Source organism: Rhizobium sp. FG96, from assembly GCF_057808655.1.
Window position 1 is genome coordinate 1 of record NZ_JBMDIL010000007.1, and the last position, 54,444, is coordinate 54,444.

General features: G+C 62.1%; 58 protein-coding genes (1 of these 58 only partly in view). 23 read left to right on the forward strand and 35 right to left on the reverse strand.

Annotated features, from left to right (window positions below):
- Positions 1 to 550: 550 nt before the first annotated feature.
- Positions 551 to 820, forward strand: coding sequence for a hypothetical protein (locus tag ACODR6_RS15035; RefSeq protein WP_489022805.1), 270 nt, complete (start codon positions 551 to 553; stop codon positions 818 to 820).
- 166 nt (positions 821 to 986) lie between these two features.
- On the opposite strand, the gene ACODR6_RS15040 is transcribed toward ACODR6_RS15035, so the two are convergent.
- From ACODR6_RS15040 to ACODR6_RS15060, 5 genes are all read right to left on the reverse strand, one after another.
- Positions 987 to 2,711 carry a peptidoglycan D,D-transpeptidase FtsI family protein gene (locus tag ACODR6_RS15040; protein ID WP_489022806.1) on the reverse strand — a complete coding sequence of 575 codons (1,725 nt, stop codon included), beginning with the start codon at positions 2,709 to 2,711 and terminating at the stop codon, positions 987 to 989.
- A gap of 172 nt (positions 2,712 to 2,883) precedes the next feature.
- The gene (locus ACODR6_RS15045) at positions 2,884 to 4,431 is read right to left on the reverse strand and encodes a SpoVR family protein (protein ID WP_489022807.1); all 1,548 of its coding nucleotides are present in this window, start codon (positions 4,429 to 4,431) and stop codon (positions 2,884 to 2,886) included.
- Positions 4,428 to 5,702 carry a YeaH/YhbH family protein gene (locus tag ACODR6_RS15050; RefSeq protein WP_489022808.1) on the reverse strand — a complete coding sequence of 425 codons (1,275 nt, stop codon included), beginning with the start codon at positions 5,700 to 5,702 and terminating at the stop codon, positions 4,428 to 4,430. Before ACODR6_RS15050 ends, ACODR6_RS15045 begins: the two co-directional genes overlap by 4 nt.
- An 18-nt stretch (positions 5,703 to 5,720) precedes the next feature.
- Complete coding sequence (locus ACODR6_RS15055; RefSeq protein ID WP_489022809.1) at positions 5,721 to 7,664, reverse strand: PrkA family serine protein kinase; 1,944 nt, start codon at positions 7,662 to 7,664, stop codon at positions 5,721 to 5,723.
- A 349-nt stretch (positions 7,665 to 8,013) separates the two neighbouring features.
- Positions 8,014 to 8,265 (reverse strand): DUF982 domain-containing protein, encoded by a 252-nt coding sequence (locus ACODR6_RS15060; protein WP_130277906.1) that lies wholly within the window; start codon positions 8,263 to 8,265, stop codon positions 8,014 to 8,016.
- 194 nt (positions 8,266 to 8,459) lie between these two features.
- Between ACODR6_RS15060 and ACODR6_RS15065 the strand changes: the two genes are divergently transcribed.
- A complete protein-coding gene (locus tag ACODR6_RS15065; RefSeq protein WP_162708660.1) occupies positions 8,460 to 8,600 on the forward strand; it encodes a hypothetical protein in 141 nt (46 codons plus the stop codon).
- An 11-nt stretch (positions 8,601 to 8,611) separates the two neighbouring features.
- On the opposite strand, the gene ACODR6_RS15070 is transcribed toward ACODR6_RS15065, so the two are convergent.
- The gene (locus ACODR6_RS15070) at positions 8,612 to 8,857 is read right to left on the reverse strand and encodes a BON domain-containing protein (RefSeq protein WP_112715602.1); all 246 of its coding nucleotides are present in this window, start codon (positions 8,855 to 8,857) and stop codon (positions 8,612 to 8,614) included.
- 173 nt (positions 8,858 to 9,030) lie between these two features.
- Here ACODR6_RS15070 and ACODR6_RS15075 point away from each other — a divergent pair, with 173 nt between their 5' ends.
- Complete coding sequence (locus ACODR6_RS15075) at positions 9,031 to 9,621, forward strand: hypothetical protein (protein ID WP_489022810.1); 591 nt, start codon at positions 9,031 to 9,033, stop codon at positions 9,619 to 9,621.
- A gap of 96 nt (positions 9,622 to 9,717) precedes the next feature.
- On the forward strand, positions 9,718 to 9,864 hold the full coding sequence (locus ACODR6_RS15080) for a hypothetical protein (RefSeq protein WP_165402584.1): 147 nt from the start codon (positions 9,718 to 9,720) through the stop codon (positions 9,862 to 9,864).
- A gap of 17 nt (positions 9,865 to 9,881) precedes the next feature.
- On the opposite strand, the gene ACODR6_RS15085 is transcribed toward ACODR6_RS15080, so the two are convergent.
- Positions 9,882 to 10,064 (reverse strand): hypothetical protein, encoded by a 183-nt coding sequence (locus ACODR6_RS15085; RefSeq protein WP_112715606.1) that lies wholly within the window; start codon positions 10,062 to 10,064, stop codon positions 9,882 to 9,884.
- Between the two features lie 204 nt (positions 10,065 to 10,268).
- Between ACODR6_RS15085 and ACODR6_RS15090 the strand changes: the two genes are divergently transcribed.
- Positions 10,269 to 10,520, forward strand: coding sequence for a DUF2188 domain-containing protein (locus ACODR6_RS15090; RefSeq protein WP_112715608.1), 252 nt, complete (start codon positions 10,269 to 10,271; stop codon positions 10,518 to 10,520).
- 41 nt (positions 10,521 to 10,561) lie between these two features.
- Positions 10,562 to 10,894 carry a hypothetical protein gene (locus ACODR6_RS15095; RefSeq protein WP_112715610.1) on the forward strand — a complete coding sequence of 111 codons (333 nt, stop codon included), beginning with the start codon at positions 10,562 to 10,564 and terminating at the stop codon, positions 10,892 to 10,894.
- A 3-nt stretch (positions 10,895 to 10,897) separates the two neighbouring features.
- Here the strand turns inward: ACODR6_RS15095 and ACODR6_RS15100 are convergent, their stop codons facing one another.
- A complete protein-coding gene (locus ACODR6_RS15100; protein ID WP_489022811.1) occupies positions 10,898 to 11,386 on the reverse strand; it encodes a GAF domain-containing protein in 489 nt (162 codons plus the stop codon).
- Positions 11,387 to 11,538: 152 nt separating this feature from the next.
- Here ACODR6_RS15100 and ACODR6_RS15105 point away from each other — a divergent pair, with 152 nt between their 5' ends.
- The 4 genes from ACODR6_RS15105 to tsaA are packed head-to-tail and all read left to right on the forward strand — an operon-like array spanning position 11,539 to position 14,923.
- Complete coding sequence (locus ACODR6_RS15105) at positions 11,539 to 12,573, forward strand: iron ABC transporter substrate-binding protein (RefSeq protein ID WP_489022812.1); 1,035 nt, start codon at positions 11,539 to 11,541, stop codon at positions 12,571 to 12,573.
- Positions 12,570 to 13,607 carry a FecCD family ABC transporter permease gene (locus ACODR6_RS15110; protein WP_489022813.1) on the forward strand — a complete coding sequence of 346 codons (1,038 nt, stop codon included), beginning with the start codon at positions 12,570 to 12,572 and terminating at the stop codon, positions 13,605 to 13,607. Before ACODR6_RS15105 ends, ACODR6_RS15110 begins: the two co-directional genes overlap by 4 nt.
- A complete protein-coding gene (locus tag ACODR6_RS15115) occupies positions 13,604 to 14,386 on the forward strand; it encodes an ABC transporter ATP-binding protein (RefSeq protein WP_489022814.1) in 783 nt (260 codons plus the stop codon). Before ACODR6_RS15110 ends, ACODR6_RS15115 begins: the two co-directional genes overlap by 4 nt.
- Positions 14,387 to 14,398: 12 nt before the next feature.
- Positions 14,399 to 14,923: a tRNA (N6-threonylcarbamoyladenosine(37)-N6)-methyltransferase TrmO gene (gene tsaA, locus ACODR6_RS15120; RefSeq protein ID WP_489022815.1), complete on the forward strand. Its 525-nt coding sequence runs from the start codon at positions 14,399 to 14,401 to the stop codon at positions 14,921 to 14,923.
- A 6-nt stretch (positions 14,924 to 14,929) separates the two neighbouring features.
- On the opposite strand, the gene ACODR6_RS15125 is transcribed toward tsaA, so the two are convergent.
- Positions 14,930 to 15,139 (reverse strand): TOBE domain-containing protein, encoded by a 210-nt coding sequence (locus ACODR6_RS15125; RefSeq protein WP_112715622.1) that lies wholly within the window; start codon positions 15,137 to 15,139, stop codon positions 14,930 to 14,932.
- A gap of 136 nt (positions 15,140 to 15,275) precedes the next feature.
- On the opposite strand from ACODR6_RS15125, the gene ACODR6_RS15130 reads away from it, so the two are divergent.
- Positions 15,276 to 15,686 (forward strand): NUDIX hydrolase, encoded by a 411-nt coding sequence (locus ACODR6_RS15130; RefSeq protein ID WP_489022816.1) that lies wholly within the window; start codon positions 15,276 to 15,278, stop codon positions 15,684 to 15,686.
- 70 nt (positions 15,687 to 15,756) lie between these two features.
- On the opposite strand, the gene ACODR6_RS15135 is transcribed toward ACODR6_RS15130, so the two are convergent.
- The 3 genes from ACODR6_RS15135 to ACODR6_RS15145 are packed head-to-tail and all read right to left on the reverse strand — an operon-like array spanning position 15,757 to position 18,049.
- The gene (locus tag ACODR6_RS15135) at positions 15,757 to 16,089 is read right to left on the reverse strand and encodes a hypothetical protein (protein ID WP_162708661.1); all 333 of its coding nucleotides are present in this window, start codon (positions 16,087 to 16,089) and stop codon (positions 15,757 to 15,759) included.
- A gap of 50 nt (positions 16,090 to 16,139) precedes the next feature.
- Positions 16,140 to 16,775, reverse strand: coding sequence for a GntR family transcriptional regulator (locus ACODR6_RS15140; RefSeq protein ID WP_112715628.1), 636 nt, complete (start codon positions 16,773 to 16,775; stop codon positions 16,140 to 16,142).
- Positions 16,772 to 18,049, reverse strand: coding sequence for a DUF2325 domain-containing protein (locus tag ACODR6_RS15145; RefSeq protein ID WP_489022817.1), 1,278 nt, complete (start codon positions 18,047 to 18,049; stop codon positions 16,772 to 16,774). The genes ACODR6_RS15140 and ACODR6_RS15145 overlap by 4 nt, the downstream gene beginning before the upstream one ends.
- 221 nt (positions 18,050 to 18,270) lie before the next feature.
- Here ACODR6_RS15145 and ACODR6_RS15150 point away from each other — a divergent pair, with 221 nt between their 5' ends.
- Positions 18,271 to 18,525 carry a hypothetical protein gene (locus ACODR6_RS15150; protein WP_130277896.1) on the forward strand — a complete coding sequence of 85 codons (255 nt, stop codon included), beginning with the start codon at positions 18,271 to 18,273 and terminating at the stop codon, positions 18,523 to 18,525.
- A 449-nt stretch (positions 18,526 to 18,974) separates the two neighbouring features.
- On the opposite strand, the gene ACODR6_RS15155 is transcribed toward ACODR6_RS15150, so the two are convergent.
- From ACODR6_RS15155 to ACODR6_RS15170, 4 genes are all read right to left on the reverse strand, one after another.
- Positions 18,975 to 19,280, reverse strand: a complete 306-nt coding sequence (locus ACODR6_RS15155; protein WP_112715633.1) for a hypothetical protein — start codon at positions 19,278 to 19,280, stop codon at positions 18,975 to 18,977.
- Between the two features lie 106 nt (positions 19,281 to 19,386).
- On the reverse strand, positions 19,387 to 19,809 hold the full coding sequence (locus ACODR6_RS15160) for a secondary thiamine-phosphate synthase enzyme YjbQ (protein WP_413709860.1): 423 nt from the start codon (positions 19,807 to 19,809) through the stop codon (positions 19,387 to 19,389).
- A gap of 64 nt (positions 19,810 to 19,873) precedes the next feature.
- The gene (locus ACODR6_RS15165) at positions 19,874 to 20,227 is read right to left on the reverse strand and encodes a DUF1428 domain-containing protein (protein WP_112386905.1); all 354 of its coding nucleotides are present in this window, start codon (positions 20,225 to 20,227) and stop codon (positions 19,874 to 19,876) included.
- A gap of 89 nt (positions 20,228 to 20,316) precedes the next feature.
- On the reverse strand, positions 20,317 to 21,540 hold the full coding sequence (locus ACODR6_RS15170; protein ID WP_489022818.1) for an MFS transporter: 1,224 nt from the start codon (positions 21,538 to 21,540) through the stop codon (positions 20,317 to 20,319).
- A 304-nt stretch (positions 21,541 to 21,844) separates the two neighbouring features.
- Between ACODR6_RS15170 and ACODR6_RS15175 the strand changes: the two genes are divergently transcribed.
- The 3 genes from ACODR6_RS15175 (at position 21,845) to ACODR6_RS15185 (ending at position 24,871) form a co-directional block, all read left to right on the forward strand.
- Positions 21,845 to 22,843: an ABC transporter substrate-binding protein gene (locus tag ACODR6_RS15175; protein ID WP_112715639.1), complete on the forward strand. Its 999-nt coding sequence runs from the start codon at positions 21,845 to 21,847 to the stop codon at positions 22,841 to 22,843.
- Positions 22,844 to 22,959: 116 nt separating this feature from the next.
- Entirely contained in the window at positions 22,960 to 23,847 is an 888-nt protein-coding gene (locus tag ACODR6_RS15180; protein WP_203428493.1) for an ABC transporter permease, read from the forward strand.
- On the forward strand, positions 23,840 to 24,871 hold the full coding sequence (locus ACODR6_RS15185) for a quaternary amine ABC transporter ATP-binding protein (protein WP_413709862.1): 1,032 nt from the start codon (positions 23,840 to 23,842) through the stop codon (positions 24,869 to 24,871). The genes ACODR6_RS15180 and ACODR6_RS15185 overlap by 8 nt, the downstream gene beginning before the upstream one ends.
- 39 nt (positions 24,872 to 24,910) lie before the next feature.
- Here ACODR6_RS15185 and ACODR6_RS15190 read toward each other — a convergent pair whose 3' ends face one another.
- Entirely contained in the window at positions 24,911 to 25,309 is a 399-nt protein-coding gene (locus ACODR6_RS15190) for a DUF427 domain-containing protein (protein WP_489022819.1), read from the reverse strand.
- A gap of 241 nt (positions 25,310 to 25,550) precedes the next feature.
- Here ACODR6_RS15190 and ACODR6_RS15195 point away from each other — a divergent pair, with 241 nt between their 5' ends.
- Entirely contained in the window at positions 25,551 to 26,024 is a 474-nt protein-coding gene (locus tag ACODR6_RS15195; protein WP_489022820.1) for a hypothetical protein, read from the forward strand.
- A 61-nt stretch (positions 26,025 to 26,085) separates the two neighbouring features.
- Here the strand turns inward: ACODR6_RS15195 and ACODR6_RS15200 are convergent, their stop codons facing one another.
- Positions 26,086 to 27,030: a phytanoyl-CoA dioxygenase family protein gene (locus tag ACODR6_RS15200; RefSeq protein ID WP_489022821.1), complete on the reverse strand. Its 945-nt coding sequence runs from the start codon at positions 27,028 to 27,030 to the stop codon at positions 26,086 to 26,088.
- Positions 27,031 to 27,162: 132 nt separating this feature from the next.
- Between ACODR6_RS15200 and ACODR6_RS15205 the strand changes: the two genes are divergently transcribed.
- The gene (locus ACODR6_RS15205; protein ID WP_489022822.1) at positions 27,163 to 28,026 is read left to right on the forward strand and encodes a helix-turn-helix domain-containing protein; all 864 of its coding nucleotides are present in this window, start codon (positions 27,163 to 27,165) and stop codon (positions 28,024 to 28,026) included.
- On the opposite strand, the gene ACODR6_RS15210 is transcribed toward ACODR6_RS15205, so the two are convergent.
- The 10 genes from ACODR6_RS15210 to dnaG form a co-directional block, all read right to left on the reverse strand.
- Positions 28,023 to 28,907, reverse strand: a complete 885-nt coding sequence (locus ACODR6_RS15210; RefSeq protein WP_489022823.1) for a DMT family transporter — start codon at positions 28,905 to 28,907, stop codon at positions 28,023 to 28,025. The two genes, ACODR6_RS15205 and ACODR6_RS15210, sit on opposite strands and share 4 nt — an antisense overlap.
- Positions 28,908 to 28,976: 69 nt before the next feature.
- A complete protein-coding gene (locus ACODR6_RS15215) occupies positions 28,977 to 29,774 on the reverse strand; it encodes an AraC family ligand binding domain-containing protein (RefSeq protein WP_489022824.1) in 798 nt (265 codons plus the stop codon).
- A 60-nt stretch (positions 29,775 to 29,834) separates the two neighbouring features.
- On the reverse strand, positions 29,835 to 29,996 hold the full coding sequence (locus ACODR6_RS15220; protein ID WP_199626942.1) for a hypothetical protein: 162 nt from the start codon (positions 29,994 to 29,996) through the stop codon (positions 29,835 to 29,837).
- A 74-nt stretch (positions 29,997 to 30,070) separates the two neighbouring features.
- Entirely contained in the window at positions 30,071 to 31,333 is a 1,263-nt protein-coding gene (locus ACODR6_RS15225; RefSeq protein ID WP_489022825.1) for a DUF930 domain-containing protein, read from the reverse strand.
- A gap of 103 nt (positions 31,334 to 31,436) precedes the next feature.
- Positions 31,437 to 32,147 (reverse strand): DUF930 domain-containing protein, encoded by a 711-nt coding sequence (locus ACODR6_RS15230; RefSeq protein WP_489022826.1) that lies wholly within the window; start codon positions 32,145 to 32,147, stop codon positions 31,437 to 31,439.
- A gap of 178 nt (positions 32,148 to 32,325) precedes the next feature.
- The gene (rpoD, locus tag ACODR6_RS15235; RefSeq protein ID WP_112715661.1) at positions 32,326 to 34,383 is read right to left on the reverse strand and encodes an RNA polymerase sigma factor RpoD; all 2,058 of its coding nucleotides are present in this window, start codon (positions 34,381 to 34,383) and stop codon (positions 32,326 to 32,328) included.
- Positions 34,384 to 34,960: 577 nt separating this feature from the next.
- Complete coding sequence (tdh, locus tag ACODR6_RS15240) at positions 34,961 to 35,998, reverse strand: L-threonine 3-dehydrogenase (protein ID WP_449098790.1); 1,038 nt, start codon at positions 35,996 to 35,998, stop codon at positions 34,961 to 34,963.
- Between the two features lie 191 nt (positions 35,999 to 36,189).
- Positions 36,190 to 37,377, reverse strand: a complete 1,188-nt coding sequence (locus ACODR6_RS15245) for a glycine C-acetyltransferase (protein WP_489022827.1) — start codon at positions 37,375 to 37,377, stop codon at positions 36,190 to 36,192.
- A gap of 133 nt (positions 37,378 to 37,510) precedes the next feature.
- The gene (gene recQ, locus ACODR6_RS15250; protein WP_489022828.1) at positions 37,511 to 39,367 is read right to left on the reverse strand and encodes a DNA helicase RecQ; all 1,857 of its coding nucleotides are present in this window, start codon (positions 39,365 to 39,367) and stop codon (positions 37,511 to 37,513) included.
- Positions 39,367 to 41,364 carry a DNA primase gene (gene dnaG / locus ACODR6_RS15255; protein WP_489022829.1) on the reverse strand — a complete coding sequence of 666 codons (1,998 nt, stop codon included), beginning with the start codon at positions 41,362 to 41,364 and terminating at the stop codon, positions 39,367 to 39,369. Before dnaG ends, recQ begins: the two co-directional genes overlap by 1 nt.
- 688 nt (positions 41,365 to 42,052) lie before the next feature.
- Between dnaG and ACODR6_RS15260 the strand changes: the two genes are divergently transcribed.
- Positions 42,053 to 42,910: a hypothetical protein gene (locus tag ACODR6_RS15260; RefSeq protein WP_112715669.1), complete on the forward strand. Its 858-nt coding sequence runs from the start codon at positions 42,053 to 42,055 to the stop codon at positions 42,908 to 42,910.
- On the opposite strand, the gene ACODR6_RS15265 is transcribed toward ACODR6_RS15260, so the two are convergent.
- The gene (locus tag ACODR6_RS15265; RefSeq protein WP_112715671.1) at positions 42,911 to 43,363 is read right to left on the reverse strand and encodes a GatB/YqeY domain-containing protein; all 453 of its coding nucleotides are present in this window, start codon (positions 43,361 to 43,363) and stop codon (positions 42,911 to 42,913) included.
- Between the two features lie 270 nt (positions 43,364 to 43,633).
- Here ACODR6_RS15265 and carA point away from each other — a divergent pair, with 270 nt between their 5' ends.
- Positions 43,634 to 44,839, forward strand: coding sequence for a glutamine-hydrolyzing carbamoyl-phosphate synthase small subunit (gene carA, locus ACODR6_RS15270; RefSeq protein WP_489023138.1), 1,206 nt, complete (start codon positions 43,634 to 43,636; stop codon positions 44,837 to 44,839).
- A gap of 10 nt (positions 44,840 to 44,849) precedes the next feature.
- On the opposite strand, the gene ACODR6_RS15275 is transcribed toward carA, so the two are convergent.
- Positions 44,850 to 45,854: an acyltransferase family protein gene (locus tag ACODR6_RS15275; protein WP_489022830.1), complete on the reverse strand. Its 1,005-nt coding sequence runs from the start codon at positions 45,852 to 45,854 to the stop codon at positions 44,850 to 44,852.
- A 115-nt stretch (positions 45,855 to 45,969) separates the two neighbouring features.
- Here ACODR6_RS15275 and ACODR6_RS15280 point away from each other — a divergent pair, with 115 nt between their 5' ends.
- A complete protein-coding gene (locus ACODR6_RS15280) occupies positions 45,970 to 46,290 on the forward strand; it encodes an antibiotic biosynthesis monooxygenase family protein (RefSeq protein WP_489022831.1) in 321 nt (106 codons plus the stop codon).
- A gap of 16 nt (positions 46,291 to 46,306) precedes the next feature.
- Here ACODR6_RS15280 and ACODR6_RS15285 read toward each other — a convergent pair whose 3' ends face one another.
- From ACODR6_RS15285 to ACODR6_RS15295, 3 genes are all read right to left on the reverse strand, one after another.
- Complete coding sequence (locus ACODR6_RS15285; RefSeq protein ID WP_489022832.1) at positions 46,307 to 47,710, reverse strand: MATE family efflux transporter; 1,404 nt, start codon at positions 47,708 to 47,710, stop codon at positions 46,307 to 46,309.
- 178 nt (positions 47,711 to 47,888) lie between these two features.
- Positions 47,889 to 49,136: a TCR/Tet family MFS transporter gene (locus ACODR6_RS15290; RefSeq protein WP_112715679.1), complete on the reverse strand. Its 1,248-nt coding sequence runs from the start codon at positions 49,134 to 49,136 to the stop codon at positions 47,889 to 47,891.
- A gap of 156 nt (positions 49,137 to 49,292) precedes the next feature.
- Positions 49,293 to 50,198: a LysR family transcriptional regulator gene (locus ACODR6_RS15295; protein WP_449098779.1), complete on the reverse strand. Its 906-nt coding sequence runs from the start codon at positions 50,196 to 50,198 to the stop codon at positions 49,293 to 49,295.
- Positions 50,199 to 50,308: 110 nt separating this feature from the next.
- On the opposite strand from ACODR6_RS15295, the gene ACODR6_RS15300 reads away from it, so the two are divergent.
- Positions 50,309 to 51,304, forward strand: coding sequence for an aldo/keto reductase (locus ACODR6_RS15300; RefSeq protein ID WP_489022833.1), 996 nt, complete (start codon positions 50,309 to 50,311; stop codon positions 51,302 to 51,304).
- Between the two features lie 40 nt (positions 51,305 to 51,344).
- On the opposite strand, the gene ypfJ is transcribed toward ACODR6_RS15300, so the two are convergent.
- Positions 51,345 to 52,274 carry a KPN_02809 family neutral zinc metallopeptidase gene (gene ypfJ, locus ACODR6_RS15305; protein WP_112715685.1) on the reverse strand — a complete coding sequence of 310 codons (930 nt, stop codon included), beginning with the start codon at positions 52,272 to 52,274 and terminating at the stop codon, positions 51,345 to 51,347.
- Positions 52,275 to 52,354: 80 nt separating this feature from the next.
- A complete protein-coding gene (locus ACODR6_RS15310) occupies positions 52,355 to 52,840 on the reverse strand; it encodes a DUF2306 domain-containing protein (protein WP_489022834.1) in 486 nt (161 codons plus the stop codon).
- Positions 52,841 to 52,967: 127 nt separating this feature from the next.
- On the opposite strand from ACODR6_RS15310, the gene ACODR6_RS15315 reads away from it, so the two are divergent.
- On the forward strand, positions 52,968 to 53,993 hold the full coding sequence (locus ACODR6_RS15315; protein ID WP_489022835.1) for a zinc-dependent alcohol dehydrogenase family protein: 1,026 nt from the start codon (positions 52,968 to 52,970) through the stop codon (positions 53,991 to 53,993).
- 174 nt (positions 53,994 to 54,167) lie between these two features.
- Positions 54,168 to 54,444, forward strand: the beginning of a protein-coding gene (gene carB, locus ACODR6_RS15320; protein WP_489022836.1) for a carbamoyl-phosphate synthase large subunit. 3,212 nt of this gene lie beyond the right edge of the window; 277 of the gene's 3,489 nt are visible here — the first part of the coding sequence; it begins with the start codon at positions 54,168 to 54,170; the stop codon falls past the right edge of the window.

Genomic DNA, 54,444 nt, shown 5'->3' on the forward strand with positions numbered 1-54,444 from the left:
AACCCAAAACCGCTGGAGCGAACTCAAAACTGGATAAAACTTGGGGGCAAGGTCACTGGACCTCGACTGGGACAAGAACCGTAACGAGCTGGTCGGAACTTACTATACAGCCAGGAAAACCACCGGCGACATGAAGCTCAAGCGGAAACCAACCTGATCGATCTCGGCACTTCTTCCCGATCATCGGATCGTTCCAGCCTTCGGTGATCGCCTCGACCCGATCAGCTCTCCCTGGATGGGATTTCGACGGGCGCTCCTCGAGGATTCGAACCGCGCCGAGGGCGGCATCAAGGCTCATCTTAGACAGACGCATCGCAGCCCCGCGAACCGGTCCGCGGCCAGCTATTTGAGCGGATCGGCAGAAGTCCCGAAGTGGTGACAATAGTGATTTCCACCAGAAAGCCATTTCGACCCCAAAGCGCTCCATAAGCTGCACGGTCTGCGGCTGCAGATAGCAAGCCGCGATAACTCCTGTCATCTGCAGTACGCATGGATCAATGCCACCGCCTTCAGACTAGCCACCCACCCCATTATCCCCTACATCTCCCCCATGACCAAACTACCCAAATCCCCCAAGCTCGAACATTCCGAACTCTCCGGCGAATTCACCGAGGATGATATTACCGTGCTCGTCGATATCTTCCGCAAGGCCGGCAGTCAGGAAGACTGGACGATGGAGGTCGTCACGCAGAATGAGGATCTCATTCGCTGGGACGAGCCGTTTGCGACCGACAGGGAAGCCTTCGACGAGTTTCTTGCGACGATTGCCCGCGATGGCATTGCCTCCTTCGTCGAGGACGATGACGTGTCTGTCCATTGAGGACGCCGCCTCTTTCTTGAGCCGGATTGCTCTCCCGCCTTGCATCCGATCCGGGATGATATAAAGGCACGGACAGAACGCGACTGCAATTAACTTAAGAATGGGGTCGGGCGGCCGATTGACGTCACGCTGCTGCCACGAGATCACGTGGCCGTTCCAGAAGCCCTCAATAGCCCGCCAGCAGGTTCTGCCCGAAATCCGGTTCGACGCCGAGCAGCGGCGCTGTGCGCGCGATGATGTCGTGCACCATTGGTGCTGCGGTTTCTGCCGCCAGGTTCAGGTTATGCACCCCGGTCAGCGGCTGGTCGATGAAGGACAGCACGACATATTTCGGGTTGGTCATCGGGAAGGCGGCGAGGAACGAGTTGAAGCTCAGCTTGTGCGAATAGACGCCGTTGATGACCTTGTTGGCCGTCCCCGTCTTGCCGCCCACATGGAAGCCCGGAACATCGGCGGCGCGGCCGGTGCCCTGCTCGCCGTTCAGGCGGAAGAGATAGCGGATCGTGTCGCTGGTGCTTTTCTTGACCACCTGGGATTCGGTCTTTTCCGCCTCTTCCTGCGTGCGTGGGAAGAAGGTCGGCTCGATCAGCTTGCCGTCGTCGATCAGTGCTGCACCCGCGACCGCCGTCTGCATCGGCGTCGTCGCCACGCCATGGCCGAAGGCGATGGTGATCGAGTTGATCTTCTTCCACACCTTCGGCTGGCTCGGCGCCTTCACCTCGGGCAGCTCCGTCTGCATGCGTGACAGCAGGCCGAAGCGGGTCAGGTAGTCTTTCTGGATATCCATGCCGACCTTGTCCATCATCCGGGCGGTGCCGATGTTGGACGAGTAGCGGAAGATCTCAGGGATCGACAGCACGCGCCGTGGTACGTCGCGGTCGTCATGAATGGTGAAGCCGCCATAATGCAGCGGCGCGCTGGCATCGAAACTGTCGCTGAGCTTCACCGTCCCGGTATCGATCGCCATGGCGATCGAGAAGGTCTTGAACACCGAGCCCATCTCGTCGGTGCCGTTGCTCATGCGGTTCAGCCACCCCTCCCCGCCCGTCGCCTTCGGGTCGTTCGGATCGAAATCCGGCGCCGAGGCCATGGCGATCACCTCGCCCGTATGGATATCGAGGATGACGGCCCCCGCCGCCTTGCTCTGATAGGTGGTCAGCGCGTCCGTCACGACATCATGGACGATGTTCTGGGCGCGGATATCGATCGAGAGCTTCACCGGCTCGAGGCTGTTGTCGCTGGCAAGTCCGGTCGAGGCGAGGTCGGACATTCCCTGGTTGTCGAGATATTTCTCCATCCCGGCCACACCGTGATTGTCGATATCGACATAGCCGAGAATATGCGCGGCCGTGCGGCCTGCCGGATAGAAGCGCTTCACCTCCGGCCGGAAGCCGATCGCCGGCAGGCCAAGCGCCAGAACCTCGCTCTGCTGCTTCGGCGTCAGCTGGCGGCGCAGCCAGGTGAAGTGCGACTTGCGGTCGGAAAGCTTCTGGTAGAGCGACTTGCGATCGAGATCGGGAAACAGCTGCGTCAGCTTCTCCACCGCCTCGTCGGCATCAACGACGCGGATCGGCTCGGCAAACATCGAGACGGTGCGGACATCGGTGGCGAGCACCTGCCCATTGCGATCGACGATATCCGGCCGCGACGCGACAATAGCGTTCGGCGGGATGCTCGACGTCTCATCGTCTGTCAGCATCGCATAGTAGACGAGCTTTCCGGTCATCGTAGAAAAGACCATGAGAAGAGCACCCGCGAGCGTAAAGATACGCGATCGCGTCTGCTTGTCTCGGCGGCCACTGGATCGCAAACGCTTCTCGCGCGATCCGGAACCGAAGGTCAGTCTGACAACCCGGCCACTCCGGGAGGTTACGGCATGAATAATCGACATGGGGCAATGCAGGGATCACGGAGGAAAAGCCGGCGCGCTATTTCCGCGATTGATTCCTAGCTAGCGCCGTTAAGCCTAACAGACCCTTAACCAGGAATGCGGGTTGTTATATTGGGTGGCGATGGACTGTCGTGGGCGTTCACGATCACGGGAATGTGAACGGCACAATGAGCTAGAACAATTTCCCCCGCGGGCTCGCGTGATGCTCTGCGACGATCGCGTCGTCGCCGTCGATTTCCTGCAGCAGCACGTCGTAGCCCCATAGGTCGGCGAGGTGCTGGAGGACGAGTTTTGTGTCGTTTTCCTGCAGCATCCAGTCGTTGGTGACGCGGTGCTGGACGAGCAGGCGGCGGTCGCCGGCGAGATCGACGTCGACGATCTCGATGCCGGGGTCGGTCCAGCCGATATCATATTCGCGAGCGAGCTGACGGCGGATGCGGCGATAGCCGCGCTCGTCATGGATCGCCGAGACGAGGATGCCCTCCTCCTGCTCCGGATCGTCATAGAGGTGGAAGAGCCGCAGCTGGCGGATCAGGTGGGGGCTCAGGAACTGCGCTACGAAGCTTTCGTCGCGGTAATCGGCCCAGATGCCGCGCAGCACACCCATGACGTCGCCGCGTCCGGCAATATCGGGGAACCAGGAACGGTCCTCCTCGGTCGGCTGCGTCACGATGCGCTCGATGTCCTGCATCATCGCAAAACCCAGCGCATAGGGATTGAAGCCGGAAAAGCGGCGGTCGTCGTAAGTCGGCTGGAAGACGACATTGGCGTGCGACTTCAGGAACTCGAGATAATTGCCGTCGCTCAGCTGCCCCTTGTCATGCAGCCGGTTCATGATCCGGTAGTGCACATAGGTGGCGGTCCCCTCGTTCATCACCTTGGTCTGGCGCTGCGGGTGGAAATATTGCGCCACATGGCGAACGATGCGCAGGATCTCGCGCTGCCAGGGCTGCAGCCGCGGCGCCGATTTCTCGAGAAAATAGAGGAGATTGTCCTGCGGCAGGCCGAGCGCGGCGCGCCGCCGCTCGAGGTTGATATCGGCGGCACTCGCCGCCTTTCCCGCCGGCACGGTGCGCCAGAGATCGTTGAACATCTGCTCTTCGTGGCGCCGGCGCTCCTCTTCGCGCTTCTGCTCCTCGCGCAGATTGAGCTTCACCTTGCCGGCATGGCGGTGGACGCCGTGCGACATCAGCGCATGCGCGGCATCGAGCGTCCGCTCGACGGCGATCTCGCCGTAGCGCTCCTCGCAGCGGGCGATATAGCCCTTGGCGAAATCGAGATAGTCGAGAATGCCCTCGGCATCCGTCCAGAGCTTGAAGAGATAGTTGTTCTTGAAGAAGTGGTTATGGCCGAAAGCCGCATGGGCGATGACCAGCGTCTGCATCGTCGCCGTGTTTTCTTCCATCAGGTAGGAAATGCAGGGTGAGGAATTGATGACGATCTCATAGGCGAGATCGCGCATGCCGCGCCGGTAGAAGGCTTCGTGATGGGCAAAATGCTTGCCGAAGGACCAGTGGCGGTAGAAGAGCGGCATGCCGGTCGAGGAATAGGCGTCGAGCATCTGCTCGGAGGTGATCACCTCGATCTGGTTCGGATAGACGTCGAGGCCGAGTTCTTTGAGGGCGATTTCCTCGCAGGCATCGTGGATGCGCTGCAGTGTCGAGAAGTCCCAGTCGGCGCCCTCGAAGAGCAGTCTTTCCTTCACCGCCGCAGCCGTCATGGCGCCACCTTTTCTCCGTCGCGTTTCTGGAACAGATCGTGGAACACAGGGAAGATTTCATTCTTCCGGCAAACCTTGCGCATCGACAGCGGCAGGGCCGCGGCCCGGATGCTGTCATAGAGCGCCCAGAGCGGCGAGCGCGAGATGGAGGAGTCGCCGCTTTCCTCGTCGACCTCGATATAGGCGAAATACTGGCAGAGCGGCAGGATCTCGTGCTGCAGCAGCTGGCCGGTGGTCGACCCATCCGAATAGGAATTGTCGCCGTCGGAAGCCTGTGCCGCGTAGATGTTCCACTCGGCCGGATCGAAGCGCGCCGCGATGATCTGGCGCATGCAGGCGAGCGCGCTGGAGACCAGCGTGCCGCCGGTGGCGGGTCCGTAGAAGAAGGTCTCCTCGTCGACCTCTTCGGCGCGGTCGGTATGGCGGATGAAGACGATCTCCACCTTCTTGTAGCGCTGCGACAGGAACAGGTAGAGCAGCAGATAAAAGCGCTTGGCGAGATCCTTCATATGCTCGGACATCGAGCCCGAGACGTCCATCAGGCAGAACATCACCGCCTTGGCGACCGGCTTCGGCTCGTCCTCGAAGCGGCGATAGCGCACGTCGAGCGGGTCGATGTAAGGAATGCGCTTGCTCTTCTCGTTGAGAGACTTGAGCTCGATCTCCAGGGCCGCCTTCTTCTTCTCGTCGTCGGTCTCCTCGATCTCACGCTTCAGCGCCTCGATTTTCTCGGTGCGTGGGCGTTTCAGCGCGATGCGGCGCATCATGGCAAGCCGCGAGGTGCGGGCGACGGCGATGTTGGAGGGGGAGCCGGAGACCGAGAAGCCTGCCCGTGCCGGGCTGAATTCCTCGGTTTCGCTCAGCCGTCGCTTTGCGAGATCGGGAAGCTCCAGATCGTCGAGGAAGACGTCGAGGAATTCTTCGCGGGTCAGAACGAAGCGGAAGCTGTCTTCGCCATCCCCCTCGCCTGCTTCCTTCGGCTTGCCGCCGCCGCGGCCGGGTGGCCGCGGAATGATGTCGCCCTCGACGAAGGCTCTGTTGCCGGGGAGCACCTGATCGCTGATGCCCCCCTCACCGCGCCGGAAACTCGGCTCGGTCATTCCGTCGATCGGCAGGCTGATCTCGCCGCCATCGAGCACATCACGGATGTTCCGGTTCTGCAGGGAGCGTTTCACCGCTTGCTGCACGGCGCTCTTGGCACGCCGCAAGAACCGTTGACGATTTTCCAGACTTTTACCGCGCGGATTCAGCCGGCGGTCGACGATGTGCATGTTGGCTCCAGTTTTACATTAACCCGCCTGTTTGACGCGCATGTACCACTCCACTAGGCGGCGCACTTGCCGCTCGGTATATCCGCGCTCCGTCATCCGGGACACGAACTCGCTATGTTTCTTCTCGGTGTCGCCATCCTTCTTCGAGCCGAAGGAGATGACCGGCAGGAGATCCTCGACCTGCGAGAACATCCGCTTTTCGATCACTTCCCTGATCTTCTCGTAGCTCGTCCAGGACGGGTTCTTGCCGCCGTTGTTGGCCCGCGATCTCAGGCAGAACTTGACGATCTCGTTGCGGAAATCCTTGGGATTGGCGATCCCCGCAGGCTTTTCGATTTTCGTCAGTTCCTGGTTCAGAAGCTCGCGGTCGAGCAGCTGGCCGGTATCGGGATCCTTGAAGTCGACGTCTTCGATCCAGGCGTCGGCATAGTCGACGTAGCGGTCGAAGAGGTTCTGGCCGTAATCCGAGTAGGATTCGAGATAGGCCTTCTGGATTTCGTTGCCGATGAACTCCGCATAGCGCGGCGCCAGATCGGCCTTGATGAATTCCATGTAGCGTTTCTCGGTCTCGTCGGGGAATTGCTCCCTGCGGATCGCCTGCTCCAACACATACATCAGATGCACCGGATCAGCGCCGACTTCGCTCGTATGGTGATTGAAGGTCGATGCCAATATCTTGAAGGCGAAGCGGGTCGAAACCCCGTCCATCCCCTCGTCGACACCGGCCGCATCCTTGTATTCCTGGACGCTTCTGGCCCGCGGGTCGGTTTCTTTCAGGCTCTCGCCGTCATAGGCCCGCATCTTCGAGAAGTAGGTCGAGTTTTCGTGCTTGCGCAGCCGCGACAGGACCGAGAAGCGGGCAAGCATTTCGAGCGTGCCGGGTGCGCAGGGCGCATCGGCCAGTTCTGATCCCTCGATGAGCTTGTCGTAAATCTTCTCTTCTTCGGTCACCCGCAAACAATAGGGAACCTTGATGACGCAAATGCGGTCGATGAAGGCTTCATTGTTCTTGTTGGCCTTGAACGTCTGCCATTCCGCTTCGTTGGAGTGAGCGAGAATGATGCCGGAGAAAGGCACGGCGCCGATATTCTCGGTACCGATGTAGTTGCCTTCCTGCGTCGCCGTCAGCAGCGGATGCAGCATCTTGATCGGCGCCTTGAACATTTCGACGAATTCGAGAATGCCCTGGTTGGCGCGGTTCAGGCCGCCGGAATAGCTGTAGGCATCCGGATCGTTCTGCGAGTAATGCTCCAGCTTGCGGATATCCACCTTGCCGACCAGCGAGGAGATGTCCTGGTTGTTCTCGTCGCCGGGTTCGGTCTTGGCGATGGCGATCTGGCGCAGTCTAGAGGGCTGCATCCTGACGACGCGGAATTTTGAAATGTCGCCGCCGAATTCGTCGAGGCGCTTCAGGCACCAGGGGCTCATCAGCCCCGTCAGCCGCCGTGTCGGGATCTTGTACTGCTCCAGCAGCATTTCGCCCATGGTGGCGGGATCGAAGAGATTGAGCGGGCTTTCGAAGACCGGGCTTATTTCGTCGCCGGCCTTCAGCACATAAATGGGGTGGGCCTCCATCAGCTGCTTCAGCCGCTCGGCAAGGGAGGATTTGCCGCCGCCGACAGGGCCGAGCAGATAGAGGATCTGCTTGCGCTCTTCGAGCCCCTGGGCCGCGTGCCGGAAGAAGGATACGATCCGCTCGATCGTCTCTTCCATGCCGTGGAAACCGTTGAAAGCCGGATAGCTGCGGATTGTCCGGTTCATGAAGATGCGTCCGAGACGCGCATCCTTTGCCGTATCGACCATTTCAGGGTCGCCGATCGCTGCAAGCAGCCGCTCGGTGGCGTTGGCATAAGCCATCGGATCTTTCTTGCAGAGGGTCAGATAGTCGGCGACCGACATATCCGTTTCGCGTCGCGCTTCGTAACTCCTCGCAAACGCATCGAACAACGATTCATTCAGCATGGGGCCTCCATTGCGGGTTGTGCCACAGCCTCCAGGGTGCCCGATCACGCATGCCGCGATCTTGCATCCCGTTGGGAAATCATATGTTTCGTGAATTGATAGGACACCTGACGGTCAACCATTTCAATGCACGTTTACGTGCATTCACCGTAGTCGAGGCTCGTACCAAACTATCTGCTATATTAGCGAATTGCGCCGACAAGCGGTATCGGAAAATTTGGGGACATGACATATCCGTCAAAAAGGTGTGTTATTTCGCCACTGATTCTTTTGGCGTAATGCCGACTCTCCCGCGCAGCTTTTTCGCGATGCACCCACTAAATTTTGCGGTGCAGCATCACCATAAGTCTTAGGCCGCAAGCTTTATGTGGATATGTGCCTCATTTGCCGCATCGATGAAGGCGCGGCGCGCGGTGGCCGGCTGCTTCTTTCCTCGAATCGAGAGCAGGCACATGCGCAGCGCCCGGTCATAGGCCTCGCCGTGATCGACCGGCCATTCCTCCATCAGATAGGCGGCTGCGTCATACGTGTTCTCGACGGTGCGGATGCCGAGCTCGGGGAGCTTCAGGGCAACGGGATCGGGCCAATAATTCTTGTCCATGGCGAAAACCTCCTGGGGGTAAACGGCCCAGTTGCAGTTTGGTTTTCGCAGCTTGTCGCTGGTGGTTTACGCTTCCTTTGCCGATGATCTTTATGATGTTCCATCATGACACGGCGGAAAAATGCGCTATGCTCCCGGCCAGCGGGAACTTTGGGCCGCCGCATGTGTTCTAGCTTAATTCGGGGAACAGTCAGATGCTGCTCAAGTCGCCGGTCTTCGTGGTTTCAGTTCTGGCCGTCATCATGGCGGGCCTCGTCATGCTGAACCCGTTCGGCCGCAATCTGACCGAACCAATGACGACGGGAAGCATCAGCGTCTCGTCGCCCGTTCACTGAACCTCTGCCTGCTAGGGCATTCTCACAAGATTGCAGACATGTGTACCGACGATCGAGCGGGCGATCTCGCCTGCCTGTTCGATGACCGAGGCGCTCGGCGCCGTGCCTTCGAGGAAGATCGTTCCGGCTTCCTCGACGACCTCGATATGGGCATCTTCCATGCCGGCACCGTAGGCGATCGCTGAGGACACGCTTTCGGCCGCTCCAACCAATGTGGCGCCGACAAGCTTGCTGGATTGAATGAATGAGCTGAACATCGTCGTGTTCCTCCTGATGGTGAAACGCGCAATGGCGCATTCCGTTCATCTAGCATTCATCTTTGTGGAGAAGATGGCAGAGGGAACAATGCCCGATCATCCCCGTTAGATCCGGCAGGTAAGCCGGGAGCCCGCATCGGGCGCGGCTCCGGCAAAACCGGAGGAGAACGGCAATGGCAAATCTCTACAGCGACAATCTGACGACCGGCCAAAGGGGCTCGGCCTATAATACGCTGACCGCATTCTTCGACAGCCGCGCCGATGCAGAACGGGCCGTCAGCCGCCTGCAGGATGCCGGCATTGCGAGCAACAACATCCGCTTCATGCCGGGCTACGAAGCCGACAATGCGGCGGTAGCCGGCGTCAGCGAACGCTCCGGCTTCTGGGCCGCTCTCGAAGACTGGTTCTTCCCGGACGATGACCGCAGCGTTTATGCCGAGGGCCTGCACCGCGGCGGCTTCCTCGTTTCCGTCAGCGTCGACGACGCCCAGCACGATATGGCCCACGACATCCTCGATGACGAAGGCAGCATCGACATGGACGAACGCGCCGACATGTGGCGCAGCGAAGGTTGGGAAGCCAGCAACAGCTCGTTTGCCGGCATGGCGAACAAGGGCAATGCCGCCGACGATCTCGCCGTCGCCGACGAAGCCTTCCCTGAGGAAAATCCGGCGATCGGCGCCCGCGACGATAGCCACGGCTCGTCACGCGTCCGCGCCTATCACTTCGATCAGATGGCGCCGGGCTACCGCCGCGACCACTGACTACGCGTCAAGACGGGGCCGGCACATCACCGGCCTCGCTGCTTGGCGATGGCCTGATGCGCCCTATCTGCTGAGGATATCAGAAGGGATCGCGCCATGACCGACAAGAAAAAGCCAGCCAAGGAACAGAAGACCGTCAAGGAGCAGGATGACTATCTCGAGGAAGCGCTCGAAGAGACCTTCCCGGCGAGCGATCCGATTTCTCCAGGCCGCGTCGACAAGAAGCCAACCGACAAGAAATGATGATTGCCGCGCGCCCGCTAGCGCAGTGCTGCGCGTCCGTCTTCTTCGGAAGCGGCGTGCGGTGCCTCGGCGGGCTCGGGCGCGACCTCGTCGGCGATCGCCGACAGATCGATATTGCCCCAGATCGACTTTTCCTTGCTGCGATCGACGCGACGGGACGATTTGACTTCTACGATGAACGGCTTCGATTGAGCGCGCATAGGGGTCCTGTTGAAATCTATTGAAGCGAATCCTTCAACGCACTCAGCCTACGAAGCGTTCCACGCCACCGCAAGACGCCCTTCCTGACTTATCCAGCCCCACGCATGCCTCGCGCCCGGAACAAGGCTGGCCGATAAGCGTTGATCCCTGCGCATGGCAGCTGCCCCGAAAAAATCACCATTAAACGCTTGAAGGAAAATCCGATGTCGATTACGTACCACGTCGGCGAACACGACGAGGCCTGGGCTTACCGCCTGGGTGATGTCTGGTCTGAAGCCTTTCCAACTCACGAACTCGCATTGGCCGCGGCAAAGCAAGCCGCAGAGCGGCAGCAGCTTGGCGGTCAGGATGCGGAGATTACCTTTCAGCGTGCGGACGGCACGTGGACGACAGAACTTGCGAACGGTGGTGACCGCCCGCAAGCCGATGTCGTTGACGATGCGCCGGACAAATAGACACATGACATAATAAGGCTTCGGCCGAAAAAGACGACGGAATGACCCTGAAAGAACGTTTTTTGAAATCGCAGCATGCGTGGATGATCGGCGCCTGCTATTCCCCGAGACACCCGGATTTCTCGCGCTATGGCGGCCTCGACGTGGCTGTCGCGCCCCGCTGGCGGGAATCCCCGGATGCCTTCATCAACGACATGATGGACAGCCTGCCCCGCCGCCTCGCCGAGCGCCAGCTGGCGTTGCGCAATCCGCGCCGCCCGTTCGAGCCCGGCAATGTCGAATGGGTGTTCACAAGCAAGCACCGCGGCCTGCGCGCGCCGGATGGCGCACGCCTTGCCAACGGTTCATCCCTCAGCCGCCAGCGGCGGATGTAACAATCAGAAGCTCGCGGCGATGAAGATTGCCGCGAGCTTTTCGATGCCGGCCTGATCCTCGGCATCGAAACGCGACGGCACCGGGCTGTCGAGATCGATGACGCCAATGACGCGTCCCTCATGGATCAAAGGCACCACAAGCTCCGAACGCGACGCGGCATCGCAGGCAATATGGCCTGGGAAGGCATGCACGTCCTCGACCAATACGGAGCTCTTCCGTTCGACCGCCGTGCCGCAAACGCCCTTGCCCACCGGAATACGCACGCAGGCAGGCTTGCCCTGGAACGGCCCGAGCACCAGCTCGCCCTCGCTCTTCAGAAGATAGAACCCCGCCCAGTTCAGCTCCGGCATCATCTGGAACATCAGCGCCGAAGTATTCGCCGCATTGGCGATCATGTCGCTCTCGCCCGTCAGCAGCGCTTCCAGCTGCTGCGCCAGCTCGCGGTAGAATTCCGCCTTGTTCACGTGATCGATCGTTGCCGTCTGAAACATCTGATGCCTGCCTTCCTGTTGCGCCAGATATAGGCGTCTGCCCGCCCGCGCTTCAAGGCCGATCGGCATCTCTCCACGACAACTGGAGATATTCCAACAGATATAACGCTATGCCATAGTGCGGTTCCGATCCAAGCGAGCCGCCAACCGCCATGAAGTTCTTCGCCGCCCTCCTCCTCGCCGCGCTCAGCCTGACCGCGGCCGAAACCCAGGCCCGGACCATTACCGATGCCGCCGGCCGCAAGGTCGAAATCCCCGATACGGTGAAGCGCGTGCTGGCCGCCGGGCCGCCGGCTTCGGTGCTCGTCTATGTGCTGGCTCCGGACAAGCTCACCGGCTGGGTGCGCCAGCCGGGCGATGCCGAAAAGCAGTTCCTGATGCCATCGGTCCGCGATCTCCCGACCTTCGGCCAGCTGACCGGCAAGGGCGGGACGGCCAACATGGAAGCAGTGCTCGCCGCAAAGCCCGACATCATCATCGATGTCGGCACCGTCAACCCGACCTATGCCTCGCTCGCCGACAAGGTGCAGGCGCAGACCGGCATTCCCTATGTGCTGATCGACGGCAGCTTTGCCCGCAGCGCCGAGACGCTACGCGAGGCCGGAGACATCCTCGGCGCCGGCGAGCGTGCCGAAAAGCTCGCGACCTATGCCGAGGCGAAGATATCCGATCTCAACACCAAGCTCGCCTCGATCCCGGAAAGCGATCGCCCCCGCGTCTACTACGGCCGCGGACCGGAGGGCCTCGAGACCGGTCTTTCCGGCTCGATCAATCTCGAAATCCTCGGTGCCGTCGGCGCCACCAATGTCGCCGCGGCTGCCGGCAAAGGCGGCCTGACCCAGGTCTCGCTCGAACAGATCCTCTCCTGGAAGCCGGATACCATCCTCGCCGCTTCGGGAAAATTTGCGGCCAGCGTCAAGTCCGACCCGCTCTGGAAGGATCTCGATGCGGTCAAGAACAACCGCGTCTTCGTCACCCCGAACCTCCCCTTCGGCTGGTTCGACTCTCCGCCCGGCATCAACCGGCTGATCGGCATCAGCTGGCTCGAGCATCTCTTCTATCCCAAGCAGTTCACCGGCGACCTGAAGGCTGACGTGCGCGAGTTCTTCACGCTCTTCTATCAGGTGGACCTGACGGACGATCAGCTGGCGATGCTGCTGAAGGGCTCCGGCGCGCAATCGAAATGACCACAGCCGAAGAAACAGCAGAAGTGACGGAGGCACCAAGCCATCGCTGGCTCTGGCTCAGCCTCGCCGGTCTTCTGCTGCTGGCGCTGCTGTCGATGATGACCGGAAAATACGGCGGCGGACCCGAGCCGCTGATCGAAGCGCTGAAACCGCTCTTCGGCGGCAAGACCGACGATCCGGTGCTGGCAACCGTACTCTGGAATGTCCGTCTGCCGCGCGTCGCCGCCGCCGTCGTCGTTGGCGCGGCCCTTGCCGCTGCGGGCGCCACCTATCAGGGGATCTTCCGCAATCCGCTGGTCTCACCGGATATTCTCGGCGTCTCGGTCGGCGCCAGTCTCGGCGCCGTTCTCGGCATCTTCCTCTCGCTGCCGGTCCTCGCCATCCAGGCGCTGGCCTTCGCCGGCGGGCTGCTGTCGGTCGCCGCCGTCTATGCGATCGGTGCGGCCGTCCGCCACCGCGATCCGGCCCTGACGCTGGTTCTGGCGGGCATCGCCATCCAGGCGCTTGTTGGAGCCGGGATTTCGCTGATCAAGATCCTCGCCGATCCCTATGACCAGCTTCCGGCGATCACCTACTGGCTGCTCGGCAGCATGACCGCCATCACCCGTTTCGACGTGCTCTCGATCCTCCCCGCCGTCCTGCTCGGCCTGCTGCCGCTGGTTCTGCTGCGCTGGCGGATGAATGTCATGACGCTCGGCGACGAGGAAGCGCAGACGCTCGGCGTCGATACCAGGCGCACCCGCTTCGCCCTAGTCTGCGGCGCCACGCTGATCACCGCCGCCACCGTCTCGATCACCGGCATCGTCGGCTGGATCGGCCTGATCATCCCGCATATCGCCCGCATGCTGGTCGGTCCCGATTTCCGCCGCCTGCTGCCGGCCTCGATGATCGCAGGCGCCGCCTATCTGCTTGTCGTCGACATGCTCGCCCGCAGCATCGCCACGATCGAAGTCCCGCTCGGCATTCTGACCGCTGTCGTCGGCGCGCCGTTTTTCCTCTGGCTGCTGACTTCAGGAAAGCGAGGCTGGCAATGAGCCTCGATCTCCGGTCCCTCGCCTTCGGCTATGGCAGCAGGATCGTCGGCAGCGATCTGACGCTGTCGCTGATGACAGGCGAAGTGCTGGCCCTGCTCGGCCCGAACGGCGCTGGCAAGACGACGCTGTTCAAGACCATGCTCGGCCTCCTGCCCGTCAAGGCCGGCGAGATCCTGCTCGACGGAAAGCCGCTGTCCTCCTGGCCGCGCCGGGAGCGCGCCGCGCGCATCGCCTATGTGCCGCAGGCCCATGCCGCCCTCTTCCCCTTCTCCGTTCTCGATGTCGTGCTGATGGGCCGCGCCGCCCGCATCGCCCCCTTCGCGATGCCCTCGCGCCACGACCGGCAGGTGGCGGTAAGTGCGCTCGAAAGCCTCGGCATATCGGGCTTCTCCTCCAAGCCCTATACCGAGATCAGCGGCGGCGAACGGCAACTGGCGCTGATCGCCCGCGCTTTGGCACAGGAGCCCGAAATCCTGGTGATGGACGAGCCCTCGGCAAGCCTCGACTACGGCAACCAGATGCGGGTGCTCGCCCATATCCGCGCTCTTGCCCGAAAGGGATTGTCGATCGTGCTTTCGACCCACAATCCCGATCACGCCTTCCTGGCTGCCGACCGCGTGGCGCTTCTCAACGAAGGCAAGCTCGCGGCACTCGGCCCGCCCGCCGAGGTGCTGACGCCGAAGGCACTCAAGGAACTCTACGATATCGATGTCGTGATCGGCGAGCTCGAGGGCAGCGCCCGCATCTGCGCCCCGCGCCTCGACCGCTTCTCGCTCTAGAAAGGAAAGACGATGGTCCGCGAAAACGAACTCCGGGAAAACGAAGTGGCGATCGATCCGCCGGAGGCGCGCGATGCCGGTCTGGTCTTCATCGGCAGCATCAGCACGCCCTGGACCTCGCGTATGGAAACGCCGCGGCAGGGCCGCCATGACGGGCCCGTCTGCCGCATCGAAATCTTCGAGCCATGGATCCCGGCGCTGAAGGGCGTCGAGGCATTCGAGCGGCTGGAAGTGCTCTACTGGCTCGATCGCTCCCGCCGCGATCTGGTGCTGCAGAGCCCGGCGAGCAACGGCAAGGTGCACGGTACGTTTTCCCTGCGCTCACCGGTGCGGCCGAACCCGATCGGCACCTCGATCGTCAAGCTGGAGAGCATCGAGGACGGCGCATTGCTGGTACGCGGCCTCGATTGCCTCGACGGCACGCCGCTCCTCGACATCAAGCCGGACCGCACGCTGTTCAAACCAATCGCGCCGCCCCAGAAAGGCGACTTCGAGACCGGCGACATCGGCACCGCACATTATTGCCAGAAAGCCTGACGCCGGTCAGTCGACGGCGACCATGACGTCGGAGGCCTTGACGACGGCATAGGCCTCGCCGCCGGCCTTCAGGCCGAGCTCGTCGACGGCCTCGTTGGTGATCGAGGCGGTGACGATGGCGCCATTGCCAATATCGATCCGCACATGCGCCGTCGTCGCACCCTTGGTGACTTCGACGACCTTGCCCTTGAGACGGTTGCGCGCGCTGATTTTCATGGGTTTTCCTCCGTGATTTGCGGCGACCTTAGCCGCCGCAGACGGCGCTTGTCAAAACGCCTGACCTCATTGCGTCAGCCGCCGCGAGTGGTTATTCCGGAGAGGACGAGACGATAGAGCCGGGAGACAGCAAGCGATGAAAATCATCAAGATCGCCGCCGCCTTGATCGCACGCCGCAATGGCGACGTGCTCCTGGTGCGCAAGAACGGCACCGAGGTCTTCATGCAGCCCGGCGGCAAGATCGAGCCCGGCGAGACGCCGGAGGCGGCCCTGATCAGGGAACTGTACGAGGAGATCGGCCTGAGCGTCGAGCAGGATGCCTTGCAGCCGATCGGCGAATTCCAGGAAATCGCCGCAAACGAACCGCATCATCGCGTCCATGCCGATCTCTTCCTGATCACCATAGACGACCCGAAAATCTCAGTTGGCGGCGAGATCGACGAAATCGCCTGGGTGTCACCGGCCGCACCGGGCGACCTGCCGATGGCGCCGCTGACGGCGGATCATATCCTGCCCTTCTGGCAGAAATGGCGAACCACCGCCTGAGCGCGGAGAAAGAAAAAGCCCGGCGTTGAGACCGGGCTTTTCATTGTCAGTAAGGCGTTGCCTTGCGGGGTTATTGCGGCGTTGCCGGTGCGGGGGCTGCCGGAGCAGGCGCTGCGGGCGCCGGTGCGGCGGCCGGCGGCGTTGCCGGGGCTGCAGGCTCTGCCGCAGGCGGCGTTGCCGGTGCGGTCGAGGTGGCCGGCGGGGTCGCCGGTGCAGCAGGCGTCGTCGTTGTCGACGTCTCCCCGGCAGGCGCTGTCGCCGGTGCCGGACCCGACCGCGGCCAGTAGGTCGCAGCCAGTGCAATGATCACAATCGCCGCGGCAATGCCGATCCACATCGTCATCGACGAACGGCGTTCGCCCGGAGGCGAAGTCGGGTTTGGTCTGTTGAAGTCGTTTGTCATGGGTGTCCTCCTGTCGAGGAGTAACGCGAACTGCGTCAAAAGGTTCCACTTTACCGATAAGTGGCACCCGCCGCCGCACGCGATGCGCAAAGAGTGCCGGCTTTTTCCGCATCACCGGCATCGATCGCCTCGACGATCGCCCGGATTCCGGCCGTCCGCTGCCTCCGGTCCGCACCGTCCCGTTCCGTAACACCGCGCAGCATCACCACGCGGCCGCTAAGCTGCCGGAAGAACCCGGCAGCCACCTTGTTGCCGCAGCCATCGGCCAGCCGCGCGAAAAACTCGGTCTCCTTGATCAGCGCCTCGCGCTCGTCATCCGCCGTTTCCATGGCGGAAAGCAGCACGCGCAACTCGGCGATCTCCGCCTTCCCGGCATTGCGGGTAAAGCTCTCGGCAATCAGCCGCTCCAGCGCCTGGCGCGTATCGTCGATCTCGCGCGCCTCCTGCATGCCGATGGCAACGACCGAGCGGCCCCGCCGCCCGTTGATCAGCAGCCCCTCGGCATCGAGATGCTGCAGCGCCTCGCGCAGAACGGTGCGGCTGATGCCCATCTCCTCACAGATTTGCCGCTCGATCAGCTTCTGGCCGGGCTTCAGCGTGCCGAACAGGATGGAGTGACGCAGCGTATCCGTCACCTGCTCCCGAAGCGAAATGCTTCGCGGCAGGCTCAGTCCGAGATTGCTCATGCCGATGCGCTCCGGCGCGGCACGTCGGCCTCGTCGCTCTCGGCGATCATATCCGATATGTCGCCGAGCGCCGCAATGAAGCTCGCAAGGCTGGCCGAGCGCAACGGCAGGAACGGTTTGCCCGCATCCCGGCAATGACGCTTGACGATGCCCGCTGCCGAATGGCTGACGCAATCGACGGGAAACACAGTCACTGCACTCTGGGCAACGAGCCCGGGCAACAGCGACGTCGCCTCCTCCATGCCGCCATCATGAAACAGCAGGTCCACCCCTGCCCGCGCCGCAAAGCTCCGCAGCCGGTCGAACAGGCTTTTGCGCCCGCCGACATAAAGGACGACCGTCCCAACCAGCGACATGGACTGCGTGGCGCCGTGTTCCGTAGCGCCCGAGAACGCCTGTTCCAGGCCATGATTTTCGTGCAGCAGCGCGGCATTATCCTCGGCAGCGGCAGCCTCGCGTTTCTCCGCCGCGCGCAGTTGCGCCTCCGCCTCCGCCAGACGCCGCTCCAGTGCCTCGGTCCGCTCGCGCGCAGCCTCGAGCTTTTCCAGTACCGCGGCCTCGACAGCACCAGCCGCCTCCGGAGCCTGGCTCGCCTTCACCGCATTGACCCTGACGATGATATCCTCCAGCGCATCGATCCTGCGCTGAAGCATGCTCCGCTCCTCGGCGGAAGACCGCAGCCGCTCTTCCTGCCGGGCGATCTTCTCGTCCTTGACGGCCACTTCATTCTGCAGCGCGCGCAGCCGCGCCAGATCCAGGCGGCTCGAACTGCCGACCAGATGCGAGAGCATGTGCACCTCGCCGAACACGTCCTGCAGCAGCGCATGGTCGGTGGCGGGATGGCTGATAACGGCCCAGTAGGCGCCGGAGATCTCGCCCTCGTCGAGGCAGGCATCCCACATCGCCCGGAGCTCCGCCGCCGTCGTCAGCCGGGCGAAGCGCTTGAGCACCGTCTCATGGCGCCGGTCCAGCGCCTTGTTCAACAGCTTGCCGGCAATATCGCGCTGACCGGCGGCACGCACGCCGCGGCCATGCAGGGCGTGATCGCTGGCCGTCTTCGCGTCGGCATCGCCGAGCTTGACGATCAACTGGCGCAATTCGGCTGCCGTCAGGCAGGTGCCGATGATCGAGCAATGGAAGGTCGGCGAGATCTCCCAGGTCTTGCGCCGCTGCGCCTTCACGGCATTTGGCGCCTGCGGCCTGCCCCCAGCAAGCAGCGAAAGCTCGCTGGACGAGATTGTCTTTGGTCGGCTGTAATCGGCCAGAGGCGGCATATCGAACCCGAAGCGTTATATTCCCCGAAATATTACGCTATCACCAACGCACCGCCGCGGACAAGCGTTTCGCGCCGTCTTTCGCCTGCAGCGATCAATCCGGGTTCCCTCCTGCAGCCCTAAATTTCCGTAACAGCCTGTTCCCGAAGGTTATCCGCCGCCCGGAACCGACAGGAGCACCCGTCGTTCCCTTTTCATCGCTAAAACGGAGGTATTCGATAATGCGAAAGATGATTTGTGCTACGATGGCTGCGGTGGCAGCATTCACCTTCAGCGTTCCGGCCATGGCCGATACGGTCACGGTCAAGAAGCGCGTTTATACGGAAGACCGCGGCGAAGTCCGCCCGAGCATCAGGATCAGCGACCGCGGCGTCGCCATCGGCGCCTACCGCGAACGCGATCGTTGCGTGACCAAGAGCGTCACGCATGACAATGGCGAACGCACCGTCACCAAGACGGTCAAGCGCTGCCGCTGACGGCATGACGGAGGCCCGGCAGAAGCGGAGCCCGGGTCTCCCGACAAACAGAACATCTCCGCATCGCCCCATGGGAGGGAACCATGTCTGACCAGCTGCCGATGTTCATCCTGCAATCGATCGCAGTTTTCGGGCTCGTCGGAGCCCTGTTCATTCGAGCGTAAAGCCCGGCTTCCGGGAGCTATCAGCATTCTTGATACCAGCATCAGAATGAATGAAGCAAAAGCGTACCGGAATAGACAAAAGTGTCCTTTGCAACCGTACCGCGGGGTACTAGATAACTCCCCGTCGCCTCTTCTTTTCCCCGAGGCGGCCTAGAACTCAGCCTCGCCCGTGCGAGGCTTTTTTCGTTTCAGGGTATAAAAAACCGCCCTTGCCGCAATCCGAGGAGACCTTGGCAAAGGGCGGTTCTGTGCCGCCGCATCCGGGGAGACCGGCGGCTGCTACTGTTAGCGGCGGATCAGCGGGCAACCGCGAACGTTCGCAAAGGTCATTCTGTCCCAGCCGCGGCGGTCACGACCGGACACCACGACGCGGCGAGGCGTCACGGCGGTCACGCGAACATCGCGCAGACCGGTCCAACGTGCCTTGCGCACGGCTTCCATCGGCGAGCAACCGCGCATCGGCGGGCGATACTGGACATCGACGATAGCGCCGCGGTCAGGGCTTGCTGCCGATGCAGCAGTCGTGCCGAACGGAATGGAGGCGATGGCAAGCAATGCCGCGAAGGAAGCCTTGGCAATAAAGTTGGTCATGTGGGGTTTTCCTCGTTTCAATGTGCAGTCGAACTCCCTTGCGGGGATGATTCGACAATAGAGAGCTAATTCTGAATGGTGTTCGAATTGCGCATTCAGATTCAGTTCAGCCACTGAAATGAAACACGATTTCGCGATGATGGGGCCGGTCGCGATGCTCGAAAAGATAGATCCCCTGCCATGTCCCGAGCGCCAACCTGCCGTTGAGAACGGGAATCCCGATCGACACCTGCGTCAGCGCCGACTTGATATGGGCGGGCATATCGTCAGGTCCTTCCATCGTGTGAACGATCCAGCGCATCGACGGATCGGACGATGGCGGTACGAGGCGGGCGAAGAACGCTTTCAGGTCGGTGCGCACATCCGGATCGGCATTTTCCTGGATCAGCAGCGAGCAGGACGTATGCCGCACGAAGACCGTCAGCAGCCCCTCCTCCGCATCCTGCGCCCGCACGAAGGCGGCCGCCTCATCGGTGAATTCGTAGAGGCCCTGGCCGCGGGTCGCGACCGTGATCGAGGTGACTGGCATGCGGCAGGCTCCGGTTATCAGCTCCGGCTCACCTGTCGCGCCGCATGCCCGATGTCAATGGCGTCTAGAGGCGCAGCAGCTCCTTGAAGCCGCCATAGATCATCCGCTTGCCGTCGAATGGCATCTGCCACTTGTCGCCTTCGAGCCGCGGATCGGCCATCACCTTCTTGTTGATCTCGTCGCGCACCTCGCGAGACGGGTAGAGGATCCAAGAAAACACGGCGATCTCGTCTTCCTTGAGATGCACCGCCCGCGGAAAGGACGTCACCTCGCCATAGGGCACGTCGTCGCCGACGCATTCGACATATTCGAGGGCGCCGAACTCCTTCCAGATCGCTCCGGCATAGGCGGAGAATTCCTTGTAGGCCTCAAGCTTGTCCTTCGGCACGGGCACGATGAAGCCATCCACATAAGCCATGTCTCTTCCTCCTTTTCGTCTGTCGATGGACATAGGACGAATGACGCCCCGTCAAACCGACAGACCGGAAAAAGAAAAACGCGGAACGGCTATCCCTGCAGCGTCTTCACCTTGGCGAGATCCGGGAACAGACGCGTCCACAGGAGCACGACGGCAATCGTGCCGACGCCGCCGATGATCCCGGCTGCGACTGGCCCCATGAAGCCCGCCAGCATGCCGGATTCGAATTCGCCGAGCTGGTTGGACGTGCCGATGAACAGCGAGTTCACAGCATTGACGCGCCCGCGCATCTCGTCCGGCGTCAAGAGCTGAACGAGCGAGCTGCGCACCACGACGCTGACCGTATCGGAGGCGCCGACGACGAGCAGTGCCGCGACCGAGAGCGCGATATTGGTGGAGACCGCAAAGACAATCGTCGCGAGACCGAACACCGCAACGGCACCGAACATTTTTTTGCCGACGTTGCTGGTCAGCGGCCGCCGCGCCAGCACGATCGACATGGCAAGCGCCCCGATCGCCGGCGCGGCGCGCAGCAGGCCGAGACCCCAGGGGCCGGCATGCAGGATATCGCGCGCAAACATCGGCAGCAGCGCGGTGGCGCCGCCGAGCAGCACGGCGAAGAGATCGAGCGAGATCGTGCCGAGCATCACCGGCCGGCTTTTGATGAAGGAAACGCCGGCAAAGACCGAGCTCAGCGTCACCGGTTCGCGCTTCGAGGGCGTCCAGCTCATGCGGATCGAGATGACGTTGATGCTGGCGGCGGTGAACATCACCGCAGCGACGGCAAAGGGCGCAACCGGATGGGCGCCATAGAGCAGACCGCCCAGCGACGGGCCGATGATCAGCGCCGTCTGCATCATCGAGGTCGACGTCGCCACAGCCCGCTGCAGCATCGAGGACGGCACGATGTTCGGCAGCAGTGCCGCCATCGTCGGCCGCTCGAAGGCGACGGTCGCGCCCATGATCGTCACCGCAACGAGGATACCGACCGGTGTCAGCCAGTCCTGCCAGACGGCGACGGCGAGCACCGCGGCCGTCGCAGCCTCGATCAGCTGGCAGATCAGGCCGATGCGCCGGCGGTCGAAACGGTCGGCGACATGTCCGACGACGAAGGTCAGGATGACCATCGGCAGGAACTGGCAGAAGCCGACGAGCGCCAGCGCAAAGGCGCTATGCGTCTTGTCGTAGATCATCCAGCCCATGGCGACCGCGGCACACTGGAACGAAAGCGACGAGAAGACCCGGGAGGCGGCGAAATTGAGGTAGCCGGGATGCTTGAGAACGCTATCCCGAGGAGCGTGAACTGTGTCCATTGGATACTTCCGGCCGGCGGAACCCACGGGCCATTGATAGGAATTTTATAAGCCCCTGTTCTGCCTCTATGCACCGGATGTCAACTGCGGCGAAAGTGCACCACCGTTTCGGGGCATACGGGACGATTGTTCCGATCGCGACAAGGCATTTAAGCAATCGTTGAAAGAATGCGTCAATGCGCCATATTCTGACGCAATCGGAATGGCGCTTGGACGCCCTATGCAGGCTCAATAGACCTGCTGGCGGACGCGGTGCTGCCAGCGCCCGGGTTCACGTCACACCGCGACCAGAGGGAACAAAAAAATGAAAGCACTTTTGGCTTCAACCGTCCTCGCTGCCGGCCTCATGGCTATGGGCGGCGCGGCTTCCGCTGCTGAATGCGGCAACGTCACCATTGCAAGCATGAACTGGCAGTCTGCCGAAGTTGCTGCAAATCTCGACAAGGTCATTCTCGAATCCGGTTACGGCTGCACCGCCGAAATCGTCACCGGCGACACCGTCCCGACCCTGACCTCCATGGCTGAAAAGGGCGAGCCGGACATCGCGCCGGAAGCCTGGGTCAGCCTGCAGCCCGAGCTCGTCAAGCGCGGTCTCGAAGGCGGCAAGGTCGTCGCCGCTGCCAAGATTCTCTCCGATGGCGCCATCCAGGGCTGGTGGATTCCCAAGTACATCGCCGACGCCCATCCTGATATCAAGACCATCCCTGACCTCTTCAAGCATCCCGAACTCTTCCCGGCTCCTGAGGACAAGAGCAAGGGCGCCGTCTTCAACGGCCCGCAGGGCTGGGGCGGCACCGTTGTCACCACGCAGCTCTTCAAGGCGAACGGCGGCGACAAGGCCAACTTCACGCTCGTCGACACCGGCTCTGCCGCAGGTCTTGATGGCTCGATCGCCAAGGCCTACGAAGGCAAGCAGCCGTGGGTCGGCTACTACTGGGCTCCGACCTCGCTTCTCGGCAAGTACGAGATGGTGAAGCTCGGCTTCGGCGTCGATTATGACGCCGCGGAATGGAAGCGCTGCACCTCGGTTGCCGACTGCGCCGATCCGAAGCCGAACGCATGGCCGGCCGACGACGTCCAGACCCTCGTCAGCAAGACCTTTGCCGATCGCGCCGGTCCCGCCATGGACTACCTCAACAAGCGCGCCTGGACCAACGACACGGTCAACAAGCTGATCGCCTGGATGAGCGACAACCAGGCAACCGGTGAAGACGGTGCGAAGCACTTCCTGAAGGAGAACGAAGATCTCTGGACGAAGTGGGTCTCCCCGGACGTAGCCGAAAAGATCAAGGCTTCCCTCTGATCCCTGATATCTCGCAAGCGGGCGGCGTCTTGACAGCAAGGCGCCGCCCGCCCGATGTTTTTAAGCGACGGCCATAACAAGAATGGGCCGCCGCTGCTTTTGCCATGGGGACCGACATGGATTGGCTTTGGAAATTTCCGACGATGAACGACGACATGCTGCGCGACCTGAAAAGGGCCGTGGATGAAGGCTTTCGCGGCTTCACCCGCGCCTATGGCGACAGCATCGAAACCCTCTTCAGCCCGCTGCAGAGCTTTCTGATCTGGGCCGAACGGCTGCTGACCGGCGCGCCGTGGCCGGTGGTCATACTGGCCGTCGCCGGTATTGCCTGGCTCGCCAGCCGCAGCTGGAAGATCGTCATCGGCTGCGTCATCACCCTGCTCCTGATCGGCTGGTTCGACATGTGGCAGGATACGATGAAGACCGTGTCGATGATCTTCGTCTGTACGGTGCTCTCGATCGTCATCGGCATTCCGATCGGCATCGGCATGTCGCGCTCGAACCGCATGCAGGGCATCGTCAATCCGGTGCTCGACGTCATGCAGACCATGCCGAGCTTCGTCTACCTGATCCCGGTCGTCATGCTGCTCGGCATCGGCCGCGTGCCGGGCGTCATCGCCGTCGTCATCTACGCCCTACCGCCGATGATCCGCCTCACCAATCTCGGCATCCGCATGGTCGACAAGGACGTTCTCGAAGCCGCAGACGCTTTCGGCTCCTCCAGCTGGCAGAAGCTGCGCAATGTCCAGCTCCCCCTAGCGCTGCCGACCATCATGGCCGGCATCAACCAGACGATCATGATGGCGCTCGCCATGGTCGTCATCGCCTCGATGATCGGCGTCCAGGGCTTGGGACAGCCGGTGCTGAAGGCGATCGCCAACCAGTATTTCACCCTCGGCGTCTTCAACGGTCTCGCCATCGTCGGCATCGCCATCATCTTCGACCGCATCAGCCAGGCTTACGGTCTGCGCCTGCAGAAGCACCGGGAAATCGTGCATGGCTAGTCAATCGATCGAAATCCGCAGCCTCTACAAGATCTTCGGCCCCCGCGGCCGCGACTTCGTGGAGGCCGTCACCAAGGGCATGTCGAAGACCGAGCTCAACAAGGAGCACGGCCACGTTCTCGGCCTGAAGGACATCAACATCAGCATCCCCGGCGGTAGCATCACCGTCATCATGGGACTCTCCGGCTCCGGCAAGTCGACGCTGATCCGCCATATCAACCGGCTGATCGACCCGACATCGGGCGAAGTGCTCTATGGCGGCACCGACGTCTGCAAGATGAACGAGGAAGAGCTGCGCGAATTCCGCCGCCACAAGACGGCGATGGTCTTCCAGAAGTTCGGCCTGCTGCCGCATCGCACCGTGCTGCAGAACACCGTCTACGGCCTGGAAATCCAGGGCGTGCCGAAATCCGAGCGCGAGGCGCGCGCCGATATCTGGATCAAGCGGGTCGGTCTGGAGGGCTTCTCCAACCATTACCCGAACCAGCTTTCGGGCGGCATGCAGCAGCGCGTCGGCCTCGCCCGCGCGCTCACCAACGATGCGGATATCCTGCTCATGGACGAAGCCTATTCGGCGCTCGATCCGCTGATCCGCGTTGACATGCAGACCGTGCTTCTCGACCTGCAGAAGGAATTGAAGAAGACCGTCGTCTTCATCACCCATGACCTCGACGAGGCGCTGCGCCTCGGCGACAAGATCGCCATCCTGCGCGACGGCGAGGTCATCCAGCAGGGCACGGCGGCCGATATCGTCCTCAATCCGGCGAACGATTACATCGAGGCCTTCGTCAAGGAAGTGAACCGCGGCCGCGTCATCCGCATCGATGCGCTGATGGAGCCGCTGAGCAATCCCGCAGGAGAGTCCTCGGTCCGCATTCCCGGCAGCCACAATGTCGAGGAAGGCATGCGCGTGATGACGGAAAACAACGTCACGCAGGCGACTGTCACCGGTGAAAACGGCATGCCGGCCGGTCGCGTTTCGCTGGAAGGCCTGGTGCGCTGTCTGGTCCGCACCAACGACTAGATCAGGCGCGCGGTCCTCGCGGGCCGCGCGTTCTTCCTGTCAGAACTGGCCTGCTTCAGGCGGCTGCAGTTCCTCGATGGAATCGACGCGGTCGGGATAGAAGGCCATGTGATCCTTGATCCCGGAAACCGCGGGATTGGGCGTCTCATAGGTCCAGATCGCGTTCTTCGACCGCTCTCCACCCGGCACGATGCTGTAATAGGACGCATCGCCCTTATAGGGGCAATGGGTAGAATGATCGGTGCGCGACAGCCGCGACATGTCGACATCCTTGCGCGGAATATACTGCACCGGCGGATAGGACGCCTCCCGCAGCGTCAGCGCGTCACGCGTATCGGCAATCACCTTGCCGCCGAGCTTGACGACAACGCGCGCCGGATTGCGCTCGACGCTGATCGGATGATCGGGTCCGGGAATCTTGATGGGCTTGCCTGACATCAGTGATCTCCAATGGGTGTGATTGGAGAGATAGGGAGGATGTGCGCGATGCCCAAGGGGCAAGGAGCGGCTCTTTACGTCGAAAACACATCCCATGCCACTTCGCGCCACTCACCAAATCTGACCAGAACACGAAACTCGACCAATAGTTGCATTTCACAGAAACTTCACGCTAAAATCCGAAAGCAGAAAGTGACGTCATAAACAGAATGTGGAGAAGGCCGCAATTAGAGGTGAAACCATGGCAACAGCAGCAGTAGGAATACCGGAGACTGAAAAGTTTTCGCCAATCGAACAGACTGCTTATAGGGCTCTTCGCCGATTTGACGCGAACATCAAGTCAGAGGATCAAATCCGATTCTATGACATAATTGAACACTACGGCCAAGGCACTCTAGTGTTGGCCGAATTCCGGGATACCAACGATCCGCAAGATCCTTTTACACACGAGTTTCAGGTTCTTGTGGTGAATGGAAGATCGTATGTCTTTAACGACTGGCATGCTGCGATACGCGAAGGTGGACGCCGCGCGAGCCTTATATCGCAGCTCACGGCCGCCGAGGCGTTTACAGCGATTCTGACGATACTTTTGCTGGGGGCTTTCGTGGCATTTGCTTGGCAGCATATAGAAACACAGCGTACCACCGCCGCTCAAATTCTAGGTGCAGCTGTAACCACAATTATCGGATTTTGGTTCGGACGCCAGACCAGGTGAGGCAACTGAGGAGCACGAAAAGTGGACCGCGAAATTGCATTCGCGGTCCTCCGATCGGAGATTAAGCCCAGCGATCCAGCCCGAGCAGCTTGCGTCCCAGCGGCGTCAGTTCCGCTGTCGTCGCATTGTGCTTTTCCCATTCGCGCGGATCGCCCGGGAAGGCGTCGCGCTTCGGGCTGTCGAGTTCGCGCCAGAGGCGGATGCGCTCTTCGCGTTCTTCGGCATTGTCGAATTCCGCCGGGTGCATGGAGATATACTGCGCCATGCGGACGCGGTTTTCGGAGTGGTTGGGGCGAACGCCGTGGGCGAGCAGCGAGTTGAAGATCATCAGGTCGCCCGGCTCCATGCTGATATTCTCGGTCGAAAGACCGGTCATATCAGGGTGCATCGGATCGCGATCTTCAGGCTGCGTCTTCACCCACTCGTCGTAATGCTCGAAGAGATAGGGGACACACTGGAAGCCGCCGACATCGCCGTCCTGCTTCTTGAGGCTCAGCACCGCCTGTACACCGATCGGCAGCGGGTCGATCGAGGTATCGACGTCCCAGTGGATGAAGCCGTTGGGATTGCCCTTGACCTTCTTCGGCGGGTTCAGGTTGGCGCGGTCGATCGTCACCCACAGGTCTTCGCGGTCCCAGATGTCGACGAACACGTCATAGACGCGCTTTTCCATCCGGTTGTCCCACAGAGCCTGGTGATTGTAGATCTCCAGCATGCCGGTGTTGTTGAGTTCCTTCATCTTGTGTTCGCGGCGCTGCGGCGCGTACCAAGTCGAAGGATCGTTCGGGTCCTTCTCGTCAAAACGCCAGAGCACCTCCACAAGCCGCTCGACATTCTCCGCAGGCACCGCCTGACGGACAATGACGTAGCCCTTCTTGGTCCAGTGCTGCCAGTCCTCCTCCGAGAGAACGCGAAGCGGAAGCTTCTTCTTGATATCCTTGAGCTGCGTGGTGCTCGACGAAGTGGTCGGATGCGCGTCGCGCTTGATGGCTGCTGCCTGCTGCATGTGTCTCTCCCATTGCCGTCATCCCTGTACTGTCAGGCGATGAGAGGAGTGTAGCCGCAAGCGCGCGGCGATGTTGCCCGCGTTTGGCGCCTTATGATACTATTCTGGCGTCTTGCATCAATCAGGCGCCCAATGAGAGCATTTCTCGAAGTCCTGCCCCGGCAATCCGATACCAGTTGGCCGATGCTCAACCGGCGGCTCGACGATGCCATCCCCTTCGAATGGCACCACCATCCGGAATTCGAGCTGACGCTGACGCTGAATTCCGCCGGCCAGCGCTTCATCGGCGATCACACAGGCGAATATGAGGATGGCGACCTCGTGCTGGTCGGCCCCAACCTGCCCCACACCTGGGCCTCGCGTGAGAAGCTCGATCCCGGCCAGCCGCATCGCGCCTTGGTTCTGTGGTTTCACCCCGAATGGATGCGGCAGATGACGGCGGGCGCCGTGGAACTCAGGCCGATCGAGCAGCTGATGGCCCGCGGCCAGAACGGGTTGCAGTTCTCCCGCCAGACCGGAGAGGCCGTCCGCGCCGAATTCGAGACGATCTTCGACCGTGAACCGGCCGAGCGCCTGCTGTCGCTGCTCGCCATCCTCGGCCAGGTCGCCGCCGACCGCCAGGCCGTGCCGCTCGCCAGCGCGCCCGGCCATCAGCCGGCGCTGCAGGAAAGCCGCGAGCGCATCGACCGGGTGCTCACCCACCTGCATGTCAACTACGCCGGCCCGGTGACGCTGGAGGAGCTCGCCGATATCGCGGCTCTCAGCGTCTCCGGCCTGCACCGCATGTTCCGCCGCCACACCGGCACGACGGTCAGCGACTACCTGATCCGCATGCGGATCGGCGATGCCTGCGCCCGCCTCTCCTCGACGAACCAGCCGGTCGCCCATATCGCCGATGCCGTCGGATACGCGTCACTCGCCAATTTCAATCGCCAGTTCCGCGCCGAAAAAGGCATGACGCCGCGAGACTACCGCGCCCATTTCCGCAAGAGCTAGGCTGGACGCCTGCGCCTGCCATTCAGCGCAAGCCCCAGCACCGCGGCCAGCACGCAGCCGATGCCCGCGATCTGATGCAGCCCGACCGGCTCACCAAGCAGCAGGAAGGCGAAGATCACCGCCGAGACCGGCGCGATCGCCGTAAACAGCGAAGCCTCCGCCCCGCTCACCCTCTCCGCCCCCGCATACCAGAGCATGAACCCGGCGACCGTCGGCACCAGCGCGTAATAGACGACGGAGAGCAATGCCGCCGAGGACGCGGCCGGGAACGCATGGCTTTCGAAGAGCGCCGGAATGGCCGCCGCGCAAAAGCCGATCGCCGTCATCAGCGTCGATTGCACCAGCGGCGCAATCTCCGTCTTCAGCCGCTTGTTGAGCAGGATGAACAGCCCCTCGCAGAGCACCGCGCCGAAGATGACGATATCACCGCGCAGTGACCCGTCGCCCGCCCCCGGCGCCAGCACGATCGAGAAGACGCCCGCCGCCGCAAGCCCGATCGCGAGAAGCAGGAAGCGGTCCGGCCGCTCGCGCAGCAGCAGGATCGAGATCCCGGCCGAAACCACCGGCAGCGTGCCGATGATCACTCCCGCATTGGCGGCCGAAGTCATCGACAGGCCCGAAATCAGCAACGTCGTATAACCAACGCTTCCCGCCGCCGCCTGAATGACAAGAATGATCCAGTCATGCCGCGAAAGCTTCGGCAGCCGGGCACCGGTCAGCCGCATCAGCAGTATGAAGCACGGAAAGGCCACGGCAAACCTCAGCGCCGTTGCCGTGAATGGCGTTAGCCCCGCCGAGATCAGCTTGCTGGCAATCACGGTGCTGCCGACCGTCGTCATTGCCAGCGTCAGATAGATGTAGCCCTGTTGTTTCCGTGTCATGAGAACTCCCCTGGATCGGGAGCGAGATGACGCCAAAGGTTCGCTGCGGTCTTGAAGGAAATTGCAGGCTCAGGAGCGGCCGCGGGCATAAACGCCGGGCGCCAGGCCATAACGCGCCGTGAATGCCCGCGTCATGTGACTCTGATCGGCAAAGCCGCTGGCGGCGGCCACTTCGGCCAGCGGCATTTTCCCGCCGATGAGCCGCCGCGCCAGATGCACCCGCGCTTGCACCAGATAGGCATGCGGCGTCAGCCCCGTCGCCCTGCTGAAGGCGCGAACGAGCTGGAAGCGGCTGAGCCCGCTTTCGCGTGCCATCCGGGCAAGCGAGATATCCCCGGAGGGATCGTCATCGATGAGATCTCGGGCACGGGCGACCGAGGACGGAATCAACAGATCGGCCTCCGCCTCGCTGCCCTCGCGCAAAATATCCGCCGTCAGGCCGAGCAGCAGCTCCTCTGAACGCATCGCATCCGCCCCGCCGGTGACAGCCGCAAACAGCGCCTGAAAGCGCCGGGCGATCAAGCCATCGCGCATGACAGGACGCGGGATCTCGAAACGCATCGAAGAGCCCTCGGCCGCCTCCGCAGCCAGGCTCAGAAACATGTCAGGATCGAAATACAGGATGCGCCACGCTCTGGCATCGCCGACGGGCATGCCGTCATGCACCTCGTTCGGATTGACGGTGATGACATCACCCGCTTCGGCCTCGACCATGCCGCGGCCGCTGAGCGATTTCTGCGCGCCGCGATGGATCAGCCCGATGCCGAACTGCTCGTGCGTATGGCGGGAGAAGCTCCGGCCTGTCGCAGCCTCGACGGCCTCGACACCGGATACCGCCGAGCGGTGCATCCTGAAACCGCCATCCATGCCACACTCCTCTTCGAACGGAAGAGTGCCAGCCCGCGGGCTGCGGCGCAATATTGGCGATCAGTGGACCGTCTGCGGTCCGAATTCTTCAGAGAGGATCAGCAGCGCGTCTTCGAGGGCTGCGACCAGGATATCGGTCAGTTCGTCCGACTTGTTTTCGAGGAAACGGAGGGCGACGGCCTCATCCTGGGTTTCGAGGTAATGCTCGATATCGTTCGACATATCATCGTCCTTTCATTCACCGCAACATCGGCGATGGAGGAAGAATAGGAGGGCTGTCTTGCGCAGGGCTGACCCTATTCCGGGAAGCGCCTGCTGCGCCACTGGCTGCGCGGCACCGCACTGCCGACATCGAGCGCGAAGGAAACGATTGCCGTCGCATCCTCGTTGACCTCGCAGCGGAACTGCACGTCGTACCAGGTCTCGGCGGTGCGGAAGGCGCCGCGCTTGACGTCGAGCACCGTACCCTTGGCGAGCCCATACATCGGCACGATCACCGGCCGGTAGGCGGGCGATCCATGCACCAGCTGCTCACGAAGCTCGGTGCTGCAGAGCTGCGCCGCACGCCGCCCGCGGGGAATGCCGAGCATCGCCGTCCGCGCCACGGGGTCATCGCTCTCGTCAAGCGAAAACAGCGTCTTCGCCTCGGCAAGCTCATCCTTCTTCGGCGCATCCGGCTTGTCCGGCTCGGTCGGTTTCTGCTCGACCGGCTTTGCCTGCTCGATGCTGGTCACGGCCTCGCCGGCAGCATCGACGGCAGGCGCATTATTCTGCGAATGCGCGTCGGCGATATCCACCTGCGGCAGATCGATATCGTCAGGCACGGGCTTGGCCGGCGGCTCCTTCGGCGCATCCGGCTTGTCGCCGGCATCGGCCGCGGGCTTCGGCTCGCCGGTCTCGTCCTTATGGTCGGGCGCGCTGGTCGCCGGCTTCACTTCGCCGGTCGACGAATTGCCAGCGTCGGATTTTTTCGGACCACTATCCTTGTCGCCGAACTGGAACACGGGTTTCAGAACCGGCATCGGCGCACCCTGCCCCTGCTTGCCATCGGCCTGCTTGTTCTCTGCTTGCTGCTCGGCCTTCGGCGGTTCGGCTTTCAACTGCTCGGCCTTCTTCTCTTCCGGCGGAGGCGGAGGCGGTGATGGCGGCGGCGGCGGAGGTGGCGGCTCCTGCTCTGCCTGTTCCTCCGGCTTCTTTTCCTCGGGTTTCGGCTCTTCCGCCTTCTTCTCTTCAGCCTTCTTTTCTTCAGGAGGCGGCGGAGGCGGCTCTTCCTTTGCCTTCTCCTCGGGCTTTTTCTCCTCCGGTGGCGGCGGCGGCGGTGGAGGCGGCTCCTCCTTCTTCGCCTGCTCTTCCGGCTTCTTCTCTTCCGGCTTCGGCTCTTCCTTCTTTTCCTCCGGCGGCGGCACGAGATCGACCTGTACGGCCTCCTCCTTCTCCGGCTCCGTCTGCGGCAGCGGCATCTTGAACAACAGGACGGCCGCGACCAGGGCATGCAGCGCGATCGACGCCGCCACACCTGAACTGATCCCTGCCAAACGCTTGTTCGTTAGCTTCTGCATGCCACCATTAAACCACGTGATGCCGATGTGGCGTCAAAAGCAGGCAGCATCAAGCCGCAAAAGCAAAAGCCACGCGATTTCCCGGCAATTTGCCGTGAAGAGCTCAGTCCGCCGCTCCGTCATCGGCAACCAGATTGTGTTCCCGCCACAAATCCTTCGGAATGGCATCGCCGATCGCGAAAGCAAAGGAGCGCACCGCCCCCGAGCCCTCGCCCACCTCGCAGCTGAAGCGGATCGCGTACCAGAGGCGCTTGCTGCGAAATGCGCCGCCTTTCACCTCGATGCTCCCGCCCCTGATCCGCTCCAGCGCCATCGCATAGGGCGCGATCGCATCCGGATTGCTGCCGGGACGCGTTCTGCGAACCTGCTCCATGGCCTCGAGACCGCAAAGCTGCAGATTGCGCTCGTCACCGGAGAGCTGCCGCAATGCCGCCCGCGCCTTCTTGCTGCGGGGATCGCTGAGCACGCCACCGGAAAAAAGCTGCCGGGCCGGAACCAGCGCATCCGGAGACGGAGCCGGTTTGATCACCGGCGGCACCAGCACCCTGCCCGGCTGATCGGCAGCAGGAGGCGCAAGTGGAGTGGCGGGCGCTTGCTGCGGCTGCGGCCTGATGTCTGCAGGCGGTGCTGCGGGCTCGGATCGAGCGGCAACAGGCACGATTTCCACGCTGACGCTGTCGTCAGGCGGCGTACGAAAAATCCGCGGTTTCGGCAGATAGATCAGAAGCAGGGCAAGACAGGCGGCATGCAGCGCAAGCGACGCCGGCCCACCCCAGCCGACCCTCTCCTCGAACGAGCGCGTCGCGGCAGCCATCAGATTGCGGGATAGTGGAAGCAGGAGGCATTCATCATGTGCGGCCCGATGCTCGTGGAACTGCGCCCATCCTCGATTCGATTATGGCGGGACGGAGGCAGCAAGCGCGCCGGTTGCATTCCGCCAAAAGAAAAGCCCGGCACTGAGGCCGGGCTTTCGATTTCGTCGTGTTGATCGCTTAGCTGTCGAGGAACGAGCGCAGCTTGCGGCTGCGGCTCGGATGCTTCAGTTTGCGCAGCGCCTTCGCTTCAATCTGGCGGATACGTTCGCGGGTAACCGAAAACTGCTGGCCGACTTCTTCGAGCGTGTGGTCGGTGTTCATGCCGATGCCGAAGCGCATGCGCAGAACGCGCTCTTCGCGCGGTGTCAGCGATGCCAGAACACGGGTCGTCGTTTCGCGCAGGTTCGCCTGGATGGCGGCGTCGATCGGCAGCAGCGCGTTCTTGTCCTCGATGAAATCGCCGAGGTGCGAATCTTCTTCGTCACCGACAGGCGTTTCGAGCGAGATCGGTTCCTTGGCGATCTTCAGGACCTTGCGGACCTTTTCGAGCGGCATGGCGAGCTTTTCGGCCAGTTCTTCCGGCGTCGGCTCGCGGCCGATCTCGTGCAGCATCTGGCGCGAGGTACGAACGATCTTGTTGATCGTTTCGATCATGTGCACCGGAATACGGATCGTGCGGGCCTGGTCGGCGATCGAGCGGGTGATCGCCTGACGGATCCACCACGTCGCATAGGTCGAGAACTTGTAACCGCGGCGGTATTCGAACTTGTCGACCGCCTTCATCAGGCCGATATTGCCTTCCTGAATGAGGTCGAGGAACTGCAGACCGCGGTTCGTGTACTTCTTGGCGATCGAAATAACGAGGCGAAGGTTCGCTTCGACCATTTCCTTCTTGGCAATACGCGCTTCGCGCTCGCCCTTCTGCACCATATGCACGATGCGGCGGAATTCCGAGATCGAGATGCCGGTTTCCGTTGCGAGATTCTGGATCTCCTGGCGGATGTCGCGGATCGTCGTGTTTTCGCCCTTGGCGAATTCCTTCCAGCCGCGGGCGGCCAGATTGGCGATCGACTTCATCCAGTTCGGGTCGAGCTCGGCGCCCTGGTACTGTTCCAGGAACGAGTCGCGCTTGACGCCGTAGGATTCGGCCAGACGCAACAGGCGGCCTTCGTTCTGCACGAGGCGCTTGTTGATGTCGTAAAGCTGCTCGACCAGAGCCTCGATGCGGTTCTGGTTCAGCGACAGCGACTTGACGGCCTTGATCAGTTCGTCCTTGAGCTCCTTGTAGCGGCGCTCCTGGGCGGAAGACAGCGTGCCGGTCGCGGCAAGGCGCTGCTCGACCTGCTGGTCCTGCAGCTTGCGCAGCTTCTTGTAGGTCTCGGCGATCAGGTCGAGAGTTTCCATAACCTGCGGGCGCAGCTCGGCTTCCATCGCGGCGAGCGAGAGGTTGGACTCGTCTTCGTCCTCTTCCTCTTCCTCGATCGGCATGCCTTCGCCGCCGACATCGGTGATGTCGTCGTCACCCGAACGGGCGCGGCGGGTCTTTTCCTTCTCTTCAGCCGCCTTGCGGTCGGCTTCGATCTTCTCGGGGCTCTGGAACTGCGGAGCAGCCTTGGCTTCCGGACCGGAATAGGTGGTTTCGAGATCGATGATCTCGCGCAGCAGCGTCGTGCCTTCGTTCAGTTCGTCGCGCCAGATGATGATGGCCTGGAAGGTCAGCGGGCTCTCGCAGAGACCGGCGATCATCGTTTCGCGGCCAGCCTCGATGCGCTTGGCGATGGCGATTTCGCCTTCGCGCGACAGAAGCTCGACGGAACCCATTTCGCGCAGATACATGCGCACCGGATCGTCGGTACGATCGGTCGGTTCCTTCTTCTTCGTGGTCGCAAGCGCAGTGCCGCTCGAAGGCGCGAGTTCGCCGCCTTCGTTGTCGTCGTCGCTGCCGCTGTCGTCGTCGTCGCTGCCGGCGCCGCCCTGGGCTTCCTCAGCTTCTTCGTCCTCGATCACGTTGATGCCCATGTCGGACAGCATCGCCATCGTGTCTTCGATCTGTTCGGACGTCACTTCTTCGGACGGAAGAACGGCATTCAGCTCGTCCATCGTCACATAGCCGCGCTTCTTCGCGGCCTTGATCATCTTCTTGACCGCGTCATCGGAAAGATCGAGAAGAGGGCCGTCGGTTGCGCCGTCGCGTTCGACTTCCGCTTCTTCGTTCTCTTTGACCTTCGTTGCCATTTATGTCGTCGCCTTCCTGACGCTATCCAAACTCGCTGGTGCGAAGCCGCTTCGAAACGCGCGCATCAACGCTCGCTTCGAATCAATTTCACCCACCTAACGGGATGACCTTTAAAGCCTGATTAACCACGATTGCCGGCGCCGGATGACAGAGCTTCAATGCTTCGAAATTTCCGGCCATGGTTAGTGCGATCCGCCTTGACCCAAGTTCACCGCTTCAAGTCGAACGGTGATTCCCACAATTTTTGATCTCGTCAAGCTTTTCCACAAAAAAAGCCGCCGAAAACACGGAAAATGCCTTATCCACAGGCAGAGGAACCGCTCAAGCGATTGCCAGCCTTAGATAGGATGTCACCGGTGAAAGACAAGAGCGCAAAGCTCATGCGCCCTCATATCCGAGTCAACTGCGGTTTTATAGTGACCTGAAGAGCATCTCGTCCAGGCTGCCGCAGTATAGATCGTTACTGCGGCAGGCCATCATAGGGGTTGATCTTCAACGACCCGAGATCGATCGCCGGAACGCAGCGCAGCTTGATCGCCGCCATCGCCGTTCCATCCGGCGCGGTCGCCTCGCTGTTTACATCCAGTCCATCACCACCTTGCCGGAATTGCCCGAGCGCATCGCCTCGAAGCCATCGCGGAATTCGTCGATCTTGATGCGGTGCGTGATGACCGGCGACAGATCGAGCCCGCCCTGCACGAAGGCGATCATCTTGTACCAGGTCTCGAACATCTCACGGCCATAGATGCCCTTGAGGTTCAGCATCTTGAAGATCACCTTGTTCCAGTCGATCTCGAAACCGGCCGGCGCAATGCCGAGGATGGCGATCTTGCCGCCATTGTTCATCTTGTCGATCATGTCGCGGAAGGCAGGTGCCGCACCCGACATCTCAAGACCGACGTCGAAGCCCTCGGTCATGCCGATCGACTTCATGACGTCGGCCAGGTTTTCCTTCGAGGCGTCGACGACGTAATCGATGCCGAGCTTGCGGGCGAGATCGAGGCGGTTCGGGTTGATGTCGGTGATGACGACCTTGCGGGCGCCCGAACGCTTGGCGACCAGCGCGCCCATGATGCCGATCGGACCGGCGCCGGTGACCAGCACGTCTTCGCCAACGAGGTCGAAGGAGAGCGCGGTGTGGACGGCATTGCCGAACGGATCGAAGATCGCGGCGATCTCATCCGGAATATCATCCGGGATCGGCACGACATTGGCTTCCGGAATGCAGACGAACTCGCCGAACGAGCCCGGCCGGTTGACGCCGACGCCGAGCGTGTTGCGGCAGAGATGACCCCTGCCCGCCCGGCAGTTGCGGCACTTGCCGCAGACGATATGTCCCTCACCGGAGACACGCTCGCCGACATGGTACTTGGTGACCGCGGAGCCGACCTCGGCGATCTCGCCGCAGAACTCGTGACCGACGACCATCGGCACCGGAATGGTCTTCTGCGCCCACTGGTCCCAGTTCCAGATATGCACGTCGGTACCGCAGATCGCAGACTTCTTCACGCGGATCAGCACGTCGTTCGGGCCGACCTCCGGCACAGGCACGCTCTCCATCCAGAGCCCGACCTCCGCCTTCGACTTCACCAGCGCCTTCATCATGTTCGACATCAGATTATTTCCTCTTGGCTTCCGCTGGCTCCACCTTCCCTTCTCCCCTCAGGGAGAAGGTGCCCGCTAGGGCGGATGAGGGGGCCGCGCGGCACGGCATCAATTAATTTGCAATATAGCTAGGGGCCCCCTCATCCGGCCCTTCGGGCCACCTTCTCCCCGCTGGGGAGAAGGGAAGAGGCCGCAAGCCGTCAGATAACCCCGAGCTCCCTGCCCGCTTCCGCAAACACCGCAATCGCCCGCTCGACATCAGCCTTCGAATGCGCTGCAGACATCTGGGTGCGAATACGCGCCTGGCCCTTCGGCACCACAGGGAAGGAGAAGCCGACGACGTAGACGCCCTTCTTCAGCATCAGCGCCGCCATATCCTGCGCCAGCTTCGCATCGCCGAGCATCACCGGAATGATCGCATGCCCCTCGCCGGCCAGCGTGAAGCCGAGCTTGGTCATTTCGGAGCGGAACAGCGTGGCATTGGCCGTCAGCTTCTCGCGCAGCGCATCGCCGTTCTCGATCAGGTCGAAGACCTTCAGCGAAGCAGCCGCAATGACCGGCGCCAGCGTGTTCGAGAACAGGTAGGGCCGCGAACGCTGCCGTAGCCAGTCGATCACTTCGGCCTTGCCGGACGTATAGCCGCCTGAAGCACCGCCAAGTGCCTTGCCGAGCGTGCCGGTGATGATATCCACCCGTCCCTCGACGCCGCAATATTCGGCCGAGCCGCGACCTTTCTTGCCGACGAAGCCGACGGCATGGCTGTCATCGACCATGACCATCGCGCCGTACTTGTCGGCGAGATCGCAGACACCCTGCAGATTGGCGATGATGCCGTCCATCGAGAACACGCCATCGGTGGCGATCATCTTGAAACGGCTGCCTTCGGCCTTCTTCAGCTCTTCTTCGAGTGCCGCCATATCGTTGTTGGCATAGCGGAAGCGCTTGGCCTTGGAGAGACGCACGCCGTCGATGATCGAGGCATGGTTCAGCGCATCGGAAATGATCGCATCCTCTTCGCCGAGCAGCGTCTCGAAGAGACCGCCATTGGCATCGAAGCAGGAGGAATAAAGGATCGTATCTTCCATGCCGAGGAACGAGGAGATGCGCGCCTCGAGCGCCTTGTGCTCCTCCTGCGTGCCGCAGATGAAGCGCACCGACGCCATGCCGTAGCCATACCGGTCGAGCGCCTTCTTGCCGGCCTCGGCAAGCTCCTCGTTGTCGGCGAGGCCGAGATAATTGTTGGCACAGAAGTTCAGAACCCGCTCGCCCGAAGCAACGGCAATTTCGCCGGCCTGCTTCGAGGTGATGACCCGCTCGGACTTGTAAAGCCCGGCCTCCCTGAGGGAAGCAAGCTCGGTGGTGATGTGAGAAAGAAATGCTTTTGTCATTGTAAACGCCGATATCCCGAAAAATTCCTCCGATGGGCGCTGCAATTAGCACAAAGCAAGTGCAGATGTCGCCGATCCGGTACGAAATATTTTCGGTTTGGCTATTTCAACAGCGCGACGCTATCGCGCGCTCTCACTCATCGTGACTGAGGATCACGTCCAGAAACGCTTCGCCATAGCGCTCCAGCTTCGATTGGCCGACGCCGGAGATATCCAGCATCTCCTTGCGGCTGCGGGGCCGTTCGGTGGCGAAGGCGATCAGCGTCGTGTCCGGGAAGACGACATAGGGCGGCACGCCGAGCGATTTGGCGATCGAGGTGCGCTCGGCTCTCAGCGCCTCGAAGAGCAGGCCGTCGGCGCCCGACAGACCGGCATGACGGTTGGTGCGCTCGGCCTTGCGGCTATTGCGCCCGGCGACTGCCCGGTCCTTGCGGAAGTGGACCTGCCGCTCGTGCTTGAAGACGGCGCGCGCCTCCGCCTCGAGCTTCATCGCACCATAGGCATCATGGTCGATACGGACCAAGCCCATGGCCAGCAGCTGCCGGAAGATCGATTGCCAGGTTTTCGCGGCGATATCCTTGCCGGCGCCGAAGACCGGCATCGTCGTATGGCCGAAACGCTCGGTCTTCTCGTTGACGGTGCCAAGCAGCACGTCGATGACGTGGCCGGTGCCGAAGCGCTCGCCGGTGCGATAGACGGCGGCAAGCGCCTTGATTGCCGCCTCCGTGCCATCCCAGGTCTCGACGGGCTTGGTGCAGGTGTCACAGCTGCCGCAGCCGCCCGCATGCGCCTCGCCGAAATGCGCCAGGATCGCCTGGCGGCGGCAGGAGGCGGTCTCGCAGATGGCGAGCAGCGCGTTCAGCTTGCCGCGCTCGATGCGCTTGATCTCGTCGGCCGCATTGCCCTCATCGATCATCCGCCGGCGCTGGATGACATCAGCCATGCCATAGGCCATCCAGACTTCAGACGGCAGGCCATCGCGTCCGGCGCGGCCGGTCTCCTGATAATAGGCCTCGACGGAACCTGGCAGATCGAGATGAGCGACATAGCGCACATTCGGCTTGTCGATGCCCATGCCGAAGGCGACGGTGGCGACGAGGCAGAGCTCGTCTTCCTTCAGGAACGCGTCCTGGTTGGCGTCGCGCATCGCCCGGTCCATGCCGGCGTGATAGGCGAGCGCCCGGATGCCCTGGGTGTTCAGCCACTCGGCGGTGTCCTCGACCTTGGCGCGTGACAGGCAATAGACGATGCCGCTATTGCCCTTGTGGCCGGAGAGGAACCGCAACAGCTGCTGGCGCGGCTGGTCGCGCTCGACGATTTCGTAGGCGATATTCGGCCGGTCGAAGCTGGTGGTGAAGACCTCGGCATTGCCGAGCCTCAGCCGCTCGATGATGTCTTCGCGCGTATGCGGATCGGCCGTCGCCGTCAGCGCGATGCGCGGCACGCCCGGATAGTGCTCCGAAAGCCTGCCGAGCTCGCGATATTCGGGCCGGAAGTCATGTCCCCACTGGGAGACACAGTGGGCTTCGTCGATCGCAAACAACGCGATCCGGGCCTCGCCGATGATCTCGCGGAAGCCCTCCATCAGGATACGCTCGGGCGTCACATAGAGGAGGTCGAGATTGCCGGACGAGATCGCGCGGCGGATATCGACATATTCCTCTCGGGTGATCGTCGAGTTCAGCGCCGCGGCGCGGATGCCGAGCTGCTTCATCGCCTCCACCTGATCGCGCATCAGCGCAATCAGCGGCGAAACGACGATGCCGAGACCCTCGCGGCAGAGCGCCGGGATCTGGAAACAGAGCGATTTGCCCGCCCCAGTCGGAAACAGCACGACAGCATCGCCGCCCGAGGTCACATGTTCGACGACCTGCTGCTGCTTGCCGCGGAAGGCCGGATAGCCATAGACGCGCTTGAGAATATCAAGCGGCGCCCGGCCATTGCCGAACAGCGCGCCACCCGCCGAAAATGCCTTGTCACCGCCGTCCATCAATGGCTCGCCGCACCCTTGACCCGGCCGGAGAGCACGCCGAAGCCGTCGATGATCGCCTCCTGGTTCTCAAGCCGCAATCCTTCGAAATGCACTTCCTGCAGGGCGCGCATCAGCTGGTCGATGATCTCGGCATTGCCCTCTTCGGTTGCCTCGGCGATCTCGCGCTCAAGCTCGATCTTCTGCCAGCGCAGCGCCTTGGCGCGCTTGTGGAAGGCCAGCGCCTGGCGGTAGCCCTCGCGTGCGTCCTCCATCGCCGCCTGCTCGGTCGCCGTCCACAGGCGCGCATTGCGCACCTGCTGATCAAGCCCCTTCAGCAGACCGGTGAAGTCCTGGCGCTCGAGCTCCTCGAACAGATACTCGCGCGTCAGATGTGGGCTGGCGACCATCGCTGCCGCACCCAGCATCGCCGACCACAGCCGCTGCAGATCGCGATTGTCGTATTCGACGGCGGCGATCTCGTCATACTCGTCCTGCATCAGCGCCGGATGGTTGATGACTGTCAGCGCCAGCACGCTTTCGCGCAGGGCCGGAATTTCCTGATGGCCGCGCACCAGGCCGGAGCGGGCGAGCCGCTCGGAAACCAGATTGACCGTGCGCGCACCGCCCGGCGAAGGCCGCCCCTGCCCGTCCTTGCCGCGGAAATTGCCACCGCCGCCGCTCCGTTCGAAGCTGCGCCGGTCGTTGCCCCGGTTCTGGAACTGCGGCTGGAAGAACTTGTTGAGACGGTCGCGGATGTCCTGCTGGTAATGGCGGCGGACGTTCTCGTCGCCGATCACCAACACCATCTGTTTCAGCCGCGCTTCCAGCTCGGCGCGCGCTTCCGGCGTATCGAAATTGCCGCCGCCGGCCTCGCGGCCCCAGAGCATCTCGGCGAGCGGCTTCGCCTGGCTCATCACCTTGTCGAACGGCGCCCGGCCCTCGTTGCGCACGAGATCGTCGGGGTCCTTGCCATCGGGCAGCAGCGCAAAACGCACGGTGCGCCCCGGCTTTAGATGCGGCAGAGCGAGATCGGCGGCGCGGTTGGCGGCGCGGATACCGGCGCCATCGCCATCGAAGCAGAGCACCGGCTGCGATGTCATCTTCCAGAGAAGATCGAGCTGATTCTCGGTCAGCGCCGTTCCAAGCGGCGCCACGGCATTCTCGACGCCCGCCTGATGCAGGGCGATGACATCCATATAGCCTTCGACGGCAATCACCGTCGGCTCTCCGTCCGCCCCCTGCAGCGAGCGGCGCGCACGGGCGAAATTGTAGAGCACCTGTCCCTTGTGGAAGAGCTCGGTCTCGTTCGAGTTCAGATATTTCGCCGGCGCATCCGGCGACATAGCGCGGCCGCCGAAGGCGATCACCTTTTCCCGTGACGACAGGATCGGAAACATGATTCGATCGCGGAACCGGTCGTAGCTGACCGGAATGTCGGACCCGTGCACCACAAGACCGCAGGCCTCGATCTGCTCCTTGCCGACACCCTTGCCCGACAGGAACTCCTTCAGCGCATTGCGGCTGTCGGGCGCAAAGCCGAGTCTAAAGGTCTCGATCGTCCGCCCGGTCAGGCCGCGGTCGCGCAGATAGGCACGCGCGCGTGCGCCATTTGCCGTCTGCAGCTGATCCTGGAAGAACTGTGTCGCGAGTTCCATGACGTCGAGAAGCGAGGTCCGCTCCTTCTCGCGCTTTTCCATCGCCGGATCGGCGACCGGCATCGGCACGCCCGCCATATCGGCGATCTGCTGCACGGCCTCGGGGAAGCTTAAGCCTTCAAGCTCCGTCAGGAACCGGAAATGATCGCCGGTGACGCCGCAACCGAAGCAGTGGTAGCGGCCCTTGCGATCCTCGCAATGAAAGCTCGGCGACTTCTCGCCATGGAACGGGCAGCAGGCCCAATAGTCGCCGCGCGGCACATTGGTCTTGCGCTTGTCCCAACTGACACGCCGGCCGATCACATCCGAAATCTGGACGCGGTCGCGTATGTCATCGAGAAAGGAATTGGAAAAGCGCATCAGAACCTCGTGGTGAACCATCATATAAGCAGGTTTGACGCAGGTCGCCACGCACTTTGCCGGAAACCCCAGCTATTCACAGGGTTGACGGCCCCGCTTTGGATAAAAAAATGAACATCAACAAAGCGTGACGCCTGCCTGCGACAGGGTGCGACAATTGTGCACTTCGGGCGCGTGTCACGCCTGTTTTCAAGTTCGCCAAAATGCATATGAAAAAGATCATATTTATACGATTTCAAATGGTTGACCTGCACAACCGGCAGAAAAACGGCTGATAAAAAGCGTGCTAATGAAAAGCCAAAGCGGGCATTGCCGGGGGTCACAACCCAATTATTATATTTTTGTAATTTGAATACTCCGCTGCATCGCAATACCGTCTTCTCATCAAAGCGATCCCCGAGCGAGGCACCATCCCTACCCCCGGCGCCGCCTCGCAAGGGTGCCTTTGCAAATAAACCGCCAGTGTGGGCTTAGGCCCAGCGTCACTGGCGGCCGCAAAGAGCAAGAAGGCAGGAGCGCCCCCAGCTCCTGCCTTCTTTAATTTCCGGCATAGCTGTTCCAGATTTTTGCAATTTAACCTTGCTGGTTAACTGCCCTCACCATTTTTGGGACATTTGTATGAAAATGGACATTGACTCGGCGAACCCTGAGCGCAAATGGAATATCCATTGCCCGCTAGAGTTCACTGATGTCCGTCTCCGCCGAAACACTTGCAAATGATGACCGCTTCTTTGGTGCAGTACTGATCTGCGCCAATGAGATGCTGGCAATCTATAAAGAAAGCCCGAGAATCGCCTCGATCTTTGCTGCGCAGCAGCGATGGCTGATGGCGCATGCAGGCTTTGCTTTGCACTACGGTCTGCCCGGCGAAGACAAAAAAGGTCTATATTCCGGGCGCTTCGTCGATTTTATCGTCAGCAACAAGATCGCCAGCCGCAACACGGCGGCAGCCTTCCTGCAGGAAATGCTCGTCTACCGCTTCCTGCGCCCCTCGACCGGCCAGGCGGACCGCCGCACGCGCCTTGTCGAGCCGACCGAAACGGCAGAACAGCACTTCCTGAAATGGCTGGTGACCCACCTTTTCATCCTCGACAACCTGGACGGCGGCAAGCGCGCCGAAAAGGTAACTGCCGAGCCCAATCTGATCGCAAAAATTCAACCATTGATTGCTTTGGCGATCCTTGAGACCAATCCGGTGCGCGATCCCGGCGCCACCTACAATCTCTTCAACTGGGCAAACTCCGGCGGTCTGGTGATGGACTACCTGATGTCGCGCCTGCCGCCTTTCGACCCGGCGCAGGAGCGCGTCTCGATCGGGCCGGTCTCGCTCGGCGAGCTCCGTACCAAGTTCATGATCTCGAATACGCATCTGAAGCGGCTGCTGACGCAGGCCGGCGAGATGGGAAGCGTCGGCTGGGACGAGCCGCCGCGCAAGGGCGATCTGTGGCTCTCACGCGGCTTTATCCTCGAATACCGCAATTACCAGGCGGCAAAATTCGCGGTCGTCGATGCGGCGGCCGAGGCTGTGCTCGGCCCCGCGGTCTGATTACTTCAAGAGTTCCTTGACGGCGCCCGAAGCCTTGGAGAAATCCATCTGGCCGGCATAGCGCTCCTTCAGAGCGGCCATCACCTTGCCCATGTCCTTGGGTCCTTCGGCGCCGGTTTCGGCGATGATCGCTGAGATATTGGCGCGCACTTCCGCGTCCGACAGCTGCTTCGGCATGAAGTCCTGGATCACGGCGATTTCGGCGCGTTCCTTGGTGGCGAGTTCGGGGCGCGCGTTCTCGTCGTAGATCTTGGCCGATTCGTCGCGCTGCTTCACCATCTTGGCGAGGATCTGCAGAATCTCGTCGTCGCTGGCCTCTTCCTTGCCGGCGCCGCGATTGGCGATATCGCGATCCTTGATCCCCGCCTGAATCAGGCGAACGGTCGAAAGACGCTCGGCATTCTTGGATTTCATCGCGTCCTTGAGCGCGGTGGCGAGTTGATCGCGCAGCATTTTTTCACTCCTGTTGAATGGCGCTACATAAACCACGCCGATGGCCGGGATCAAATAAATTGCGATATTGCGGCCAGAAAGCGCAGGAAAAGCGTGCTGCAATGCGTTAGAAAAGATTGACGGCAGGCAGGAGCATGGCTATCTACCGCCACCTGCACCAAAATTCGTGATCAGGCCCGAGACGCGCGGCGACGAGCCGTGCCCATACGCTTGCGAACACAAATGGCCGCCCGGCGAAACCGCCGCGAGCCGCCGGAAAACGGGATGAAGATGACCGCGACAGCCCCCTGGACCACCGAAAAGCCGACCGCCCTGCTCGTTCTCGCAGATGGCACCTTGATCGAAGGCAAGGGGATCGGCGCGACCGGCAAGGTTCAGGCCGAAGTGGTGTTCAACACGGCACTGACCGGATACGAGGAAATCCTCACCGACCCCTCCTATCTCGGCCAGATCGTCACCTTCACCTTCCCGCATATCGGCAATATCGGCACCAATGACGAAGACATCGAAGACCTGACGCCGGCAGCACGCCACGGCGCGGTCGGCGTCATCTTCAAGGCCGACATCACCGAACCCTCCAACTACCGCGCCGCCAAGCATCTCGACGCCTGGCTGAAGGCCCGCGGCATCATCGGCCTCTGCGGCGTCGATACCCGCGCGCTGACCGCCTGGATCCGCGAGAACGGTTCGCCGAACGCTGTCATCGCCCATGACCCGAACGGCGTCTTCGACATCGACACGCTGAAGGCTGAAGCCAAGGCCTGGAGCGGCCTGGAAGGTCTCGACCTCGCCAAGATCGCCTCGTCCGGCCAGTCCTCGCAGTGGACGCAGACGCCCTGGATCTGGAACGAAGGCTACGGCGAACTCGCCGCCGGCGACGCCAAGTACCACGTCGTCTGCCTCGACTACGGCGTCAAGCGCAACATCCTGCGCCTCTTCGCCGGTCTCGACTGCAAGGTCACCGTGATGCCGGCAACGACGAGCGCTGAAGACGTGCTCGCCATGCAGCCGGACGGCATCTTCCTGTCGAACGGCCCGGGAGACCCGGCCGCCACCGGCGAATATGCCGTTCCCGTCATCCAGAAGCTGATCGCCACCGATATCCCGGTCTTCGGCATCTGCCTCGGCCACCAGATGCTGGGCCTCGCGCTCGGCGCCAAGACCGAAAAGATGCACCAGGGTCATCACGGCGCCAATCATCCGGTCAAGGATCATACGACTGGCAAGGTCGAAATCGTCTCGATGAACCACGGCTTCGCGGTTGACACGAAGTCGCTGCCCGAAGGCGTTGAGGAGACTCACGTTTCGCTGTTCGACGGCACCAATTGCGGCCTGCGCGTTTCCGGCAAGCAGATCTTCTCGGTCCAGCACCACCCGGAAGCCTCTCCCGGCCCGCAGGACAGCCACTACCTCTTCCGCCGCTTCATCAACATGGTGCGCGCCAAGAAGGGCGAAGCGGCTCTCGCCGAACGCTAAGAACTGAATTCTAGGAAAGAGCCACCAGACGCCGGGAAACCGGCGTCTGCTTGAACAGCCGGGATAGGCCGAGGCTGGCTGCAGCGACGATAGCTGCGATTGAAAGAGCCCAGAGCGGCCCGCTGACCGGCAGATGCGCTGCCACCGTTTTCAAGATGAAAAGATGGATGAGATAGGCGCCGAGCACATCCCGGCCCCATCCGTAATCGCGTGCCTGCGACAGCCGGGTGGCGAGGCCTGTGATGCCGATCGCCGCGGCGATGGTGCCGAACGAATAGTCGTGACCAAGGCTTGATGTGCTGACGGCAAAGCCTTCTGCCAGATGAAGCGCAAGTCCCGCCAGACCGAGCAGCGCAAACTGCGCCGTCGTGAAGCGCGGTAGATAGCGGCGCAGCATGAAGCCGGACAACACGAAGAGCGGCGCCTCGAATATCCCGTTGCGATAGGCAACGAGCGGAAGATGGATACCGATCAGGTCGCCATAAGTGCCGAAGATCACGCCCGCCAGATAGAGCAGAACGCAGGCCGCCGCCGTCAGCGCTGCCCCGACATAGCGCAGCGACAGCCAGCACAGCGACACACCGATGAAAAGCGCCGGCAGGAACCAGAGATGGAAACCCGGCCCTCCCGAAAACGGCACCAGCGCGACGATGAAATCGCGGCCGTAGAGCCGGGGATAGAAGAGTTCCGAGAACTCGGCTGCGAAATAGAACAGAAGCCAGAATGCATAGAGCGGCAGAAGCTTGGCGGCCAACGCGCCGATCGCCCGCCAAGGCCGCTCGATCGCCTCTGTCTTCCAGAAGAAACCCGAAACGACAAAGAAGCAGGGGACGGCGAAGCGGCAAAGCTCATCCAGCACGAAGCCCGTCGTCTTCCATTCGCCGAACAGCCCCACCGCGTTGGCATGGATGATGACCACGGCAAAGATGCCGATCACTCTCAGAAGCTCGATACCCGGAAAAGCCATGGCGCACGTTGAACCCGCTACCTCGATGCCCGCCAGCCTAGTGTCCATTCCTTTATCAAAGGTATGAACCCACCGGCTTTCATTGGGCGGCAGAGCTCTTGACCTCAACTTAACTTGAGGAATTACAGAGGTAGCCGTGACATCGAAATCAAGGAGATGATGGATGAACGGCGGCTTTTACCGCGTTGACAAGTTCGTGGTGCCGGAGGCGGCGCGCGAGGAATTTCTGCTGAACGTGCTGATGGTGCATGAGGTGCTGCAGGTGCAGCCCGGCTTCATGGGGCACTCGGTGCTCGAGCAGGTCTCCGGCCCCGGCGAATTCAATTTCGTGACCATCGCCCAGTGGGAAAGCGCCGAAGTCGCCGAGCGCGTCAAGGCGGCGGTTCAGGCCGCGCAGAAGGCCTGCAGGCTCGATCCGCAGGCGCTGTTCCAGCGGCTCGGCATTCGCGCCGATATCGCCAGCTACCGGCCGGTTGCGGCCTGAGTGGCGATGGCCGCCGTTAGGCGGCGGCCATCCCGCCTTCCCGGCGCACCAGAATATAAAAGCGGGCGCAGAGCATCGTCGCAGCGGCCGCCAGGCCCACCAGGAAACCGAACCAGATGCCGACGCCACCGAAGCCGAGCAGGAAGGCAAGCAGCCAAGCCAGGAAGAAGCCGATCGGCCAATAGGCGATCAGCGCCAGGATCATCGGCACGCGCGCGTCCTTCAGGCCGCGCAGCAGGCCGCTGGCGATCGCCTGGATGCCATCGACCAGCTGGAACAGGCCGGCGACAACGATCAGCGGACCGGCATAGGCGAGCACCTCAGGCGCTTCCGGACGGCTGACATCGAGGAACCAGCGGGCGAAGAATTCCGGCATGATCGCAAACAGCACGCCGCCGATTGCCGCAAGCGACGCAGCAATCGCCATGACCGCGACCGAAGCCCGGACAACGGCCTGATGATCCCCCTGACCGTGCGCGATCCCGATCCTGACGGTCGCCGCCTGGCTGAGGCCGAGCGGGATCATGAAGGCGATCGACGCCCATTGCAGGGCGATACCATGTGCTGCGAGCTCGATCGTGCCGATATGGCCCATCAGCAGCGACGCCGCGGTAAACAGGCTGACCTCGGCAAGGATCGTCACGCTGATCGGCAGGCCGAGGCGCACAACGTCCCAGAGCGCATGCCAGTCCGGGCGCCAGAAGCGCACCAGGATCTCGTAGCGCCGCGTCTCCTCCTTCATCTGCACATAGGCGAGGATGAACAGGAAGCCCGCCGTCTGCACGGCAACGGAGACGATGGCCGCGCCTTCCAGACCCATGGCCGGAAAGCCGAAATGGCCAAGCACGAGGACGTACGCAAAGATCGCGTTCAGCACCAGCATGGCGATCGTGACGTTCAGCACCACGGCAGCCTTGCCGATGGCGCTGACCAGCGCCCGCATGACGTTATAGAGCAGCCCCGGCAGCACGGCGAAATGGCCGATCAGAATATAGCCATGCGCGAGCTTGGCGACTTCAGGCTTCTGCCCGGCGGCCAGCAGGATTTCCTCGGCATAGAAGAAGGCCGGCTGCATGATCAGCCAATAGGCGGTGACGACCCAGAGACCCATGCGCATCGACCGGCGCACGGTGACGATATCGCCGCGGCCATAAGCCTGCGCCACCATCGGAATGACGGCGATCGAGAAGCCCGAGCCGAAGATCAGGATGGTGAACAGGAACTGCGCGGAGAGAACCATCGCCGCCAGGTTTTCGGCGCCGAGCCGCCCGACGATCATCACGTCGGTCGTGTTGATCCCGAGCTGGGCCAGCTGCGCGCCGATAAACGGGATGCCGAGCGCCAGCGTCGCACGGAAATGCGATCCCCAGTGGTTGTCGGTTTGCGGCGCAAGCTTGTGCACGTCGAGAGGCGCGTCCATAGCAAAAGTCCAATTGTTTTGAATCGTTTTCGGCCGCACACGGGCGGCAAGACTATTACCGGGCCTTAGATCAAAGCCCGGCCAAGAGCTACCCTAAAATAGGCAAATGCTGAATTATTCATCACAGCATCACCAAATCTGATGGCCGAGACAAATCGACATTCAGGTATCGATTGGTCTATCCGGCAGAGGCTTCCGCCGTTTCGTTTTGCTTCGCCGGCCGCACTTTCGCAAACAGAACCAGTGCCGCGACGAGGATGAAGAAGGCGGCCATCAGGTATGGCGCGCCCGCAAAGGTCAGCGGCGCATCCGGCTTGGTAAAATAGCCGAACAGCTGCGTGAAGATCACCGGGCCGATGATCGTCGTGAGGCTGCTGAGGCTGGTCAGCGCGCCCTGCAGTTCGCCCTGTGCGGAAGGCGGCACCTTGCCGGCGGCGATGCTGCGCAGCGGCGGATCGGCGATGTTTTCCATCACCGTCAGCACGATCACGACATAGACAACCCAGCCCTCCCAGGCGAAGGCATAGCCGGTCAGGCCGACCACAGAGAAGCACAAGCCGACGACCGCGGTCTTCCATTCGCCGAGCACCGGCACGATCTTCGGCAGGATAAGACCCATGACGATCGCCGCGCCGATGCCGTAGATGCCGAGCGACAGGCCGATCTGCCCCTCGCTCCAGCCATAGCGGTAGGTGCCGACGAAGGACCAGACGGCCGGATAGACCGCATGCGCCAGCCAGAACAGGAACATCACGGCCGCAATCCAGCCGATGCCCGGATAGTTGCGCATCTGCTTCAAGGCGCCGAGCGGATTGGCGCGCTTCAGTTCGAACGGACGGCGATGCTTGGCATCCAGCGTTTCGGGCAGCAGGAAATAGGCGGCCACGAAATTCAGGAAGGACAGCAGCGCGGCACCGAGGAACGGCACGCGCGGCCCGAACTCGCCGAGGAAACCGCCGATGACTGGGCCGATGGTGAAGCCGACACCGAAGGCGATGCCGATCAGGCCGAAATTCTTCGCCCGGTTCTCGTCATTGCTGATATCGGCGATATAGGCCGAACAGGTCGCGAAGCTCCCCCCGCTGAAGCCCGCCAGCGCCCGGCCGACGAACAGCATCCAGAAGCTGGTGGCGATCGCGCAGATGAAGTTATCGATCGCGAAGGTCAGCACCGACAGAAGCAGCACCGGCCGGCGGCCGAAACGGTCGCTGAGATTGCCGAGCAGCGGCGCAAACAGAAACTGCATCACCGCATAGACGACGAGCAGCCAGCCGCCATCGAGCGCGGCATCGCTGACATTGCCGCCCGTCAGCTCCTCCAGATAGGCGGGTAGCACGGGCATGATGATGGCGATCCCGATGACGTCGAGAAACAGGATCATGAAGACGAGGAAAAGTCCGCGGCGAACGAATTTCGGATCAAGCATAGGTCATCTCTCGACAGGCGTTGTTTTCTGGAAAGACGATCTGATCGCCGGGGATGTTACATAGCCGAAGCAGAAAAATGAAACAATACGTGAACATTTCAAAGTTTTTGATGACGAAAACAATGAAATTGATCGTGGAAGCGAACAAAACGGGGACTAAGCCCCTCGCCGCGCCTCAGCCTTGACGAAATCGACAAAGGCGCGAAGGGCCGGCGGCATATGCTTGCGGCTGGCGTAATAGAGAAACGGCCCCGAGAATTCGCTCACCCAATCCTCCAGGATCGGCACGAGCTCGCCACGGCGGATCGCCGGAGCGAGCACCTCCTCGAATGTCCTGATGACGCCGAGCCCGGCAACCGCGGCACCCACCTCCATCTCGATCGAATTTGCCACCAGCGGCCCCGTCACCGAAAGCAATAGGCTCTCCTCGCCGCGGTCGAACTCCCAGGCAAACGGCGCCCGGCTCAGAAAACGATGACGGATGCAGTCATGGTCTAGGAGATCGCGGGGATGCGACGGCGTCCCGCGTTTGGCGAGATAGCCAGGTGCCGCGGCAGTGATATAGCGCTGCCGCCGCGGGCCGATCGGCACGGCGATCATGTCGCGCTCCAGCCGCTCGTCATAGCGGATACCGGCATCATATCCGGCCGCCACCACGTCGATGAAATCGTCTTCGCCAAGCACCTCTAGTTTGATCTGCGGATAAAGCGCCAGAAACCGGCTGACGAGATCAGGCATGAACAGCCGCGCAGCGATCGTCGGCACGTTGAGCCGCAACGTACCGGCCGGGCTGTCCTTGAAACTGTCGAGTTGGCCGAGCGCCGAAACCACTTCGCCGAGCGCCGGCGCCAGCCTCTCCAGCAACCGCTCGCCCGCTTCCGTCGGGGTCACACTGCGGGTCGTGCGGTTGAGCAGGCGTACGCCGAGCCGCTCCTCCAGCCGCCGAAGGGAATCGCTCAGCGACGACGGCGAGACGCCACGCTTGCGGGCTGCCGCGCGAAAGCTCCGCTCTCTTGCAATGGCGGTGAAGGCATCCAGATCACTGAGGGGAAGATCGTCCATTGTGCGCTTTTCCGTACGGGCCGTTCGCAATCATCCGGATTATCGCACAGAGAGGCAAGGAATAGAAAGGGGCTGAAGACGCCGCTCCGGCGTCGGCCAAGGAGACGAAGATGCAAACCTACCGCTTGGGCAATACCGGCCCCGAAGTTTCCGCCATCGGCCTCGGCTGCATGGGCATGTCAGGCATGTATGGGCCCGCCGACCGCGCCGAAAGCATTGCCACCATCCACGCCGCCCTCGATGCCGGGGTCAACCTGCTCGATACCGGCGATTTCTACGGCATGGGCCATAACGAGATGCTGATCGGCGAGGCCCTGAAGACCCGCAAGCGCGAGGAGCTGATCATCAGCGTCAAGACCGGCGCGCTGCGCGATCCGCTCGGCGCCTGGAACGGCTACGATTCCCGTCCGGCAGCGCTGAAGAATTTCATCGCCTATTCGCTTCAGCGCCTCGGCACCGACTATATCGACATCTACCGCCCTGCCCGCCTCGATCCCAATGTGCCGATCGAGGAAACCGTCGGCGCCATCGCCGACATGATCAAGGCCGGCTATGTCCGCCATATCGGCCTCTCTGAAGTCGGCGCCGAAACCATCCGCCGCGCCGCCGCGGTTCATCCGATCGCCGACCTGCAGATCGAATATTCGCTGATCTCCCGCGGTATAGAGGACGCGATCCTGCCCACTTGCCGCGCGCTCGGCATTTCGATCACCGCCTATGGCGTGCTGTCGCGCGGCCTGATCAGCGGTCACTGGCAGAAGGGTCAGGATGGCGGCAAGGGCGATTTCCGCAGCGTCAGCCCACGCTTCCAGGCCGCCAATATCGACCAGAACCTCGCCCTCGTCGAAGAGCTCCGCAAGATCGCCGCGGAGAAGCAGGCGAGCGTCGCACAGATCGCAATCGCCTGGGTCGCCGCTCAGGGCAAGGATATCGTCCCGCTGATCGGCGCCCGCCGCCGCGACCGGCTGACAGAAGCCTTGGGCTCAGGCGCCGTGCAACTCAGCGCCGAAGATATGGCGGCAATCGAACGTGCCGTCCCGAAGGACGCGGCCGCAGGTGCGCGCTATCCGGAAGCACAGCTGAAACATATGGACAGTGAACACTGAAGATCGGGCTCCGCTGCCGCACGGCGGCGGAGCTTCTTGATCAGACTGGGCCGCTGAACGTATCGCAGGCCGAAACCTTGCCAGTATCGAAGCCCTGCTTGAACCATTTCACGCGCTGGGCGGAGGTGCCGTGGTTGAAGCTGTCAGGCACGACATAGCCCTGGCTGCGCTTCTGCAGCGTGTCGTCGCCGATCTGCTGGGCGGCATTCAGCGCGTCCTCGAGATCGTCCGGGTTGATATAGCCCTTGCGCTGCTCGAACTTGGCGAAGACCCCGGCGAAGCAATCGGCCTGCAGCTCGACGCGCACCGACATCTTGTTGGCATCGACCTCGCTCATCCGCTGGCGGGCCTCGTTGAACTTCGGCAGCACGCCGAGAATGTTCTGGACGTGATGGCCGACCTCGTGGGCGATCACGTAGGCCTCGGCGAATTCGCCCTTGGCGCCGAACTGCTGGCTGAGCTGGCGGAAGAAATCGGTGTCGAGATAGACCTTGCGGTCAACAGGGCAATAGAACGGCCCGGTCGCCGCCGATGCGGCGCCGCAGCCCGAGCGCGTCGAGCCGGAGAACAGCACCAGCGCCGGCTTCTCGTAGGTCTGGCCGGAGGCCTGGAAGATGCCGGTCCAGGTATCCTCGGTATCGGCGAGCACGGTGCGCACGAAGGCGGTCATGTCGTCATTAGCAGGCGTACCGCGGCTCTGGGAATCGCTCTGCTCGTAGCCCGAGCCGCCGCTCATCGTGCCGTCCATCACCTGCATCAGGTCGATGCCCATCGCCTTGAAGATGAAATAGATGACGACGAGGAAGATAATCGTGCCGATCGACAGGCCACCGCCGCCACGGCGCACGCCGCCGGACGGAAAGCTGAAACCGCCTCCGCGGCCGAAGGGATTTTGCCCGAGACCACCGCTCGAAGGGTCTCCGCGGCGATCCTCGATATTGTCCGACTGGCGGCGTCCCTTCCATTCCATCTGAACTCTCCCCGGCAACGCCGAACGCGTCTCTTTCGTTTGAGATTATATATCCGGCGCTTGGCCGAATTCCAGCGGCATCATGCAGCCCGCTGCACCCGCGCCGAAAGCACGATCGCCGCCGCAGCACCGGCTACGAGCAGGCCGAAAACCAGCGCCACCATGTCATGCCCCGAGAATACCACCTCATTCATGATCCGGCCGGGGACCAGCGTGAATCCGCCCGCAATGATGATGCCGCCGAAATAGATCGACCGGACGATCCGCCGGTGTGTCGCGACGTCATGACGCCGCGCCGCCGCGATCGCCTGCCAGGCGCCGAAGATCGTCGCGGCCGAGAGCAGGTGAATGGGGCTGAAGCCGAACAACATTTTGATCTCGTGAATGAAGAAGCTGGTGAGCGCCGTCACCACCATCAGCGCCATCCAGATCTTGCCGAGAAGCCGGTGAAGCGGCGTGCCCTTCCGGTGCAGCAGGATAAAGGCGCCGAGCAGCGCTGCCGGAATGACGGTCGCCACGTGGATCTGAATGGCAGGCGATGCATCGAGCAAGGGTTCAAGGGTCATGCCTGGCTCCTCCTCAGGAATGGCCGATTGTCCCGAGCAATATCCACGGACGCAAGAGGCAAAACAGCGGCGGCTTGACGGCCCCGCGCTTTTTGTCCCTGATGCCGGGCGGAGCGAGGAGAAGATCATGAAAGCGCTGCGTCTTGAAGCGACCGGCCGGCTGGCGGTCTGCGAGACCGGAAAACCGGTTCCCGGCCCCGGCGATGTCCTGGTGAAGGTCGAAGCCTGCGGCATCTGCGGCACCGATCGGCATCTCTATCACGGCGAGTTTCCGGCTCGCCCGCCCGTCATCCTCGGCCACGAGTTCACCGGCATCGTCGAGGCGGTCGGCGCCGATGTCACCGGCTTCCGGCCGGGCATGCGCATCACGGGCGATCCCAACATTTCCTGCGGCCGCTGCCCGGAATGCCAGCGCGGCCGCGTCAATCTCTGCCGCAATCTCGAAGCGATCGGCATTCATCGCGATGGCGGCTTTGCCGATTATGTCTGCATCCCGCAGACCCAGGCCTTCGCCCTGCCCGACGCTCTCGATCCGCTCCACGGCGCCTTCTGCGAACCGCTCGCCTGCTGCATCCACGGCATCGACATGGCGGAGATCAAGACCGGCTATTCCGTCGTGGTCCTCGGCGGCGGCGTCATCGGCCTGCTCGCCGTGCAACTGGCGCGGCTGGCAGGTGCGACGCGCGTCGTGCTCGTCACCCGCAATGCGGACAAGCGCCGGATCGCCGAAGAACTCGGCGCCACCGCGACCGTCGATCCCTCCTCCGGCGATGTCATCGAGCTGATCGCCGGCGCTTCGGGCCTTCTTCCTGGCGGAGCCGACGTGGTGATCGAATGCGCCGGCGTGGCCGAGACGGTCGAGCAGACACCGCGACTCGCGAAAAAAGGCGGCACGGCGCTCATTCTCGGCGTCATGCCGCAGGGCACCAAGGTCGCGATCGAACCCTTCGACCTGCTGTTTCGCGAGATCCGGCTGCTGAGCTCTTTCGTCAACCCCTTCACCCACGCCCGTGCCGCCGATCTGATCGCCACCGGCGCCATCAAGGTAGAGCCGCTGATCACCCGCAAGATCGGCCTGGAGGAAGCCCGCGAGACCATCATCAACCCGGCCCCGAATGGCGAGATTCGAGCCCTCGTCATACCCGGTCTGTGAAGGCTTTTCGGGGAGACTGCGGATTCCTGTCGATTCCTTGAATTATGGGGTTCCGTTTCGGTTTCGCTTTGCCTATAAGCCGCTTCTAGCCTGAAAAGACCCTCAATGCGCGACCCGACCCGGTGATCTCCCACCCTGGCCGGTTTTTTGCGCAGCTAGAAAGTGGAAAAGCCGATGCCGAAGCGCCAAGATATCAAATCGATCCTCATCATCGGCGCGGGTCCGATCGTTATCGGCCAGGCATGCGAATTCGACTATTCCGGTACCCAGGCCTGCAAGGCGCTGAAGGAGGAAGGCTACCGCGTCATCCTCGTCAACTCAAACCCGGCAACGATCATGACCGACCCAGGTCTCGCCGACGCCACCTATGTCGAGCCGATCACCCCCGAAGTCGTCGCCAAGATCATCGCCAAGGAACGCCCGGACGCGCTGCTGCCAACCATGGGCGGCC

Coding starts and splice junctions, on each gene's coding strand:
- tsaA (WP_489022815.1), top strand. CDS start 14,399: ATGGTCCGCGAAAACGAACTCCGGGAAAACGAAGTGGCGATCGATCCG.
- ACODR6_RS15280 (WP_489022831.1), top strand. CDS start 45,970: ATGAACGGCGGCTTTTACCGCGTTGACAAGTTCGTGGTGCCGGAGGCG.
- ACODR6_RS15175 (WP_112715639.1), top strand. CDS start 21,845: ATGAAAGCACTTTTGGCTTCAACCGTCCTCGCTGCCGGCCTCATGGCT.
- ACODR6_RS15300 (WP_489022833.1), top strand. CDS start 50,309: ATGCAAACCTACCGCTTGGGCAATACCGGCCCCGAAGTTTCCGCCATC.
- ACODR6_RS15140 (WP_112715628.1), bottom strand. CDS start 16,775: ATGAGCAATCTCGGACTGAGCCTGCCGCGAAGCATTTCGCTTCGGGAG.
- ACODR6_RS15190 (WP_489022819.1), bottom strand. CDS start 25,309: ATGTCAGGCAAGCCCATCAAGATTCCCGGACCCGATCATCCGATCAGC.
- ACODR6_RS15200 (WP_489022821.1), bottom strand. CDS start 27,030: ATGCAGCAGGCAGCAGCCATCAAGCGCGACGCGCATCCGACCACTTCG.
- ACODR6_RS15085 (WP_112715606.1), bottom strand. CDS start 10,064: ATGCGCGCTCAATCGAAGCCGTTCATCGTAGAAGTCAAATCGTCCCGT.
- ACODR6_RS15290 (WP_112715679.1), bottom strand. CDS start 49,136: ATGCTTGATCCGAAATTCGTTCGCCGCGGACTTTTCCTCGTCTTCATG.
- ACODR6_RS15310 (WP_489022834.1), bottom strand. CDS start 52,840: ATGACCCTTGAACCCTTGCTCGATGCATCGCCTGCCATTCAGATCCAC.
- ACODR6_RS15105 (WP_489022812.1), top strand. CDS start 11,539: ATGAAGTTCTTCGCCGCCCTCCTCCTCGCCGCGCTCAGCCTGACCGCG.
- ACODR6_RS15110 (WP_489022813.1), top strand. CDS start 12,570: ATGACCACAGCCGAAGAAACAGCAGAAGTGACGGAGGCACCAAGCCAT.
- ACODR6_RS15135 (WP_162708661.1), bottom strand. CDS start 16,089: ATGACAAACGACTTCAACAGACCAAACCCGACTTCGCCTCCGGGCGAA.
- ACODR6_RS15210 (WP_489022823.1), bottom strand. CDS start 28,907: ATGACACGGAAACAACAGGGCTACATCTATCTGACGCTGGCAATGACG.
- ACODR6_RS15195 (WP_489022820.1), top strand. CDS start 25,551: ATGGCAACAGCAGCAGTAGGAATACCGGAGACTGAAAAGTTTTCGCCA.
- ACODR6_RS15100 (WP_489022811.1), bottom strand. CDS start 11,386: ATGTTTCAGACGGCAACGATCGATCACGTGAACAAGGCGGAATTCTAC.
- dnaG (WP_489022829.1), bottom strand. CDS start 41,364: ATGCGCTTTTCCAATTCCTTTCTCGATGACATACGCGACCGCGTCCAG.
- ACODR6_RS15205 (WP_489022822.1), top strand. CDS start 27,163: ATGAGAGCATTTCTCGAAGTCCTGCCCCGGCAATCCGATACCAGTTGG.
- ACODR6_RS15130 (WP_489022816.1), top strand. CDS start 15,276: ATGAAAATCATCAAGATCGCCGCCGCCTTGATCGCACGCCGCAATGGC.
- ACODR6_RS15220 (WP_199626942.1), bottom strand. CDS start 29,996: ATGTCGAACGATATCGAGCATTACCTCGAAACCCAGGATGAGGCCGTC.
- ACODR6_RS15125 (WP_112715622.1), bottom strand. CDS start 15,139: ATGAAAATCAGCGCGCGCAACCGTCTCAAGGGCAAGGTCGTCGAAGTC.
- ypfJ (WP_112715685.1), bottom strand. CDS start 52,274: ATGGAATGGAAGGGACGCCGCCAGTCGGACAATATCGAGGATCGCCGC.
- recQ (WP_489022828.1), bottom strand. CDS start 39,367: ATGGACGGCGGTGACAAGGCATTTTCGGCGGGTGGCGCGCTGTTCGGC.
- ACODR6_RS15315 (WP_489022835.1), top strand. CDS start 52,968: ATGAAAGCGCTGCGTCTTGAAGCGACCGGCCGGCTGGCGGTCTGCGAG.
- ACODR6_RS15040 (WP_489022806.1), bottom strand. CDS start 2,711: ATGTCGATTATTCATGCCGTAACCTCCCGGAGTGGCCGGGTTGTCAGA.
- ACODR6_RS15215 (WP_489022824.1), bottom strand. CDS start 29,774: ATGGATGGCGGTTTCAGGATGCACCGCTCGGCGGTATCCGGTGTCGAG.
- ACODR6_RS15045 (WP_489022807.1), bottom strand. CDS start 4,431: ATGACGGCTGCGGCGGTGAAGGAAAGACTGCTCTTCGAGGGCGCCGAC.
- ACODR6_RS15035 (WP_489022805.1), top strand. CDS start 551: ATGACCAAACTACCCAAATCCCCCAAGCTCGAACATTCCGAACTCTCC.
- ACODR6_RS15265 (WP_112715671.1), bottom strand. CDS start 43,363: ATGCTGCGCGATCAACTCGCCACCGCGCTCAAGGACGCGATGAAATCC.
- carA (WP_489023138.1), top strand. CDS start 43,634: ATGACCGCGACAGCCCCCTGGACCACCGAAAAGCCGACCGCCCTGCTC.
- ACODR6_RS15090 (WP_112715608.1), top strand. CDS start 10,269: ATGTCGATTACGTACCACGTCGGCGAACACGACGAGGCCTGGGCTTAC.
- ACODR6_RS15150 (WP_130277896.1), top strand. CDS start 18,271: ATGCGAAAGATGATTTGTGCTACGATGGCTGCGGTGGCAGCATTCACC.
- ACODR6_RS15055 (WP_489022809.1), bottom strand. CDS start 7,664: ATGCTGAATGAATCGTTGTTCGATGCGTTTGCGAGGAGTTACGAAGCG.
- ACODR6_RS15065 (WP_162708660.1), top strand. CDS start 8,460: ATGCTGCTCAAGTCGCCGGTCTTCGTGGTTTCAGTTCTGGCCGTCATC.
- ACODR6_RS15160 (WP_413709860.1), bottom strand. CDS start 19,809: ATGCCAGTCACCTCGATCACGGTCGCGACCCGCGGCCAGGGCCTCTAC.
- ACODR6_RS15295 (WP_449098779.1), bottom strand. CDS start 50,198: ATGGACGATCTTCCCCTCAGTGATCTGGATGCCTTCACCGCCATTGCA.
- ACODR6_RS15230 (WP_489022826.1), bottom strand. CDS start 32,147: ATGGCTGCCGCGACGCGCTCGTTCGAGGAGAGGGTCGGCTGGGGTGGG.
- ACODR6_RS15095 (WP_112715610.1), top strand. CDS start 10,562: ATGACCCTGAAAGAACGTTTTTTGAAATCGCAGCATGCGTGGATGATC.
- ACODR6_RS15060 (WP_130277906.1), bottom strand. CDS start 8,265: ATGGACAAGAATTATTGGCCCGATCCCGTTGCCCTGAAGCTCCCCGAG.
- ACODR6_RS15275 (WP_489022830.1), bottom strand. CDS start 45,854: ATGGACACTAGGCTGGCGGGCATCGAGGTAGCGGGTTCAACGTGCGCC.
- ACODR6_RS15180 (WP_203428493.1), top strand. CDS start 22,960: ATGGATTGGCTTTGGAAATTTCCGACGATGAACGACGACATGCTGCGC.
- ACODR6_RS15225 (WP_489022825.1), bottom strand. CDS start 31,333: ATGCAGAAGCTAACGAACAAGCGTTTGGCAGGGATCAGTTCAGGTGTG.
- ACODR6_RS15075 (WP_489022810.1), top strand. CDS start 9,031: ATGGCAAATCTCTACAGCGACAATCTGACGACCGGCCAAAGGGGCTCG.
- ACODR6_RS15155 (WP_112715633.1), bottom strand. CDS start 19,280: ATGACCAACTTTATTGCCAAGGCTTCCTTCGCGGCATTGCTTGCCATC.
- ACODR6_RS15050 (WP_489022808.1), bottom strand. CDS start 5,702: ATGCACATCGTCGACCGCCGGCTGAATCCGCGCGGTAAAAGTCTGGAA.
- ACODR6_RS15260 (WP_112715669.1), top strand. CDS start 42,053: ATGTCCGTCTCCGCCGAAACACTTGCAAATGATGACCGCTTCTTTGGT.
- ACODR6_RS15165 (WP_112386905.1), bottom strand. CDS start 20,227: ATGGCTTATGTGGATGGCTTCATCGTGCCCGTGCCGAAGGACAAGCTT.
- ACODR6_RS15170 (WP_489022818.1), bottom strand. CDS start 21,540: ATGGACACAGTTCACGCTCCTCGGGATAGCGTTCTCAAGCATCCCGGC.
- ACODR6_RS15080 (WP_165402584.1), top strand. CDS start 9,718: ATGACCGACAAGAAAAAGCCAGCCAAGGAACAGAAGACCGTCAAGGAG.
- tdh (WP_449098790.1), bottom strand. CDS start 35,998: ATGTCGAACATGATGAAGGCGCTGGTGAAGTCGAAGGCGGAGGTCGGG.
- rpoD (WP_112715661.1), bottom strand. CDS start 34,383: ATGGCAACGAAGGTCAAAGAGAACGAAGAAGCGGAAGTCGAACGCGAC.
- ACODR6_RS15185 (WP_413709862.1), top strand. CDS start 23,840: ATGGCTAGTCAATCGATCGAAATCCGCAGCCTCTACAAGATCTTCGGC.
- ACODR6_RS15115 (WP_489022814.1), top strand. CDS start 13,604: ATGAGCCTCGATCTCCGGTCCCTCGCCTTCGGCTATGGCAGCAGGATC.
- ACODR6_RS15145 (WP_489022817.1), bottom strand. CDS start 18,049: ATGCCGCCTCTGGCCGATTACAGCCGACCAAAGACAATCTCGTCCAGC.
- ACODR6_RS15245 (WP_489022827.1), bottom strand. CDS start 37,377: ATGACAAAAGCATTTCTTTCTCACATCACCACCGAGCTTGCTTCCCTC.
- ACODR6_RS15285 (WP_489022832.1), bottom strand. CDS start 47,710: ATGGACGCGCCTCTCGACGTGCACAAGCTTGCGCCGCAAACCGACAAC.
- ACODR6_RS15070 (WP_112715602.1), bottom strand. CDS start 8,857: ATGTTCAGCTCATTCATTCAATCCAGCAAGCTTGTCGGCGCCACATTG.